Source organism: Acinetobacter sp. CAU_H_78 (assembly GCF_058599365.1).
Map to the genome: position 1 here is coordinate 2936573 of NZ_CM178652.1, position 57671 is coordinate 2994243.

The 57671-nt window shown below is 44.7% G+C and carries 54 protein-coding genes, 2 rRNA genes and 1 pseudogene (2 of these 57 running past the window's edge); 31 read left to right on the forward strand and 26 right to left on the reverse strand.

Annotated features, from left to right (window positions below; genetic code table 11):
* Positions 1-468, forward strand: the 3' portion of a protein-coding gene (locus AC4MCD_RS13910; protein WP_491876293.1) for a DUF445 domain-containing protein. Its footprint begins 834 nt before the window's first position; the window shows 468 of its 1302 coding nt (coding positions 835-1302); the start codon falls outside the window, past its left edge; the stop codon is at positions 466-468.
* A gap of 88 nt (positions 469-556) precedes the next feature.
* On the opposite strand, the gene AC4MCD_RS13915 is transcribed toward AC4MCD_RS13910, so the two are convergent.
* The gene (locus tag AC4MCD_RS13915) at positions 557-844 is read right to left on the reverse strand and encodes a DUF2798 domain-containing protein (RefSeq protein WP_125278848.1); all 288 of its coding nucleotides are present in this window, start codon (positions 842-844) and stop codon (positions 557-559) included.
* Between the two features lie 253 nt (positions 845-1097).
* Between AC4MCD_RS13915 and argS the strand changes: the two genes are divergently transcribed.
* Both argS and AC4MCD_RS13925 read left to right on the forward strand, forming a co-directional pair.
* Positions 1098-2888, forward strand: coding sequence for an arginine--tRNA ligase (gene argS / locus AC4MCD_RS13920; RefSeq protein WP_491876294.1), 1791 nt, complete (start codon positions 1098-1100; stop codon positions 2886-2888).
* 313 nt (positions 2889-3201) lie between these two features.
* Positions 3202-3816, forward strand: coding sequence for an SPOR domain-containing protein (locus tag AC4MCD_RS13925; RefSeq protein ID WP_180178862.1), 615 nt, complete (start codon positions 3202-3204; stop codon positions 3814-3816).
* Positions 3817-4114: 298 nt separating this feature from the next.
* Here AC4MCD_RS13925 and asd read toward each other — a convergent pair whose 3' ends face one another.
* The 5 genes from asd to AC4MCD_RS13950 form a co-directional block, all read right to left on the reverse strand.
* Positions 4115-4966, reverse strand: a complete 852-nt coding sequence (gene asd, locus AC4MCD_RS13930; RefSeq protein ID WP_166137528.1) for an archaetidylserine decarboxylase — start codon at positions 4964-4966, stop codon at positions 4115-4117.
* Positions 4963-5811 (reverse strand): sulfurtransferase, encoded by an 849-nt coding sequence (locus AC4MCD_RS13935; protein ID WP_491876867.1) that lies wholly within the window; start codon positions 5809-5811, stop codon positions 4963-4965. Before AC4MCD_RS13935 ends, asd begins: the two co-directional genes overlap by 4 nt.
* Positions 5812-5989: 178 nt before the next feature.
* Positions 5990-7195 carry a nicotinate phosphoribosyltransferase gene (gene pncB, locus AC4MCD_RS13940; RefSeq protein WP_312211139.1) on the reverse strand — a complete coding sequence of 402 codons (1206 nt, stop codon included), beginning with the start codon at positions 7193-7195 and terminating at the stop codon, positions 5990-5992.
* A gap of 128 nt (positions 7196-7323) precedes the next feature.
* Complete coding sequence (locus AC4MCD_RS13945) at positions 7324-7851, reverse strand: ankyrin repeat domain-containing protein (RefSeq protein ID WP_491876295.1); 528 nt, start codon at positions 7849-7851, stop codon at positions 7324-7326.
* Between the two features lie 186 nt (positions 7852-8037).
* On the reverse strand, positions 8038-9552 hold the full coding sequence (locus AC4MCD_RS13950) for a catalase (RefSeq protein WP_312535218.1): 1515 nt from the start codon (positions 9550-9552) through the stop codon (positions 8038-8040).
* A gap of 227 nt (positions 9553-9779) precedes the next feature.
* Here AC4MCD_RS13950 and dtd point away from each other — a divergent pair, with 227 nt between their 5' ends.
* Complete coding sequence (gene dtd / locus AC4MCD_RS13955) at positions 9780-10220, forward strand: D-aminoacyl-tRNA deacylase (protein WP_004281259.1); 441 nt, start codon at positions 9780-9782, stop codon at positions 10218-10220.
* Between the two features lie 58 nt (positions 10221-10278).
* On the opposite strand, the gene AC4MCD_RS13960 is transcribed toward dtd, so the two are convergent.
* From AC4MCD_RS13960 to serB, 4 genes are all read right to left on the reverse strand, one after another.
* On the reverse strand, positions 10279-10785 hold the full coding sequence (locus AC4MCD_RS13960) for a hypothetical protein (protein WP_180178858.1): 507 nt from the start codon (positions 10783-10785) through the stop codon (positions 10279-10281).
* Positions 10786-10852: 67 nt separating this feature from the next.
* A complete protein-coding gene (locus AC4MCD_RS13965) occupies positions 10853-11332 on the reverse strand; it encodes an SCP2 sterol-binding domain-containing protein (RefSeq protein ID WP_004281258.1) in 480 nt (159 codons plus the stop codon).
* Between the two features lie 140 nt (positions 11333-11472).
* Positions 11473-11808 carry a ciprofloxacin tolerance protein AciT gene (aciT, locus tag AC4MCD_RS13970; protein WP_034703185.1) on the reverse strand — a complete coding sequence of 112 codons (336 nt, stop codon included), beginning with the start codon at positions 11806-11808 and terminating at the stop codon, positions 11473-11475.
* Between the two features lie 417 nt (positions 11809-12225).
* The gene (gene serB, locus AC4MCD_RS13975; protein ID WP_491876296.1) at positions 12226-13446 is read right to left on the reverse strand and encodes a phosphoserine phosphatase SerB; all 1221 of its coding nucleotides are present in this window, start codon (positions 13444-13446) and stop codon (positions 12226-12228) included.
* A gap of 77 nt (positions 13447-13523) precedes the next feature.
* On the opposite strand from serB, the gene AC4MCD_RS13980 reads away from it, so the two are divergent.
* Positions 13524-14777, forward strand: a complete 1254-nt coding sequence (locus tag AC4MCD_RS13980) for a hypothetical protein (RefSeq protein ID WP_180014874.1) — start codon at positions 13524-13526, stop codon at positions 14775-14777.
* A gap of 77 nt (positions 14778-14854) precedes the next feature.
* On the opposite strand, the gene AC4MCD_RS13985 is transcribed toward AC4MCD_RS13980, so the two are convergent.
* The 3 genes from AC4MCD_RS13985 to mhpT form a co-directional block, all read right to left on the reverse strand.
* Entirely contained in the window at positions 14855-15829 is a 975-nt protein-coding gene (locus tag AC4MCD_RS13985) for a bile acid:sodium symporter family protein (RefSeq protein WP_491876297.1), read from the reverse strand.
* A 107-nt stretch (positions 15830-15936) separates the two neighbouring features.
* Complete coding sequence (gene pncA, locus AC4MCD_RS13990; protein WP_491876298.1) at positions 15937-16566, reverse strand: bifunctional nicotinamidase/pyrazinamidase; 630 nt, start codon at positions 16564-16566, stop codon at positions 15937-15939.
* Positions 16567-16799: 233 nt separating this feature from the next.
* Complete coding sequence (gene mhpT / locus AC4MCD_RS13995; RefSeq protein ID WP_491876299.1) at positions 16800-18005, reverse strand: 3-(3-hydroxy-phenyl)propionate transporter MhpT; 1206 nt, start codon at positions 18003-18005, stop codon at positions 16800-16802.
* 729 nt (positions 18006-18734) lie between these two features.
* Between mhpT and dapA the strand changes: the two genes are divergently transcribed.
* The 3 genes from dapA to purC are packed head-to-tail and all read left to right on the forward strand — an operon-like array spanning position 18735 to position 21010.
* The gene (gene dapA / locus AC4MCD_RS14000) at positions 18735-19634 is read left to right on the forward strand and encodes a 4-hydroxy-tetrahydrodipicolinate synthase (RefSeq protein ID WP_491876300.1); all 900 of its coding nucleotides are present in this window, start codon (positions 18735-18737) and stop codon (positions 19632-19634) included.
* Between the two features lie 12 nt (positions 19635-19646).
* Positions 19647-20252, forward strand: a complete 606-nt coding sequence (locus tag AC4MCD_RS14005; RefSeq protein ID WP_004781397.1) for a hypothetical protein — start codon at positions 19647-19649, stop codon at positions 20250-20252.
* Between the two features lie 38 nt (positions 20253-20290).
* On the forward strand, positions 20291-21010 hold the full coding sequence (purC, locus tag AC4MCD_RS14010) for a phosphoribosylaminoimidazolesuccinocarboxamide synthase (RefSeq protein ID WP_004781395.1): 720 nt from the start codon (positions 20291-20293) through the stop codon (positions 21008-21010).
* Between the two features lie 266 nt (positions 21011-21276).
* Here the strand turns inward: purC and AC4MCD_RS14015 are convergent, their stop codons facing one another.
* Complete coding sequence (locus AC4MCD_RS14015; protein ID WP_034704000.1) at positions 21277-22551, reverse strand: replication-associated recombination protein A; 1275 nt, start codon at positions 22549-22551, stop codon at positions 21277-21279.
* A gap of 267 nt (positions 22552-22818) precedes the next feature.
* Here AC4MCD_RS14015 and AC4MCD_RS14020 point away from each other — a divergent pair, with 267 nt between their 5' ends.
* The gene (locus tag AC4MCD_RS14020; RefSeq protein WP_180104733.1) at positions 22819-24951 is read left to right on the forward strand and encodes a putative bifunctional diguanylate cyclase/phosphodiesterase; all 2133 of its coding nucleotides are present in this window, start codon (positions 22819-22821) and stop codon (positions 24949-24951) included.
* Positions 24952-24994: 43 nt separating this feature from the next.
* Here AC4MCD_RS14020 and AC4MCD_RS14025 read toward each other — a convergent pair whose 3' ends face one another.
* A complete protein-coding gene (locus AC4MCD_RS14025) occupies positions 24995-25447 on the reverse strand; it encodes a YcgN family cysteine cluster protein (protein WP_004781392.1) in 453 nt (150 codons plus the stop codon).
* A 192-nt stretch (positions 25448-25639) separates the two neighbouring features.
* Between AC4MCD_RS14025 and AC4MCD_RS14030 the strand changes: the two genes are divergently transcribed.
* Positions 25640-25798 carry a DUF1328 domain-containing protein gene (locus AC4MCD_RS14030; RefSeq protein WP_004647174.1) on the forward strand — a complete coding sequence of 53 codons (159 nt, stop codon included), beginning with the start codon at positions 25640-25642 and terminating at the stop codon, positions 25796-25798.
* 84 nt (positions 25799-25882) lie between these two features.
* Here AC4MCD_RS14030 and murJ read toward each other — a convergent pair whose 3' ends face one another.
* Together murJ and ampD are read right to left on the reverse strand one after the other, a co-directional pair.
* Positions 25883-27433: a murein biosynthesis integral membrane protein MurJ gene (murJ, locus tag AC4MCD_RS14035; protein WP_171431246.1), complete on the reverse strand. Its 1551-nt coding sequence runs from the start codon at positions 27431-27433 to the stop codon at positions 25883-25885.
* Positions 27434-27510: 77 nt separating this feature from the next.
* On the reverse strand, positions 27511-28083 hold the full coding sequence (gene ampD / locus AC4MCD_RS14040; protein ID WP_485177803.1) for a 1,6-anhydro-N-acetylmuramyl-L-alanine amidase AmpD: 573 nt from the start codon (positions 28081-28083) through the stop codon (positions 27511-27513).
* Positions 28084-28264: 181 nt separating this feature from the next.
* Here ampD and nadC point away from each other — a divergent pair, with 181 nt between their 5' ends.
* A complete protein-coding gene (gene nadC / locus AC4MCD_RS14045) occupies positions 28265-29110 on the forward strand; it encodes a carboxylating nicotinate-nucleotide diphosphorylase (protein WP_491876301.1) in 846 nt (281 codons plus the stop codon).
* 87 nt (positions 29111-29197) lie between these two features.
* On the opposite strand, the gene AC4MCD_RS14050 is transcribed toward nadC, so the two are convergent.
* Both AC4MCD_RS14050 and rph read right to left on the reverse strand, forming a co-directional pair.
* Positions 29198-29320, reverse strand: a complete 123-nt coding sequence (locus AC4MCD_RS14050) for a hypothetical protein (RefSeq protein WP_005232802.1) — start codon at positions 29318-29320, stop codon at positions 29198-29200.
* 151 nt (positions 29321-29471) lie between these two features.
* Positions 29472-30188 (reverse strand): ribonuclease PH, encoded by a 717-nt coding sequence (gene rph, locus AC4MCD_RS14055; RefSeq protein WP_491876302.1) that lies wholly within the window; start codon positions 30186-30188, stop codon positions 29472-29474.
* Positions 30189-30382: 194 nt separating this feature from the next.
* Between rph and AC4MCD_RS14060 the strand changes: the two genes are divergently transcribed.
* A complete protein-coding gene (locus AC4MCD_RS14060; RefSeq protein ID WP_491876303.1) occupies positions 30383-31012 on the forward strand; it encodes a TetR family transcriptional regulator in 630 nt (209 codons plus the stop codon).
* Between the two features lie 99 nt (positions 31013-31111).
* Here the strand turns inward: AC4MCD_RS14060 and AC4MCD_RS14065 are convergent, their stop codons facing one another.
* The gene (locus AC4MCD_RS14065) at positions 31112-31729 is read right to left on the reverse strand and encodes a thiol:disulfide interchange protein DsbA/DsbL (RefSeq protein WP_004781380.1); all 618 of its coding nucleotides are present in this window, start codon (positions 31727-31729) and stop codon (positions 31112-31114) included.
* Positions 31730-31955: 226 nt separating this feature from the next.
* Here AC4MCD_RS14065 and ubiG point away from each other — a divergent pair, with 226 nt between their 5' ends.
* From ubiG to AC4MCD_RS14135, 14 genes are all read left to right on the forward strand, one after another.
* Positions 31956-32684 carry a bifunctional 2-polyprenyl-6-hydroxyphenol methylase/3-demethylubiquinol 3-O-methyltransferase UbiG gene (ubiG, locus tag AC4MCD_RS14070; RefSeq protein ID WP_180047564.1) on the forward strand — a complete coding sequence of 243 codons (729 nt, stop codon included), beginning with the start codon at positions 31956-31958 and terminating at the stop codon, positions 32682-32684.
* Complete coding sequence (locus AC4MCD_RS14075) at positions 32681-33370, forward strand: HAD family hydrolase (RefSeq protein ID WP_419365440.1); 690 nt, start codon at positions 32681-32683, stop codon at positions 33368-33370. Before ubiG ends, AC4MCD_RS14075 begins: the two co-directional genes overlap by 4 nt.
* A 49-nt stretch (positions 33371-33419) precedes the next feature.
* Positions 33420-34166 carry a YciK family oxidoreductase gene (locus tag AC4MCD_RS14080; protein WP_004781375.1) on the forward strand — a complete coding sequence of 249 codons (747 nt, stop codon included), beginning with the start codon at positions 33420-33422 and terminating at the stop codon, positions 34164-34166.
* A gap of 224 nt (positions 34167-34390) precedes the next feature.
* The gene (locus tag AC4MCD_RS14085) at positions 34391-34810 is read left to right on the forward strand and encodes a hypothetical protein (RefSeq protein WP_419365439.1); all 420 of its coding nucleotides are present in this window, start codon (positions 34391-34393) and stop codon (positions 34808-34810) included.
* A gap of 183 nt (positions 34811-34993) precedes the next feature.
* Complete coding sequence (locus AC4MCD_RS14090; protein ID WP_004781372.1) at positions 34994-35149, forward strand: hypothetical protein; 156 nt, start codon at positions 34994-34996, stop codon at positions 35147-35149.
* A 306-nt stretch (positions 35150-35455) separates the two neighbouring features.
* Positions 35456-35851 (forward strand): RcnB family protein, encoded by a 396-nt coding sequence (locus AC4MCD_RS14095; RefSeq protein ID WP_034704024.1) that lies wholly within the window; start codon positions 35456-35458, stop codon positions 35849-35851.
* 222 nt (positions 35852-36073) lie between these two features.
* Positions 36074-36448: an RcnB family protein gene (locus AC4MCD_RS14100; RefSeq protein ID WP_491876304.1), complete on the forward strand. Its 375-nt coding sequence runs from the start codon at positions 36074-36076 to the stop codon at positions 36446-36448.
* Between the two features lie 132 nt (positions 36449-36580).
* Positions 36581-37924 carry an amino-acid N-acetyltransferase gene (gene argA / locus AC4MCD_RS14105; protein ID WP_491876305.1) on the forward strand — a complete coding sequence of 448 codons (1344 nt, stop codon included), beginning with the start codon at positions 36581-36583 and terminating at the stop codon, positions 37922-37924.
* 335 nt (positions 37925-38259) lie between these two features.
* Positions 38260-39219 (forward strand): sulfonate ABC transporter substrate-binding protein, encoded by a 960-nt coding sequence (locus AC4MCD_RS14110; RefSeq protein WP_419374897.1) that lies wholly within the window; start codon positions 38260-38262, stop codon positions 39217-39219.
* 88 nt (positions 39220-39307) lie between these two features.
* Complete coding sequence (locus AC4MCD_RS14115; protein WP_491876868.1) at positions 39308-40240, forward strand: sulfonate ABC transporter substrate-binding protein; 933 nt, start codon at positions 39308-39310, stop codon at positions 40238-40240.
* Between the two features lie 16 nt (positions 40241-40256).
* Positions 40257-41432 (forward strand): FMNH2-dependent alkanesulfonate monooxygenase, encoded by a 1176-nt coding sequence (gene ssuD, locus AC4MCD_RS14120; RefSeq protein ID WP_491876306.1) that lies wholly within the window; start codon positions 40257-40259, stop codon positions 41430-41432.
* A complete protein-coding gene (gene ssuC, locus AC4MCD_RS14125; protein ID WP_034705203.1) occupies positions 41432-42247 on the forward strand; it encodes an aliphatic sulfonate ABC transporter permease SsuC in 816 nt (271 codons plus the stop codon). Before ssuD ends, ssuC begins: the two co-directional genes overlap by 1 nt.
* A 25-nt stretch (positions 42248-42272) precedes the next feature.
* The gene (locus AC4MCD_RS14130; protein WP_491876307.1) at positions 42273-43079 is read left to right on the forward strand and encodes an ABC transporter ATP-binding protein; all 807 of its coding nucleotides are present in this window, start codon (positions 42273-42275) and stop codon (positions 43077-43079) included.
* A 349-nt stretch (positions 43080-43428) separates the two neighbouring features.
* Positions 43429-44052 carry a TetR/AcrR family transcriptional regulator gene (locus AC4MCD_RS14135; RefSeq protein WP_005232857.1) on the forward strand — a complete coding sequence of 208 codons (624 nt, stop codon included), beginning with the start codon at positions 43429-43431 and terminating at the stop codon, positions 44050-44052.
* A gap of 72 nt (positions 44053-44124) precedes the next feature.
* Here AC4MCD_RS14135 and AC4MCD_RS14140 read toward each other — a convergent pair whose 3' ends face one another.
* The gene (locus tag AC4MCD_RS14140; protein ID WP_419365436.1) at positions 44125-44688 is read right to left on the reverse strand and encodes a 5'-methylthioadenosine/S-adenosylhomocysteine nucleosidase family protein; all 564 of its coding nucleotides are present in this window, start codon (positions 44686-44688) and stop codon (positions 44125-44127) included.
* 255 nt (positions 44689-44943) lie between these two features.
* Between AC4MCD_RS14140 and ribF the strand changes: the two genes are divergently transcribed.
* The 5 genes from ribF to AC4MCD_RS14165 all read left to right on the forward strand — a co-directional run bounded on the left by ribF (position 44944) and on the right by AC4MCD_RS14165 (position 50539).
* Entirely contained in the window at positions 44944-45945 is a 1002-nt protein-coding gene (ribF, locus tag AC4MCD_RS14145) for a bifunctional riboflavin kinase/FAD synthetase (protein ID WP_104426775.1), read from the forward strand.
* A gap of 64 nt (positions 45946-46009) precedes the next feature.
* The gene (gene ileS, locus AC4MCD_RS14150; protein ID WP_491876308.1) at positions 46010-48856 is read left to right on the forward strand and encodes an isoleucine--tRNA ligase; all 2847 of its coding nucleotides are present in this window, start codon (positions 46010-46012) and stop codon (positions 48854-48856) included.
* Complete coding sequence (lspA, locus tag AC4MCD_RS14155; RefSeq protein WP_004781354.1) at positions 48849-49388, forward strand: signal peptidase II; 540 nt, start codon at positions 48849-48851, stop codon at positions 49386-49388. The genes ileS and lspA overlap by 8 nt, the downstream gene beginning before the upstream one ends.
* Positions 49381-49863: an FKBP-type peptidyl-prolyl cis-trans isomerase gene (locus AC4MCD_RS14160; protein WP_125278879.1), complete on the forward strand. Its 483-nt coding sequence runs from the start codon at positions 49381-49383 to the stop codon at positions 49861-49863. The genes lspA and AC4MCD_RS14160 overlap by 8 nt, the downstream gene beginning before the upstream one ends.
* 133 nt (positions 49864-49996) lie before the next feature.
* The gene (locus tag AC4MCD_RS14165; RefSeq protein WP_005232867.1) at positions 49997-50539 is read left to right on the forward strand and encodes an NADPH-dependent FMN reductase; all 543 of its coding nucleotides are present in this window, start codon (positions 49997-49999) and stop codon (positions 50537-50539) included.
* Positions 50540-50795: 256 nt separating this feature from the next.
* Here AC4MCD_RS14165 and AC4MCD_RS14170 read toward each other — a convergent pair.
* From AC4MCD_RS14170 to AC4MCD_RS14190, 5 genes and pseudogenes are all read right to left on the reverse strand, one after another.
* Positions 50796-51191, reverse strand: a pseudogene (locus AC4MCD_RS14170) (tautomerase family protein).
* Positions 51192-51542: 351 nt separating this feature from the next.
* Positions 51543-52700: a PQQ-dependent sugar dehydrogenase gene (locus AC4MCD_RS14175; protein WP_491876309.1), complete on the reverse strand. Its 1158-nt coding sequence runs from the start codon at positions 52698-52700 to the stop codon at positions 51543-51545.
* A gap of 143 nt (positions 52701-52843) precedes the next feature.
* The gene (locus AC4MCD_RS14180; protein ID WP_491876310.1) at positions 52844-54238 is read right to left on the reverse strand and encodes a GGDEF domain-containing protein; all 1395 of its coding nucleotides are present in this window, start codon (positions 54236-54238) and stop codon (positions 52844-52846) included.
* A 578-nt stretch (positions 54239-54816) separates the two neighbouring features.
* Positions 54817-54931, reverse strand: a 5S ribosomal RNA gene (gene rrf, locus AC4MCD_RS14185).
* A 202-nt stretch (positions 54932-55133) separates the two neighbouring features.
* Positions 55134-57671 (reverse strand): 23S ribosomal RNA (locus tag AC4MCD_RS14190); it runs 354 nt beyond the window's last position.

Genomic DNA, 57671 nt, shown 5'->3' on the forward strand with positions numbered 1-57671 from the left:
ATGCAGCAATTGGCAGACTCTGAAAGTATGGCCAGTCAGCGACTGAATGAAACCAAAGATGCTCTACTCGACAGCCCGCAAGTGCTAAATTTTATCAGTGGTGCAGTGGTCATTTTATGCGATGCCATCAAGGCAGATTTGCAAAAATCGGATTCGGGGATTGCAGAGAATCTGCGAGTCGCCATTCAGCAAGTCGGTGAGAATATTATTTCAAATACCTCAGTGCGTGAGTTACTGAATAAACGTCTCAGTGGTATCGCTGTCGATTTGAGCGACCAGTATAGTGAGAAAGTGATTCGTTTTATCAGTGAACGTATTCATGAATGGGATTCGACCGAGATGATCGACAAGATTGAAAATGAAGTCGGTGGTGACCTGCATATGATCCGGGTTAATGGTGTCGTGGTCGGGGCCTGTATTGGTCTGATCCTTGGAATCATCCGTGCTGCAGCCGAGCATCTGATTTAATTGGTTTTTAGCTAGAGAGTTCATTGATCAGCGAGTCCTTTTTACCCTCTAGAATTCCTTCTCTGAATAGTCGGCTGATAGAAAATAATTACTTGGGTGGCTGATTTCCTGACATATCGACCAGCAAGCCGGCAAATTTGCGTACAAAAGGCAAGAGTGTCACCACAATCGGAAAAGCAATTGCCCAGGAAATCATCCAGTTATGAAACCAGAGTGCCATAAAGCCCTCAATCCAGCCCAGATTGCGCAGCATGTTGATCATGGAAATAATTCCACTCATCAGGCAGGACAGGATAAAAGGCACAATGACCAGGGCCCATTTGGCTGGAAGTTTGGGAATATTGCCGATGATGGTCGGGCGCTGTTTTGAATCCATGCTGACTCTTTTTATTGTTTCAATCAGGCTAATATAGGCCATTTTGATTGCTGGATGATTCATTTTTTATAGCAAAATTTGCAACTTATTTATTCTCCTCTTTCTCATGTGATCCTTCATTGATGACCGACCGACGGATAGAAACTATAGACTACTAATCGTATATTTTTTATTCCCCATAAATGGTTTTACCTAAAGAGTCGGAAATTTGCTATATTTGCTGTTTTTCTGCGATATCTATTTTCGACTGATTATGAATACGGCAATCCAAGCAGCTCTCGATCATGCAGTGCAAACTTTACAGGCACAAAACGTACTCCCATCTGACTGGAACAATACAAGTAATTTGACGCGTACCAAAGACCGCAGCCACGGTGACTTTGCATCAAATATTGCCATGATCGCGTCTAAAGCTGCAGGTATGAAACCGCGTGATTTAGCAGAAAAAATTCTTGCTGCCCTACCTGAAGTGGCGGATATCAGCAAGGCAGAAATTGCAGGCCCAGGCTTTATTAACTTCTTTTTAAATGCAGACCAGCGTTTTGCTGTGCTTGATCAGATTCAGGCTCAACAGGCAACGTATGGTCGTACCCAGGCCAATGCGGAAAAACGCGTTCAGGTTGAATTTGTTTCTGCGAACCCGACTTCTAGCCTGCACGTAGGTCATGGTCGTGGCGCTGCTTATGGTATGACTGTTGCAAATCTGCTTGAAGCGACAGGTGCCAAAGTTGATCGCGAATATTACGTCAACGATGCTGGCCGTCAGATGGATATTCTGGCGACTTCAACTTACTTACGTTATTTAGAATTGACGGGTCAGGAACTGGTGTTCCCGAAAAATGCCTATCAAGGTGACTACGTCAAAGAAATCGCACAAAGCATTATTGATAAAGACGGCGATATCTATGTTCGCCCTGTTGCAGACGTTTATAAAGATGTCCCTGAAGATGTACAGTACGCTGCCGAACCGGATGCTGAAGGCAATAAGGTGGTGGTTTCAGGCGATAAAGAAAAGCACATTGATGGCCTGATCTTCAACTCCCAAACCTTATTGAATGAAGGTTACCGCGTATTCCATCAAGCTGCGTTAAAAGCCATCCTTGATGATATTAAAGATGACCTTGGTGAATTCGGGGTGACTTTCAATCAATGGTTCAGTGAAGCGACTTTGACTGAAAAAATTGATGAAGCGCTACAAACTCTAGATCAGCGTGGCTTCCTGTATGAAAAAGATGGCAACATCTGGTTCAAGTCGACTGAATTTGGTGATGAAAAAGACCGCGTGGTTAAACGCCGTAATGGTCAAACCACTTATTTTGCCTCTGATATTGCGTATCACCTGAACAAATTACAACGTGGCTATACCGATATCATTGATATCTGGGGTTCAGACCACCATGGTTATATCGCACGTGTAAAAGCAGCGATTGATGCACTGGGCTATGACTCGAAAAAACTGACTGTACTTCTGGTTCAGTTTGTCAGCCTGTGGCGTGGTGGCGAGATGGTACAGATGTCATCTCGTTCAGGCCAGTTCGTGACTTTGCGTGACCTGCGCAAAGAGGTCGGGAATGATGCAGCGCGTTTCTACTATGTTATGCGTAAATCTGAACAGCATATTGACTTCGACCTTGACCTTGCCGTATCTCAAAGCAAGGACAACGCCGTATATTACATCCAGTATGCGCATGCGCGGATCTGTCGTATGTTAGAAAAGGCAGCGTCTACAGGCGTGAACTTTGATGCAGCCACTGCACGTGGTCTGGCAGCCAAACTTGAGCTGGAAGCGGAAACCGAAATTCTGGCAAAACTGGCAGCTTATCCAGAGATTGTCATTCGTGCTGCAAATAGCTATGAACCACATCAGATTGGTAACTACCTGAAAGAGCTGGCTGCGCTGTTCCATGGCTGGTACAACGACAACAAGGTTCTAGGGGATGATGCAGAATTGACTCAGGCACGTTTACTGTTATCTGTAAATATTCGCCAAGTGCTGCGTAACGGTCTAGAACTACTTGGTGTATCTGCACCTGAGTCAATGTAAAGCACTGCTTTTACATTGACGCAAGACGAAGAGCTCTGCTCGAAGTGAGCATGTAAGCAAAACACTGTTTTGCATGCTCGCAAGGCAAGAGCTATGCTCGAAGTCAGCATGCTAGTCATTGCCGTTTATCTGTTGAATAAACATTTTGTAACTTCGGCTATGTGTTTGAAGATGCAGATAAATTAAAATTCTGTGTGATTTGTGATCTAGATAATGACTTTTCTATCACGATCACATAGGATGAAGTCATAGTAGGGGCATAACTGCTGTTATGCCTTTTCTATTTGCCCCGATAAATAAGAGGAAATCCCAAGTGTTTGGAAAAACGCAGCGCGGTGTATCTGAAAGACCGAATAAGCCTAAAAAGCCACTTATTCCTACCTGGCTCGGCACACTCGTGATCATTTTAATCGTGTTAAGTTTTTTAATGGCACTCATGCTGTGGAAGCCATGGGAACCCGTTAAACCTAAAAACCAGACTACGGCTGAGCATTCTCAAGAAGAAGATACCAATAAAGACTACCGTTTTTATGATCTGTTGCCACAACAGCAAGTAACACCGATTCCTGAAGAGGCGGTTCCTGAAGCAAAAAATCAGGAAGCAGTGGTGATTGTAGAGGCACCAAGACCAGAAGTTGATGAATCAGAAACAGCAACTGAGCCGGGTCTGGATGCAACCGAAGCCCCAACTCCTGCTTCTGCAAGCTATATTTTACAAGTCCGTAGTTTTGATGACCCGGATCAGGCAGATGCCCGCCGTGCAGAAATCATTCTCAACGGTTTATCTGCAGATGTAGTCCGCAGTGTGGAAAATGGCAAGGTTTGGTATCGTGTAGTATCTGGACCTTATGACTCAGCGGAATCTGCCATTATTGCACAGCAAACCTTACAGCACAGTGGTATCGATTCGATCGTAGTCAAACGATAAGGTTTAAATATAAAAAGCGCCAGATGGCGCTTTTTTTTGGATCTTTTATCTCCTCCCTTTTTTAAAGGGAGGTTGGGAGGGATTTTAATTTTTTAACTCCCTCTTGCGAAGCAAGGCTTCTCACCTTTTTCAAAGGGAAAGAATCTAAGGGATATTTGTTATCATGAGATTCCCTCCTAAGCAAGCTTTAAAGCACTGCTTTGAATTGAAGCGCAAGAGGAGGAAATTAGAATATTTAATCCCCCTCAATCCCCCTTTTTCAAAGGGGGAAGCAACACAACAGGAGATTAAAAGCTTTTTATAGGGTATGCCCCAACGCCTCACCCATCAACACGGTTGAATTGGCTTTAAACTTCTCATCCCATTGCATCTTGTTTTCTTCAAACAGAATAACAGCGGTTGAACCTAAGTAGAAACGACCCAGCTCAGCACCTTTTTCTAAGAAAAGATTATGTTGATTCAGCTCGATACGGCCAGAGGGTTTTACTTTGCCAGTCGCCACAGTTTCAATACCAGCGACAATCATCGCGCCAACTAGAACCACTGCCATACGACCAAGTTCAGTATCAAACAGACATACCATACGTTCATTACGGGCAAACAGGCCCGGAATATTTTCGGCTGTGGTCTGGTTGACTGAGAACAATTCACCCGGTACATATAAAGTTTCGGTCAGAGTCCCGGCGAATGGCATATGGACACGGTGATAGTCACGTGGTGACAGATACACGGTCGCAAACTCACCATTCTTGAATGGTTCTGCAAGTTGCGGATCAGCAATCAGGTTTTCAACCGTAAACTTCTGGCCTTTGGCCTGAAACACATCGCCATTTTCAATTTTACCCAGTTGGGAAATCGCGCCATCTGCCGGAGATACAATCGCAGTTGAATCAGCATCGACCGCACGCACCCCGGTTCTTAATCCACGGGTAAAGAAATCATTAAATGATTTGAATTTCAGGGCATTGGTTTGCTCAGCAATCGACATATCAATCCCGTATTTGGTCTTGAATGCTGCGATCACGGCTGTTTTTACAATCGGATTTTCGCTGGCTGCAATTTTTCCCACCACACGGGACAGGCGATGCTGTGGCACCACTTTTTGGGCCTGGATAAACAGTTGTTGTTTTAGACGCGATGTGATGCTCAAGATGGCACCTCTCCTGTAGCGATTGGACTATCGAGGCGGTTGCCCCATTCACTCCACGCACCATCATAGGCTCGAATATTCCAGCCGAATAAGCGACCCAGAATATAAGCCAGACCTGAACGGTGATGGGACTGACAATACACCACAACCGGCTGATCCAGATCAAATCCCAGTTGTTCCAGACGCTGCTGAGTACGTGGTAAAGGATGTAATTTTAAATGATTTTGCCGGTTAAGGGCAGTACTCCACTCAAAATGACGTGCGCCCGGGATGTGACCACCGCGTCGCGCAGCCAGACGAAGGCCGGTATATTCATCTTCTGTACGACAATCCCATACCTGAATATTTTCATTTTCAATGAGTTGTTTTAGTTCATTATAATCGATCTGAAACTCAGCCTTTCTTTCAAGATTGACTGGAATCAGATGATCAACGGGTGTAAACGTTTCCTGATCCGATGAAGTCGGTAGTCCCGCACCCAGCCAGGCATGGATGCCACCATTGAGTAAACTGGTATTTTCAAAGCCCAAACAATGCAGGTTCCAAAGCAGACGTCCTGCCCATGCCCCACCTTCATCATCATAAGCTACGACATGATGTTCAGGAGAAATATTCAGATAACGAATTAAAGCTTTCAGCCCTTCTACGTCCGGTAACAGGCCCATGGCTGTTTCTTCCTGACGAACCAGCAGCTTGGGTTGCAGATGTAAGGCATGTGGAATATGCAATTGTTCATAAACCGACGCCCGGCTTAAATCAACAATTCGAAGTTTTTCGTGTCCCAAATGCGGAACCAAATCTTCTGCTTCAATCAGCAGACCAAAGTCAAAGGCGGAAGCTGTCATCTTAGTAGTTGTCATTGCGGTCAAATCCTTTTGATCTTAGCACAGCTCATTTTTTCAATTATGTTGTTTTTATCTAGATCCTTAGCATAATTTTAGCTAAAGCTAATTTAAGAAAGACCATCATCTAAGAAAAAACCGCCTCATGATTGAAGCGGTTTTTTGAATAAAGCAGAGATTTTTAGGCAGGTTCTGAGATATTGAACACCTGACGTAAATAAGCCAGGAAGGTATCATTATCTGTCATGGTTTTGCCTGGGCTATCGGAGATTTTCGCCACGGATTGACGGTTACATTCCACCAGTTTCAATACGATATTTAGCGGCGTCTGCCCCATATCATTGGTCAGATTGGTGCCGATCCCGAAACTGACCTGAAAGCGATCTTTGAAGTATTGATGTAATTTCCAGGCTTTTTCCAGATTCAGACCATCACTAAAAGTCAGCATTTTGGTTTTACTGTCAATTTTCAGCTTTTTATAATGTGCATAAGCTTTGTCACCCCATTCATAGGGATCGCCACTGTCATGACGCAAGCCATCAAACAGTTTGGCAAAGTACAGGTCAAAGTCACGCAGGAAAGCATCCATCCCGACCACATCGGTCAAGGCAATTCCGAGGTCACCACGGTATTCTTGAACCCAGGTTTCCAGGGCTGCTTTCTGGAAATTACGCAAACGCACATCCAAGGCCTGAAAGGCTTGCAGAAATTCATGCGCCATCGTCCCGATCGGAGTAATGCCCAATTCTTTGGCTAAGTATACATTACTGGTCCCACGGAACACGTGCGGTGCAGCTTTATTGAATTCTTCGACGACATGCTTTTGCCAATCAAAACTATAACGACGGCGAGTACCAAAGTCTGACACCAAGAATGGTGGATCATTCGGATTCTGCGCGGCATCATACTGTTTTAAAAGTTCAATTTTAGCTTTTAAACGGCGTTCACCTTCGGCTAGCACTTCAGGTGTACGAATGCGGCTGAAATACAGTTCATTGACAATGGCCAGTACAAAGATTTCAAACATCATTGCCTGAACCATGGGGCCTTCAATAGTAATATCCAAGCGGCCTTCATTATCGATGGTGGCCTTAATAAAACGGCGTTTGAGCTGGAATAGTTCCAGATAATCCACAAAATCGCTTTTGATAAAACGCAGGCTGCGTAAATATTGTAATTCGTCTTCTTTAAATTTGAGCTGACACAGCAAATCCAGTTGATGATTCAAATCATCCAGAATATCCGTCAGCGGATATTCCGTGTCTTCCAGATTGCGACAACGGAAATGATAGACACTATGCGTTTGCGGAAACTTGTGTAATACCACTTGTAGCATGGTGAATTTATACAAGTCAGTATCTAACAAAGAGTGGATAATTGGAGCCATAACTAAGGAAAATATCGCTGTGCTTATCCCGCATTAAAGCATAAAAGTTTAGGCAATATTGCAGGATTTACGTACAGCTAGCTGAATTATCGACAAAAGTTCAAGAAAATAAACTGCTTCCTGCTCGGTTATTTGACTGCTTTCAGCCCGTTTTCCTGTTCCTTGATAATTTTCTGTAGCTGCTTTTCCTGACCGATCACCTTGGCAAATTCAGCTGTGGTTTTTTGCCCGGTTTTCTTGGCTTGGGCATCACAGTCAACCTGACGCAGCTGTTTGGCAATGGTAAATTCCATTTTAAATAAGGCGCCCATCAAGGCCGTATTGCCACGATTGTCCCGGGCGCAGCGGTCTGCCCCTTTGGCCAGTAAGGTGGTCACGATATCCTGATGGCCATAATAGGTCGCCATCATCAACGGGGTATAACCATCTTTATTGCGTACATCGACTGGAAAGCCGTGTTTTAAAAATTCATTGATCACTTCGCTATTGCCGATTTTAGCGGCAGCAAAAAACAGATCGATCAATTCCTGTTGTGAGGTCATCTGAACGCTTGCCGCAGTTTTTGCAGGGGAGACATTCTTCACTTCAGCAGCAGTTGCGAATGCGGAGCTAAAGGCAAGAATACTGGCTAAAAATGCATATGGCAGAACTTTCATGATGAACTCCAACAGAAATCGAAAGGAAAATTTAAGTCTCTAAAGACTTAATTGACCTGAGATGGAATAAAAAACAGAGTGCCTGTAAAACTCCCCCTAGGGTGCAGGAAAGGTTTGGAGTATTACAGGACTTTTTGGAGGTGATGCGCTAGGCCCTAGTCACCAGTTCCTCAAGACCAATCGGAATTAGTCTTTTAATTTTGCAGCTTTGGCTTTAACGATGGCGATGTCACCATTGACAGCTTTAGTCATGCGCATACCGTAGTCCGCATCTGCCTTATAGAAGTAAGACAACATGATGTGCTTGGTTTCTGAATCTTTGACATTGCCCAGATCAGCCGCCAGGTTCATGATCAGGTCATCTTTCTCTTTGGCAGTATATGAACGGTACAAGTCACCTGCTTGCTTGAAGTTTTGCTCTTTAGTACCGATCTGTTGCACATGACCAGTCAATGGCGTTTCAACTGCACGCGCTTTTTCAGTCGCCGGTTTTGGCTCTTTACGGCTTGGCTCGTAGTTCACATCAGAGTCACGTTCAGACACATTCATGTGACCTTCCTGGTTATTGTTGTTCACATTCACCACAGGACGGTTTACCGGAATTTGCTGATGGTTGGCACCTAGACGATACATTTGTGTATCTGAATAAGAGAAGATACGGCCTTGAAGCAAACGGTCTTCAGAGGGTTCGATACCTGGGACCAGATTACCTGGTGCAAATGCTGCCTGTTCAGTTTCATTGAAGAAATTCTTCGGCATACGGTTCAGCGTCAACGTACCGACTTTCACTTCTGGAACCAGATTGGTTGGCCAGATTTTGGTTGGATCTAGCGGATCGAAATCAAAGCTGTTCAGATCTTTAGGATCAAGCACCTGAATATATAGATCCCATTTCGGGAAATTACCTGCATAGATGTTGTTATAAAGATCGTTGGTCAAGTGGTTGAAATCTTTACCTTGTTGCACAGCTGCTTCTTTGACGTTCAAGCCCTTCACGCCCTGTTTAGAGCGGAAGTTGAATTTCACGTACTTGTATTCGCCTTTGTCGTTATACAGTTTGTAGGCATGTACACCGAAACCGTCCTGTTCGCGGTAGCTGGTTGGGACACCTTGCTTGCCATAAACATAAGTCAGCATGTTGGTTGCCCAAGGCTGGCTAGACAGGAAGTCAAACACACGGTTGGCATCTTGTACGTTGGTGACCGGGCTTGGTTTCATCGCATGGATGAAATCCGGGAATTTGATTGCGTCACGGATAAAGAAGACTGGCGTCTGGTTACCGACCAAATCCCAGTTACCTTCCTGAGTATAGAACTTGATGGCGAAACCGTGCGGGTCACGTAGGGTTTCTGGTGAACCTTTACCATGAATGACGGTAGACATGCGCACAAAAACTGGAGTTTTGGTACCTGCCTTGAATAAAGAAGCAATCGTTAAATCAGACAGATCTTTCGTCGTAACGAATTCACCATAAGCACCCGTGCCACGTGCATGAACCACACGTTCAGGAATGCGCTCACGGCCAAAACGTTGCAGTTTTTGAACCAGTTGTACATCCTGCAGCAAAGTTGGACCTTGTGGACCCGCAGTGATTGAGTTCTGGTTATCACCGACAGGTGCCCCGTTATCTTTGGTTAATGGCGCAGCTTGGGCAGCTGTCACCGTTGCAAGCATTGCAACAAGTAATGAACGCTTAAACATTTCTAAATCTCTCAATTTAATACCTTTCCTGCATGCAGCTAAGATACGTGAGAGCAAAAAATAGATAAAACAGATAATTTTTATTATTACGATCGTGTTTTTAGATAGTTTAAAATATTATCAATGATAATCAATAAATTAAGCCTGTTTTTTAGACATTAACTTAATAATAGATGAGTCTGATCTTGCTACAATGGCGGCAATTTTGAATCTGACTGAAATTGATTATGCGTGCATTATTACAACGGGTACTGGAAGCCAAAGTCGTGGTCGATGGTGAAACCACCGGAGAAATTGGTAAAGGTATTCTGGTTTTTCTAGGCCTCGGTAAAGAAGACAATCTGGAAAAAGGCAAAAAACTGATTGATAAGATATTGAAATATCGCTTCTTTGATGATGAGCAAGGCAAGATGGGCTGGAATGTCAGTCAGGCCGGTGGCGGTTTACTGCTAGTGTCCCAATTTACCTTGATGGCGCAAACTCAAAAAGGCTTACGTCCGGATTTTGGTCCCGCCATGCCGCCAAGCGATGCCAAGGTCTTGTATGAACAGCTGGTTGAATATGCGCAGAGCCAGTTCGAAAATGTACAAACCGGTATTTTTGCGGCCGATATGAAAGTGCATCTGGTCAATGATGGGCCGGTAACGTTTAATCTGGAAGTTGAATAAACTGTCATTGTTCTAGAATGAAAAAAGCCCTCTAAATGAGGGCTTTTTTTATACACTCTTAGAGAGTCGTAATATATTTTGCTCGGATCATTATATCCGCTGGAATATCTTGAACTAACATAACCGTAAGGGATTGTTGTCCTTTTTGTGAGGCAGTCTGATTCTCTTCAAGAACCGCATTGATGTCACTTGGATTTAAGGTATACATTGCACCTGTCGCAGGATCAACAATCAATAATCCGATTAAGCCACCAAAAATAATATTTGCGATATACCAGCCATTTACTGTGCCAGTAACTTGAACAGTTTTAGTCTGGAATCCTTCTTTTTTAAACGTTACATCGTAAGCTGCTGGTTTAAAAAATCCATTCCCACGCTTAAGCGTCACTGTTGCAGGCGTAACGCCAGTATGGACTTTTTCACCAGATTTATTTGCAATAGAAATTGATGCTTGTTCAGGAACGGACTTAAATGTCAGCGTTTGAGTTGATCCTGAAATAATACTCGCACAACCTGTCATGGTTAATGATGTAGCAATTAAACTTGCTGTAATTAATTTTTTCATAAAATACCCCCTAAAAATAAAGGGGGTACTTTACAGTAGAAAAATGATTATTCAATAAGCCTTTAGACTACTTACCAGTTTTCTCTTTAATAAACTGGCGTGCCATTTTTACTTTTTCTTTGACCGGTTTTGGCAGTTTAGGCGGAATCATTTTCGCGACCTGGTTAAACCAGACCAGCAGACCAAAATCGCCTTCCATTTTAATCGTGCCACTTTGCATACCGGTCATGAATGCAGTCGGATCACCTTTGAGCAACGTTTTTACACCCTGTTCGCTGTCAGCAAATTGCAGCACAAAATCAGCTTTTTCTGCATCACCTGAAACAGTATCAATATGACCATTATTCACAACGATCTGACGTGCCATTCCTTCATCTGTTCCGATCTGGATACGGAACTGGCGTTCATGTACCAATTCAATAAATTTCGGGCTGGTGCGTGCTAACTGCTTCATACGTAATGCAAGACCTGCGACCAGCAAATCAAGTGGATCGGTACTGAGGTCAACCAGAGGAAGTTTGAGCACAGGAATGGAGGACAGTTTCATGGAATTATGCCTATTCTAATTGTACGAAAATTGACAAATATCCTAGCATAGATCAAAGCCAGGCAGATGCAGGACTTTGTATCATATTTCTAAACGAAAAATGCACCCGCAGGTGCATTATTTCGCTGATATTAGAGAACTTAACGGCTAGATAGCTGCTGCTGGTCATCTTCATACACTGGTGTATGTTCGATATAACGGCGTTTAGCCAAAGCACGCTCTGCACGTCGATCTTCACGCAATAACAGTAAGGTCACTACGACCATCACGGCCGTTAAAGCTGTCAGATAGCTATATGTCATCGGGAGCTCAAACAAGGCTTGAGTACCTACTCGAATCACTTCGATCAGGCCCCAGGCCAGCATTCCCGCAGCCATAAAACTTAACCAGCGACGATAAGGCGAGAAGAAAACAGCAAGCACAGCCGCGGCGACTAAACTAAAGCCTACGAGAGTTGCTAGATTCGCTGTTACCATATAAACCCCTCCATCCAAAAGGATAGTGTGTATGCTTGATATTGCAACCGTCCTACCTATTGAATTTCGTTAAATCAATAAAATGGAATGTGTTGATTTGTATCTCTATGCATGCATTATGCTGAGTTTTTTACATAAAAAAAGTCCTGTTTTCTCCCCTTACGACATACTCTGTCGCGATATTATTTTGTCATTACATTTTTTATTTTCACAGTATTTGTGGATCAATTGCTGCGTCAATGTTGGCGTGTCATTACAAAATCATATGCCCTTTCATCGACTTAAAAAAAATATTTTCCGTTTAAGATGATCGGAGTATTTATAGACAAGCTGCGCCATCCCTCGATAAAAGTTAAGCTAAAAATATAAAAAAACGCGACCCTAAGGCCGCGTTGGATTTCATCGCAAAGCTATGTGTTAAGCGCGGCTCAGATCTTTATCATGTACACCGAGCAGGTAGAGCACACCATCCAGACCCACGCTGGAAATGGCCTGATTGGCATTCTGACGAACCAAAGGCTTGGCACGGAAAGCAACACCTAGACCCGCAATTGAAAGCATTGGCAGGTCGTTGGCGCCATCACCCACAGCAATGGTCTGTTCCAGAGAAATTCCCATGTTGTCGGCAATTTCGCGGAGCAATAAAGCCTTGCGTGCACCATCCACAATATAACCTTTGACTTCACCCGTCACCACGCCATCCTGCACATCCAGAACGTTGGCATGAACTTCATCAATTCCCAGTTTGGCTTGCAGATATTCTGCAAAATACTGGAATCCGCCAGACAGAATCGCGGTACGGTAGCCCAGTGCTTTCAAAGTTGAAATCAGGCGTTCTGCACCTTCAGTCACAGTTAGACGTTCTGCAATTTTTGGCAATACCGATGCATCCATGCCTTTTAATAAAGCAACACGGGCACGGAAACTTTGCTGGAAGTCCAGCTCGCCCTGCATCGCGCGTTCAGTAATTTCAGAGACTTGGATACCGACTCCAGCTTCAATTGCCAGCTCATCAATGACTTCCTGCTCGATCAGGGTCGAGTCCATGTCAAAGCAGACCAGACGGCGATTACGGCGGTAAGCATTGTCTTCCTGTACCGCGACATCGACATTCAGATTATTCGACAGGCTTAAGCAGGCTGCACGCATGGCTGCTGCATCCAGCATCTGGCCTTTCAGACCAAACTGTACACAGGCACGTTTAGGGCCAGTATTTGAACCATCCAGCTCAGGACGGCCAGAAAGACGGGTTACGGTTTCAATATTGAAGCCCTGACTCGACACAATCTGGGTCACGGCTTGCAGATGAGAGGCATTTAATTCCGGGGCCAATGCCGTTACGATATAACGCGTGCGACCACCCTCTCTTACCCACTGCTCATATTCAGCAGCAGAGATTGGTTTAAAGCGCACTGTTAACCCGATATCATGTGCTAGAATCAGGATTTCCTTCATGGCTAATGCTGTTGCAGTTTGGTCATCAGACGATACAACAATACCTAAGGTCAGTTGATTATGAATGACCGCTTGCCCCACATCTAGAATCTGTAAGGAATGAGCGGACAAAACCTGCATTAATCGTGTAAATTGATTAGGCTGGTCGGGTCCTAAGAATGATATAAGAATGATTTCTCGCATGAATTGACTCGGGTCTGAGCTACAACTATTGTTAGAATCATAATCGAAATTGAACAGAATTGCCTTGGAAGTTTACGTTGAATGCGCCTAGACAAGGGCTATTTGCTAGCCTACTGATTGTAAGTTTTGCTCTGCATACCTTTTTACTGGTATTGGCAACGACTCACCAACTGAATGATAACCGTGCCAACCAGGGACAGCTCATGACGAGCCAACTGGTCACAGACAGCCTGGCGGAGCTTGAACCGGCGAACCGCGTTTCTCTGGCACTTCTGGCCAACCGTTATGCGACTAACCCAAGCGTTGCTTCAATTCGTATCCTGGATGCGAATGGTCAGGTTTTAGCCACTGGTGGGCTGACCAAGACCCGTGATGGGGAAGTTTTTGTCCGTGATGCCCTGCAAAACGAGAAAAAAGTCGGTGTGATTGAAATCACCCTGATTGAGCCAAGTATTGGTGAAATTCTCCGGACTCAATGGCTTGCCATTCTGTTCTCTTTCATTATTCATGGTTTGCTTTGGGTCGGTTATCGTGCGGTAGCGCGTCCAAGCCGTACCGAGTATCTGGCACGTATCAATAATGAATCGCGACTGAAATTCGAGATTCAGACTTTAACTCAGGCATTAGAACAGGAAAAGCATAATGCTGCCCTCGCCATTGCCCAGGCACAGCAAGCCCTGAAAAACAAACCGAAAGAAAAAGACAGTAAACCTGTGGTCCTAGATACCGATAGCCTGAGCTTGAACATTCAGTTCTATGATCCAAAACAGTTGCTAGATAGTGTGAATAAGACGGTATCGGTTCCTTATTTCAATCTGTGCCAGATTTTCCTGAACAAAGCTACTGAACTGTGCATCCAGCACTACAAACTGAACAGCACGGATATTTGTACCGTACACAAGTTTGATGAAAAAGGTGCCAGTATCAGTATTGCAGCAGACAAGCCAGATGCCCTCGCCTGTCTGACCATGATCAGTTCAGTATTTCAGTTACTTTCAGAAGTTCTGTATAAACGTTATCGCGAAGAAAAACGTTTTGTGCTGCAAACACGTAGCGCAATTTCTTCAGCTGTTGAAGAAATGCAGCTTAATTCAGTTCAGGCTGCAGAACGTCTGGTGCAACAACTGGTCGCTAAGGAAAGTGCACTGCATGTTCCTAATGCCCTGTTAAAACAAATCGCAGACCACTTTGAGTTGGTCAGCATGCCAAATCCGACCAATGTTCTGACTCGTCATGCCTTTGTGGTCAATGGAATGGATGCAGAAAGTGCTGAACTGGCGCAAAGCTTCAGAACCGAGATTCTCAAATCGAAACAGTCTAAAGCATCCTAAGTCACAGAAAGCAAAAAGCCCGATTGAACATCGGGCTTTTTTATATGAGAGAAATATAATCTTCAGCAGTCAGGATGCTATGTATTCGCGGAAGTATCTTGTGCTGATACAGATTCAATTGTCTTGCTTTTGGCAGCCCAGTACGTCGCCAAGGCGGGTCCAGAAATATTATGCCATAGGCTGAAAATCGCACTTGGAACCGCAGTAATGGGAGAGGCGGCAAAATGGGTCGCAGCCAAAGCTACCCCTAAACCTGAATTCTGCATCCCCACTTCAATCGAAACCGCGCGACAATCGATTTCTGCCAGTTTAAATATTCGGCTGGCCCAATAACCCAGTAAATAGCCCATCCCATTGTGTAAAGCCACAAGACCTAAAATCATTAAACCAGATTCCAGAATCTGGGTTTTACTGCCGGCAATAATTGCCGCCACAATTGCGACAATGGCAATCACCGAAATTACTGGCATTACCTTGATATAGCCTTCCACCCTGGTTTTTAGAAGGGCACGGACAATCAAACCTAAAATGATTGGAAACAGCACTACTTGTAGAATCGAAATCAGCATGGACAAGGCATTAATTTCAATCCATTGACTGGCCAGCAGATAAAAAATTGCGGGAGTCAAAAGCGGTGCCAATAAAGTTGATACCGAAGTACACGCCACAGACAAGACTGTATTGCCTTTAGCCATATAGGTAATCACATTGGATGCCGTGCCACCTGGACAGCAGCCTACCAGAATTACACCAATCGCAATTTCAGCCGGAAGCTGGAATAGCTGACAGAGCAAAAAGGCTAACCCTGGCATCACCATAAACTGAGCCACGACCCCAATCGCGACGGCCTTAGGACTTTGTAAGATACTTTTAAAATCGCCTGGCGTCATGGTCATGCCCATGCCAAACATGATCAGACCCAACATCCAGGGAATATAGGCGCGTAACCAGACAAAAAGGTCCGGCAGCATCAAGGCAATGGCAGAAAACAGAATGACCCACAGAGCAAAGGTCTTTTGGACAAACTGGCTAAATTGAAGAAGTGCTGACATGGGGAAATCCAGGGGTCATAAAAAAGAAATCAAGGCATCTGTGAATGCCTCAAAGTAAACAAACCATTGCATAATGGCAAATGGCCCTAATCACCTTAAGTCAGCGCTTAGGCTGCATTAATAATATCTTTCAGATAAATCCGTTTTACGCCCTGTGCCAGCATGTCCTGCCAGGCATGTTGTAGCGAACCATTCAGGTCTATGCCTTTGGTGGCATCCGCAATGACATAGGCCTTAAAGCCGAGTTTACAGGCATCCATCGCAGTCCAGGCTACACAAAAATCAGTCGCGATACCCACGATAAACACGGTATCAATACCGCGCTCCCTTAAATAACCAGCCAGACCGGTACTGGTTTTCTGATCAGCTTCCATAAAGGCGGAGTAACTGTCGATATTTTGATGAAAGCCTTTGCGGATAATCAGTTGGGCTTGCGGAAGGTTCAACTCCGGATGGAATTCAGCATCCTCAGTCCCTTGTACACAATGACTCGGCCAGAGGACTTGAGAACCATAATCCAGCTGAATCGTGTCGTAGGCTGCTTGATCAGGATGATTGTCTGCAAAGGAAATATGCTCTGCCGGATGCCAATCCTGAGTCAGCACAATATTCTGAAAGTACTGCCCCAATCGATTGATATTCGGAATAATCTGATCGGCATTGGTAACAGCCAGATTTCCACCTGGGGTAAATCCTTTTTGTACATCCACTACAATCAGCGCCGCATTCTGCATCATTTTCATCCCTTGAAATCTGAGTTTGCATCCAAGCATAGCTTAAAACTAAAGAAAATTTTTAGTTCTTTAGGTAAAAATAGAATGACTCTGCATTCTGATAAAACTCATGATGAGTTAACTGTAAAAGCTATTGCTCTGCAAAACATAGAAAGAATTTGTCTTAAGCTGAACTGATACTGGAAAATAAAAAGCCTGCATCAGTGCAGGCTTTTCGGATATTCATCTTTTTATTTTTAAACTTTAGTACGGCTGATCAGGAATAGCATACATACCGCAGAGATTACGATACATGGAATCGCTGCCGAGATCACCCCTGCTGCACCGAAGCCTGCTGTCAGTAGCTGACCCGCAATTGCAGGGCCAAGCATGGCGCCGATACGACCAACTGCAGAAGCAACACCCACACCTGTACCACGTACTTCAGTCGGGTAAACGATACTACCGAAGGCATAGAGTACGCCCTGACAACCAATCACGAAGGCACCTGCCAGTGCTGCGGCCATGTACATTTGCTCAAGTGAGCTTGCACCGTTGAGTGCTAATAGACCCGCCAGGATACCGCCGTACATCAACAGAATGACATACGCTTTTTTCAGACGATCCGTCAGCATACCCAGAATCACGGTACCAATCGTTGCAGTCACCATGAAGTAGAACTGTGCAGTCGAACCATCTTTACGGGTGAAGCCCAGTTCCATAAACAATGATGGCAACCAGCTCAACATGATGTACACCACCATCAGAGTGAAGAAGTAGCTCACCCAGATGCAAAGCGTACGAAGCAGGTTGTCAGAGTTAAACAGATCCTTGAATGAACCCTGAGGAGATGCTGCACGTTCTGCGGCTGTCTTGTTTTGTGTCTTTAAGTATTCTTTAGATTCAGGCAGACACAACATCATCAGAGGAATCACGATAATGGGTAATAAACCACCCAGGTAGAAGACATTTTTCCAGTTTGCACCGAATTCAGTTGCTGCGATTAAAGACAAGATTGCAGCACCCACTGGCATACCACAGTACATCAGGCCTACGGCACGACCACGGTTTTGTGGAGCCACGGCTTCAGAAGCTAAAGTGATCAGAATCGGCATTGCACCGCCAAGACCCGCACCCGCCAGAAAACGAACTGCCAGCAAGCTGTGGAAACTGTTCACCCACACGGTACATAAGGTAAATAGTGCAAAAATTGCGGTTGACCAGATTAAAACTTTCTTACGGCCAATACGGTCCGCAAATCGACCACCGACCAGTGCACCAGGCAATAGGCCCAGAATCCCTGCACTAAAAAACACACCCAATTGTGAGCTATCAAGACCAAAGTGCTCACGAATACCAGCAGCGGCAATCCCGGCAGCCTGAATATCCAGGCCTTCAATCACAGCGATCAGGAAGCAGATCCCTACCGTGATGATCGCGTGCTTATTGTCTGATTTTTCCATTGGAATATCCTTGTTCAATCAGCGTTCAAAAGAGAGGCCATCATCTATGAGCCGCTAAATAGAATTAACTACCAATAAGTTGAACAATTTGCTCGGATATACTAAAAAATCCAGAAAATTGATGACCTTAAGATGCTGTTCGATAAAGTCAAAAAAGCAATTAATGAGAAGTATTAAAATCTCAGTATTTTTGGATTTAGACTTATACATCAAACCCGGGAATTCAACAGTGAGAAAAATTCGGGGCCGATCACTAATACGAAAAAAAGATTAGTTCAGGCATTTTTGCTTTTTATTCCTCATAAATGAGGTTTATTATTCGATATATTTTAGCTCTTAATTCATCGAATATAAATATTAATACTCCCCCTAAAATGCCATAAAAGAATGTTTTCTAAATCCATTTAATTTACTTAAGTAACTTATTCTTTATACTTTTTCTTGAAAAAATGAATTTATTAGCTTTCATACTGTTGGAGGATAAAGGATGATTTGGACAGTAAAAAATCATAACGATTAAAACTTGATTGTTGCCTGGAGGCTTTGTATAAAGAATTCATTGGCTTTTACTAAAGCATATTGTTCTTATGCGTTTGATCAGTCATAATTTGCATAAGCAATATTCAATTCAGTGCAAATCTATTGAATTTGCTACAAATCAAAATACAAACCCATCCCAAATATGTTTTCTCATTCTCTTCGGATGGACAAATAGGATAGTTTTTTAAAATGACTCAGCAAGCACAGACCATTCAGGGTTCCATTGTCGCAATCGTCACCCCCATGTTTGAAGATGGCAGCGTAGATTGGAAGGGTCTCGAGAAGCTGGTTGAGTGGCATATTACAGAAGGCACCAACAGCATTGTCGCGGTTGGTACCACTGGTGAAGCATCAACGCTCAGCATGAGCGAGCACACCCAAGTGATCAAAGAAATCATTCGTGTTGCTAACAAACGTATTCCTATCATTGCCGGTACAGGCGCAAACTCGACTCGTGAAGCAATCGAGCTGACTCAGGAAGCCAAAGAACTTGGCGCTGATGCTGCCCTGCTGGTTACTCCTTACTACAACAAACCGACTCAGGAAGGCCTATATCAGCATTATAAAGCCATTGCTGAAGCGGTTGACCTACCTCAAATTCTTTATAACGTTCCAGGTCGTACTGGCGTGGATATGGCCAACGAAACCGTGATCCGTCTGGCAGATATTCCACAAATCGTAGGCATTAAAGATGCAACAGGTGATGTAGCCCGTGGTGCTGCCCTGATTGAAGGTCTGGCAGGCAAAAACATGACTGTTTACTCAGGTGATGATGCAACTGCCTATGAGTTAATGGGTCATGGTGCCAAAGGCAATATCTCTGTGACTGCCAACGTTGCACCAAAAGTCATGAGTGAAGTATGTGCTGCAGCCATTGCAGGCGATGCGGCACGTGCTGAAGAGCTCAATGCTCAGGTTGCAAATTTACACAATATTCTATTTTGTGAATCAAACCCAATTCCTGTGAAATGGGCTCTCCATGATATGGGCTTAATTGGTACAGGTATTCGCCTTCCATTAACACCACTTGCAGAACAATATCGCGCTCCGCTTCATGAGGCACTTGTAGAAGCGAGCGTCATTAAATAAAGAGCAACGATTATGCAATTACGTTTAGGACTTACCCTGGCACTTTCAGTATTCAGTTTAGCAGGTTGTAGTTCAATGGCCTTTAAAAACGGTACCTTGGACTATAAAGAAACAACCACGCTGCAACCATTGCAATATCCTGAAGGGTCAATGGTTCGTCCTGCAACGCCTTTGTACCCTGCTCCAACAGTGGATCCGCTTGCCCTGGAAAATGCACCAAAGCTTGAAAATCAGCGTGGTAACCGCTTTGCGATGCCACGTCCTACTGCACAGCCAGTAAATTCAACTCAAGCAGATGAAACTCAAGAAAATTTTTCAGGAAAGCCGCAATTAGTCACTGACGGAAATCAAAATCCACTGCTCAAAATTGATGGAAATGCTGCTACAATATGGCAATACACTCTTGCCACGCTTAGCAGCCTTAACCATTCTATCGTTGGTCAAAATAAAGATCGTTATGAAGTAGCGATTCAGGTCGATCAGCAAACCTATGTTTTAAGACTCTCTCCCGCAGGTTCGAGTAACACCCTGGCTGTGTTTAATCCCGATAACAGTTTTGCCGACCGCGAAAAAGCAGCAGAACTGTTAAACCAGATTTACCAAAATTGGCCAGCCTAGACATTTTCTAGGCATTTTTTTTTGTAGAAGGTTCCCTCATGTTAAAACAAACCTTGCTCTATACTGGTAAAGCGAAATCTGTCTATACCACGGACAGTGAAGACCACCTGATTTTAGTTTTCCGTGACGATGCGTCCGCATTCAATGGCGAAAAAATCGAACAACTGGATCGTAAAGGTAAGGTGAATAACCGTTTTAACGCCTTCATCATGGAAAAGCTGGCTGCTGCTGGTATTGAAACTCATTTTGAGAAACTGCTGACACCGACTGAAGTGCTGGTGAAAAAACTTAAAATGATTCCAGTAGAATGTGTGGTACGTAACTATGCTGCGGGTTCTTTATGCCGTCGTCTGGGTGTAGAAGAAGGTAAAGAGTTAACGCCTCCAACATTCGAATTGTTCTTCAAGGATGACGCGCTAGGCGATCCAATGGTGAACGAATCTCAAGCGATTGCTTTAGGTTGGGCGACTGCTGAACAACTGGCAAAAATGAAAGAACTGACTTACCAAGTGAACGATGTGCTTAAGGCATTATTCGAAGCGGGTAATATGCTTCTGGTTGACTTTAAACTTGAATTTGGTGTGTTCCACGACCGTATCGTACTGGGTGACGAATTCTCTCCAGACGGTTGCCGTCTATGGGATAAAGACACCAAGAAAAAACTGGATAAAGACCGTTTCCGTCAAGGCCTAGGCGGCGTGGTTGAAGCGTACGAAGAAGTTGCAGCACGTTTAGGTATCAATCTTGAAGATATCTAAGCACTAGTAATGCTTCAAAGAACCGGGTTAATAACCCGGTTTTTTATTGTCTAATCTTATGATCGAAAAAATGAATTTTATTAATAAAAATGATCGTTTTTACATTATTCAATGCATGTCTTAATATTACTGTATTCCGGCAACATCCTCAGCAGATGCAATCCATCTGATGTTGCTGACCAGATTTATACCCTTACCCTCTAGGATGTATCTCCCCCAAGACATCCTATTTCAGCCCAATTCTCCTTGAATTGGGCTTTTTTTGTTTACTGCTGCTGTTGTTCCTGCTGCCAGCGACGTTGTTGCAGACGTTCGCCTTCTACTTCACGCTTATTACGTGCCGATTCGTACAGTTTAGTGCCTTTCAGCTCAGGCGGCAGGTAATCTTGCAAAACAAAATGTTCCGGATAGTTGTGCGGATATAGATAATTCACTCCATAACCCTGCTCTTTCATCATTTTGGTCGGTGCATTACGCAGATGTAAAGGCACTGGCAAATTGGCCGTTTTTTCAGCCAGATCCATCGCTTTATTAATGGCGAGATACGTACTATTACTTTTGGCACTGGTCGCCAGATAAACCGCACATTGTCCCAGAATAATCCGGCATTCCGGCATGCCAATCGCTTGAACTGAGCGGAAACATTCGCCCGCCAGCAACAAGGCATTCGGATTGGAATTGCCAATATCTTCTGATGCCGCAATCAGCATACGGCGGGCAATAAAGACTGGATCTTCACCACCTTTCAGCATGCGTGCCATCCAGTACAGGGCAGCATCCGGATCACTGCCACGAATCGACTTGATGAAGGCCGAGACCAGATCATAGTGCTGCTCGCCAGACTTGTCATAACGGGCAATATTCTGCTGTGCGACTTTGACCACAATCGCATTGGTAATGATATTTTCCTGGTCAGCCTCAAAGGTACTGGCAATCAGATCCAGCAGATTGAGCGCCTTACGCGCATCCCCAGCGGCAAACTGCAGTAAGGCGTCAAATTCTTCAATCTGGATATAGCGTTCCTGCAGAAATTTGTCAGTCTGAATCGCCTGAGTCAGTAAAGTCTGAATCGCTTCATCACTCAGCGCATTTAAGGTATAGACCTGACAACGTGACAGCAAGGCACTATTGACTTCAAAGGATGGATTTTCCGTCGTCGCACCAATCAAGGTAATTTTGCCTTTTTCGACGGCATTCAGCAGTGCATCCTGCTGGGATTTATTAAAACGGTGAATCTCGTCAATAAACACCACGGGCGTCAGCAGATCACCACTTTCTGCAATGACTTCACGCAACTCCTTCACACCAGTATTGAGTGCAGACAGGCTGATAAATGGCCGGTCTACCGCTTGGGCAAGTAGCAAGGCAATTGTGGTTTTACCTACTCCAGGTGGACCCCAGAAGATAATCGATGGTAAATGCCCTTGGTCAATCATCTGACGTAGAGGTGCATTCTCTCCAAGCAAGTGATCCTGCCCGATAATTTCTGCAAGGTCGCGAGGCCGCAAGCGTTCTGGAAGCGGGATATGACTGTCTGACATCTTATTATTGGCTCAAATTAAATTCTGCTTTCATTCTAACACTGGTAGTTTTGATTCCAATATTTCAAACATTTATGAGAAAAATTTAATTTATGTAAGAAAGCTCTATTTTTTTTACAATGAATGGATTAATCTTATGAAAAGTAGATAAATAGAACATGATTAATTACAGGTGAATAACCTTGTAAATTTCACATTGTCTCATATTAATTAGAATGGACTTGAGCAACTGATTGGATGCTCTTTGGGTGGTATCGGTGGGGATGCATGAAGCATAATAAATCTAGACGAACAACTGCAGAATGCGCTGAGTCGCTTATTTCAACCTCGATACAATCTTCTAATGAGCAACATGCAAAATTCAGATTATTACAGGATCTGATTAATGATGTGCCACATCCACTCTGGGTGCTGGGCAAGGATAATATTGAATATTTTAATCAGGCACTTTCGGATTATTTAGGCACTAATTTAAGTGAACATGGTCCTAAAGAATGGCAAAGCCTGATTCATCCAGATGATCAACCAGCCTTTTCTGAGCAATGGCATGCTGCCCTGAATCAGCAACAAGGCTTTAATACCCAGTGCCGGATTAAATCGGCCGATTCCAGCTACCGTATGTGTGCCTTGGCCATCAAGTTTCAGCATACAGCGGAACATCTGCTGCAATGGTCGGTATCCCTGACCGATATTCATGAATATTTCGAGATTCAGCAACAGCTGTCTCAGGTGATTTCTACCCAGAAAAATATGCTGGATGCCAGTGTCGACTGTATTAAAGTCATGTCTCCACAAGGCGAGATCCGTCATATCAATCAGTCAGCCTGTCATAAGTTAGGGATTGATCCTGAACAGCAGCCTACCCTGCATTCATGGTTAAATCTGTTACCCGCTGAAGTTAAAAAAACTGGACAACGCGCTTTAAAACAGGCTGCTCAAGGTTTAAATAGCCGTTTTGTAGAAAAAGCTCAGACAGAGGATCAGTACCCAGAATATTGGGATCATTTACTGACTCCGGTATTGGACGAAAATAATATTCCTCAAAATATCTTGTGTGTTTCGCGCAATATCAGTCAGCAAAAAATAGCAGAAAGCCGTTTAAAAGCCGTAATTCAGCGTGATGAGCTGACCGGCCTGTATAACCGCAATGCCTTTTATAAGACCTTTAAACAAGTACTGCTAAAAGCCAAGCAGCAGCAAATGATGGTTGGCCTGCTCCTGATCGATCTGGACTATTTCCGGCATATCAATGACACCCTGAGTCATATTGCCGGAGATCATTTGTTGCATGTCTTGGGCAAGCGTTTTCAGGCCTGTTTTGGCTCCAACAATATAGTCGTTGCCCGTCTCGGTGGAGATGAGTTTGCCATTCTGGTCAAAAACTTGGAAAACGAAGCCCAGCTGATTAATACCGCACAACTGGCCTATGCTCAACTAGAACAACCAGTAAGTTATGTCGGCCATCGCATGAGTATTGGCATGAGTATTGGTTGTACCGTTTATCCGCGTGATGCCCAGAATAGTTCCAACCTGCTGAAATGCGCCGATATTGCCCTGAATGATCTGAAAAATAGTGGGCGTGGCGGAATTCGCATGTTTAATCAGGAGATGTTCAGATCACTGGAAAACATGACCAAACAACTGACGCTGGCACGCAAGATTATTCATGCAGATCAGATCATCCCTTATTATCAGCCTAAGGTTCGCCTCTCCGATGGTGAGGTGATTGGTTTCGAAGCCTTGTTGCGCTGGCAAGATCAGCAACATCAGATCCAGTTACCCTCTCATATTTTTTCAGCTTTTCAGGACTATGATCTGGCTTCGCGCATCAGTGAAACCATGCAGCTAAAAGTCTTTGAGGATATGAGTCGCTGGCAGGCCGAAGGTCTGGATATACTGCCAATTTCAATCAATGCAGCTCCGGTTGAATTCCTGCGCGATGACTATGCTGAAAAATTTCTGGCTCGTCTATCCCGATTCGATATTCCTGCACATAAGGTTGAGCTGGAAATTACCGAGCAGAGCTTATCCGAAGGCGGAGCCAATTATGTGATCCGGGCACTAAACCTGCTGAAAAAACATGGAATTCATATTTCTCTGGATGACTTCGGTACCGGACATTCTTCCCTGACCCGTTTGCAGGAATATCCGGTCGACTGCATCAAGATTGATCGCAATTTTGTAGAACGCATGAACAATGATCCGTCTGCACTGGCCATTGTCAAAGCCATTACCCAGATTGGTTCCAGTATTTCTCTGGATGTACTGGTCGAAGGCATTGAGAATACTGAACAACTGGACACGCTGATCAATTGTGATTGCCAGATCGGACAAGGCTTTTATTTTTATCGTCCTATGTCCGGGTCCTCAGCACAGCAACTGCTACAACAGGCAGCTTAATTTTTTTATTTAATCATTTGACGGGGCTGGATTGCGCTAATCATTAGCGCACCCAGCGCACGATATATTCATCAATTTCATCTTCATCAATATCGACTTCACTTAAACAGCGACCAGCAGCAGACTTTTTGGCCTGAATTACGCTTTGTCGTGAACCTGTCTTCAGATAATGCCAGGATGGCAGGCTTTTTCCTTCAGCAACTCGGCGATAAGCACAGCTTGATGGTAACCAGTGAATAGTGTCCAGTTTCTCAGGTGTTAGTTGTATACAATCCGGCACATATTGCAGCCGGTTCGGATAATCCGAACAGCGAGCGGTTTTGCAGTCCAGTAATTTGCAAGCCACTTTGGTATAGGCAACTTCATGGGTGTCTTCATCTTCCAGCTTGATCAGGCAGCAAAGTCCACAACCGTCACAAAGCGCTTCCCATTCTTCTGGCGTCAGCTCAGTGAGACTATATTTTTTCCAGAAGTATGGACGTAAGGCATCAGACATAATCAAAACGGCTATGGTAAAAATCAGCTTATTATACCAAGTCTCAACAAAGGAAATGTAGGGACGTGAATCTTATTAATATCACGTAAACTATTGTTAAATCAGAGACAGTACATCAACAAAACACTAACAGTGCCCAAAATCGAATATTCCTATACTGGATTTGAGAATAAAAACACATGGAGAATTGATATGTTTCGCTGGGCTATTATTTTTGCTGTGATTGCCTTAATTGCCAGTCTACTTGGTTTCGGTGGAGTAGCAGGCTTATCTAAGGATTTCGCAATTATCTTATTAGTGATTGCCGTTATTCTTGCCATTGTTGGTTTCCTTTCTCGCGGCAAGGTCTAGCGACTGAGTTCTGCTTAAGGAAAAGTTTCCTACAGAAAAAACAAGAGCCATTTGGCTCTTGTTTTTTTATGCGCCAAAAATAGATCAAGGTTTGATATGGCGTGGTCTGAAACCAGCAGCGACCAGCGCGGCCAAATATGCCACTACCCCGACCACACATAAAATCAGCACTTCCAGTACACGCATCCACTGTGATACATCACCATTGTACCAGCTCAGTGCATAGGCCAAGGCTGCAATCATCACCACATTGGCAAACATGAATTGCATAAAGATTTTTTTCCAGTGGGCACCAAAACGGAAAATATTGCGTTGATGCAGATAAAAATACAGTAGACCTGCATTGACCATGGCTGAACCAGTCGAAGCCAGTGCCAGTGCCATATGCTCCGCTTCCCAATGAATCAGCTTAAAGAAACCAATAAAGATCACGTTCAGAATTGCATTGGCTGCTACGGCCATTAAACCGACGCGTACCGGTGTACGGGTATCCTGCTGGGCATAGAAGCCGGGAGCAAAGACTTTAATCAGCATAAAAGCAATTACACCACCACTCATACATTGCAGTGCCAGCGCCGTCATCTGGGTATCTTCAAAAGTGAACTGTCCGCGTTCAAATAATGCCTGAATAATCGGTGTTGACAGCATGAACAAGGCAATACTGGCTGGTAGACCAACCAGTACGATGACTTTCGCTGCCCAGTCCATCATGCCGCGGAATTTTTCCGGATTCTTTTCCGTATGCTGTGTGGATAAAGACGGCAGAATCACGGTACCGATTGCCACACCAATCAGACCCAATGGCAACTCAGTCATGCGTTCAGCACTATACAGCCACGACACTGAACCGTCCTGCATGAAAGAAGCCCAAACCGTATTCAGTAACAGGTTGATCTGGGTGACCGATACACCAAACAAAGCGGGTAGCATCAGTTTCATGATGCGATCCACCCCTTCATGCTTGAAGTCTACTTTCGGTGGAATCAACAGGTTTTTACGCCATAATTCTGGAATCTGGATTGCCAGCTGCAAAATACCGGCAATGACGACGGCCCAGCCTAGCGCCATAATCGGCTCTGCCATAAAAGGAGTGAGCCAGAGCGCACCGGCAATCATGGCAATATTCAATAAGACCGGAGCAAAGGCTGGCGTACTGAAAGAGCCATAACTGTTCAGAATACTGCTGGCAAAAGCCGTTAATGACATAAACAGTAGGTATGGAATGGTCAGACGGAACATGTCTGTGGCCAGCGCAAACTTTGCTTCATCGCCATGAAACCCTGGCGCATAGATATACATGATCACCGGTGCGGCAATGATGGCAATCATGGTCAGGGTGGTCATGAAGGTAGCCAGACAGCCAAAGACCCGGCTGATCAGGATCTGCACTTCTGCATGGGTGCGACTGGTCTTATATTCAGTCAGTACCGGAATAAAGGCTTGGGAGAATGCCCCTTCTGCAAACAGTCGTCTGAAAAAGTTTGGAATACGAAATGCCACCACGAAGGTATCGAAATCTTTACCGGCACCGAATACATTCAGTAAAACCACATCCCGGACCAATCCCAGAACCCGCGACAACATGGTCATCGCACTGACAATTACGGTCGAACGCCAAAGGGCCATCCTATTCACCTAATAATTAATTTGGGCCTATTGTAATGAAACTTGCAAAAGAAGTTCATTGCTTAATCACATGACTTCCTGAAGGGTCATGGGTTCTTATAATGTTGTAACTGAGTACGAAAAGCACACCAGTCAAAATATGGTCCCGGATCGGTTTTACGTCCCGGTGCAATATCTGAATGTCCAGCAATATGCTGCTGCAGTTTGGGATAATAGTCTTGCAAACAGGCGGTGACTTTGACCAAGGCATCATATTGTGCCTGTTCAAACGGCAGGTCATCACTGCCTTCCAGTTCAATCCCGATGGAATAATCATTACATTCTTTTTTGGCCAGATAGCTGGAACGACCGGCATGCCAGGCCCGGTCATTAAAATTCACAAACTGTAGCACTTCACCAGAACGCAAAATCAGCAGATGTGCAGACACCTGCATGCCTTCAATAGTCTGAAAATACGGATGCACGGACCAGTCCAGCTGATTCTGAAAAAACTGTTCAATATAACCACCACCAAACTGTGACGGCGGCAGACTGATGTTATGGATCACCAGCAACTGGATGTCGGTATGTTCAGGCCGCTGATTAAAATTTGGAGAAGGGATCTGGCGCGCGCCGAGCAATTGCCCGTCCCGGATTTGAAACTCAGCTGCCTGTTGCATAAAACCTTCCTGTACAAAAATAAAATCTGCAATATCAGGATTGCAGCCGGCTTAATGCTAAAACTTTCATAGGCAAATCTCAATTCATCCCGGCAGACTGTATGAAAAATCGCTCATTTTAATGTAACGGTGTTAAGATAACGCACAATTTTTCACGGCTAAAAAAGATACGGAAATACTCATGAGCATATCTCAGGCTTTGCTAGAACAGTCGATTCAGATCAATATTCAACAGGCACTCTCCGAAGATATTGGCGATGGTGACATTACTGCCCTGCTGACTCCTGAAGATGAACAGGCGACTGCCACGATTATTAGCCGTGAAGCAATGGTTCTTGCTGGTCAGCCTTGGGTCAATGCCCTGATTCAGGCCTATGATCCGAGTGTAGAAGTGATCTGGCTAAAAAATGACGGCGATCATGTCGCTGCTAATGAAGCTTTTATAAAACTGGCCGGTTCTGCACGTAGCCTGCTAACTGTAGAACGCCCTGCCCTGAACTTTGTACAGACGCTGTCTGCAGTTGCGACCAAGACGGCAAACTATGTCAAAGAGCTGGACGGTTTGAATACCAAGCTCTTAGATACCCGTAAGACGCTGCCAGGCTTACGTATTGCTCAAAAATATGCAGTCGCTATTGGTGGCGGTCAGAATCATCGTCTGGGCCTATTCGATGCTTTTCTAATTAAAGAAAATCATATTATGGCGGCTGGTGGCATTCGCCAGGCGATTGCCAAGGCACACCAGATTGCACCGGGTAAACCGGTTGAAGTAGAAGTTGAAACCTGGGATGAACTGAATCAGGCCCTAGAAGCCGAAGCTGATATCGTGATGCTGGATAATTTCAGTCAGCAGCAAATGATTGATGCCGTTAAACATGTGGCTGGTCGCTGTAAACTGGAAGCTTCAGGCAATATCACCATTGATAACTTACGTGAAGTGGCGAGTACAGGCGTAGACTATATTTCGATGGGTGTACTAACCAAAGATGTCAAAGCCATTGATCTATCGATGCGTTTTAATGGGTAAATTTTTATCAATAAAAAAGGGTGCCATAGCACCCTTTTTTTTATTCTCAAGGATATAAATCATAGAGGTTGAATGGCCTCTACTCTGTTAATTGGTATCACTTCCTCGTTCCATATTTGCACCATCGCGGTTTTCATCACGAGAATTCGAATCACAGGCAGTTAAACCCAGTACAGCAAATACTGAAAATGCCATCAACCATATTTTCATGTTATAACCCTCTGAATGAGATTTGGTTGAAAGATCATCGCTTAAAACAGGGGTTACACAGTAGACAGATCCTGTTCATTTTTTTGTCAGGCAATGTGTAGCTATAATAAAAAACGCATCCGAAGATGCGTTTTTTTACAGCTTGAAAGGCTTACCAGCCTAAAGCTTCTTGCTGTTTCTTGACCAGTTCCTGAATCCCTTTTTCAGCCATGGCCAGCATGTCATTGCACTGCTCACGGGTAAATGGCTTATCTTCAGCAGTACCCTGAATTTCAATGAATTCACCTGCCTGAGTCATCACGACATTTAAGTCAGTCTGACAGTTTGAATCTTCTTCATAGCAAAGATCCAGCAGTACTTCATCTTTAAAAATACCTACAGAAATTGCTGCTACCAGGCCTTTAAGTGGGTCCTGTTTGATTTTCTTTTTCTCAAGCAATACATTCATGGCATCAATTAATGCTACTGCAGCACCTGTAATTGATGCAGTACGGGTACCACCATCTGCCTGGATCACGTCACAGTCAATGGTAATGGTATTTTCACCGAGTTTTTTCAGGTCGACCATTGAACGTAGGCTACGACCGATCAGACGCTGGATTTCCTGAGTACGGCCACTTTGTTTGCCGCGAGCAGCTTCACGATCGCTACGGGTATGTGTTGAACGTGGCAGCATGCCATATTCTGCTGTTACCCAGCCTTGACCCTGACCTTTCAGGAAACGCGGTACAGAGCTGTCCACACTGGCAGTACACAGCACTTTGGTATGACCAAATTCAACCAATACGGAACCTTCCGCATAACGTGTATAGTTACGGGTAATTTTCACTTCACGTAATTGATCTAATGCTCGTTGGTCGATACGCATAATAGGTCCTGCTGTTGACTAAAAATAATTGCGGCTCAGTATAACAGAAGCCTCCGCCAAGATTGGAACAGAGGACAGATCATTTACAAAATCACTGGATATGCCTTGCCTGTATAGATTTTTTAGTCCATCTGCGCTACTGCGATAAACAGGTGTTTTTTGCTAAACTGCAGATCTGCTGAAGGAAAATCCCTATGTCTTTACGTGAAGAACGCAAGCAACAAAGCCGCCAGGCCCTCCTCGATGCTACCTTGGCATTGAGCAGCCGTGGCCATGCCTTTAGCAGCATCAGCCTGCGCGAAATCACGCATGAAGTCGGACTGGTGCCTGCCGCATTTTATCGACACTTTCAGAATATGGATCAGTTGGGACTAGAACTTCTGGATCAGGTTTCAATTCATCTCAAAGGTGTGCTGAATCAGTTAGGACCTGCAGATTTTTCTCTTGATGAGCTTTCAGCCAAGATCGAACTGTTTTTTCAGGCAGTTGATGCACATCCCGAAGCCTGGACATTTGTGAGTGCCGAACGTTGGGGCGGTTCTATCATTCTCAGACAAGGGATTGAGCGGGAAATTCATTATCTGACCCAAGACTTTCGGCATACCCTGGAACAGATTCCAGCCGCCCAGCAATCTTCTTCTCCAGCCGAATTAACCGCACTGGCACAGGTCCTGGTTCCTCTCGCATTAAACTGGGCTATGGGCTGGATTCAGCTTCAGGCACAGCCTGATCCCGAACTGCGACAAACTCGGATAAATGACTTCAAAGCGCAAAGCCTAAAGCAGTTAGAACTGTTATTTCGTGGAATTTTATCTCAAACCTGAGGTCTCATCTGAGTGAAATCTATTTCACAATTCAATTTTATCCTGACATAAAAAAACCCGCATATAGCTGCGGGTTTTTAGATTCATGCAGATCTGGTGTTATTTAGCTTTACGCTCTTTTTCAACCAGATAATTCACTACTTGAACCACTTTGGCATCATCGCCCTGAACTACATACTTACCATTTACGGTTACCGCTGGTACGCCGCTTAACTGATAAGTCGCAGCCAGATTTTTGGCCTGTGCGATTTTTGAAGAAATCGGGAATGATTTATAAGTGGTATTAAATTTCGCTTCAGAAATACCATAACGGGTATAGAACTTGGCCAATTGAGCCTGCTCCAGAATTGGCTGTTTCTTCGCATGGATATCATGAAATAGCTGCAAATGCGCTTTTTGACGAACACCTAGAGCTTCAGACACATAATACGCACGAGCTGCCTGTTCCCATAGTGGATTCATCGCGGCTGGGGTACGCACGAAACGTACATCTTTAGGTAATTTTTTTAACCAGCTTTGCATGTGTGGTTCAAGAGAATAGCAGTGACCACAGCCATACCAGAAGAATTCACGGACTTCAATTTTCCCCGGCTTTTCAACTTTTACTGGATTCGCCAGGACTTGATAGTCTTGACCTGCTACAAAGTTGGCGGCCATTGCACTGCCAGAAAATGCCAAAACAGATGCGGCTACAGTGCCTAAAATAAATTTTTTCATTGGGATTATCGTCCTCTAAATCATTATGTCTAATTTATGGCTTCACTATAAAGTAATTATGCCGGTTTCGTTTTTATTCTGTGAACTTTTTTACAGCTTTTATCGCTTTTTTTTCCAGAATCGCTACACTAAACAAGTGTACTGATTTACAAGAAGTTAAATCTGTTTATACCGCCTCTGGGCGAACTTAAATTTTAAATAATCACGACTGATTGAGGTGACACCGATGTCGCAATTGAATGTTGATCCACAAGAAATTGCCAAGTTTGAAGCATTTGCAGCTATATGGTGGGATCAGCATTCCGAGTTCCGCCCATTGCATATGATCAATCCACTGCGTCTCAACTGGATTGATGAACATGCCGGTGGCTTGAGTGGCAAAAAAGTGCTGGATGTAGGCTGTGGCGGGGGCATCCTGTCAGAAAGCATGGCACGCCGTGGCGCTCAAGTGCTGGGCATTGATATGGGCGAAGCGCCACTGAATGTGGCCCGCATCCATGCCGAGCAGGAAGGTGTCAGCAATATTGAATACCGTCAGATTCCAGTAGAGCAACTCGCAGAAGAACAGGCCGGCCAATACGATGTGGTTACCTGTATGGAAATGCTGGAACATGTACCTGATCCAGCCTCTATTATTCAGGCCTGTTACAAACTGGCCAAACCAGGTGGCCATGTCTTCTTCTCGACCATTAACCGTAATCCAAAATCTTATCTGTTTGCGATCATTGGCGCAGAATATATCCTGCGCATGCTGGCCAAAGGTACACATGATTACAGCAAATTCATCAAGCCTTCTGAGTTGGCGCACGACATCCGTAATGCCGGTTTAAAACTGAAAGATATGACTGGCCTGCATTATAACCCGCTGACCAAGCGTTACTGGCTGGCACCGAACGTCGATGTAAACTATATGGTGTATACCGTTAAAGAAAGCGAACTAGAGGCCGCACAATGAAAGCGGTTTTATTCGACCTAGATGGTACTTTAATTGATACTGCGGCTGACTTTATCCGGATTATCCAGCATATGTGCCGTGAAGCTGGCCGTGACGTGGTGGAAGCCGATCTGATCCGTACCCAGGTTTCAGAAGGTGCCCGCGCTATGGTCAAATTGGTCTATCCGGAATTGCAACTGGAAGACCCGGTTTTCTTGGAGCATCGCCAGCGTTTTCTGGATATGTATGGTGCAGATATTGCAGTAGATACAGACCTGTTCAGCGGAATGTATCCTCTACTTGAAGAATTAGAGGAAAATGATATCCCTTGGGGAATTGTGACCAATAAACCGCGCTGGTTGAGCGAAGCTTTACTCAAAGCTTTAAACCTGACCGAACGCTGTGCCGTACTGGTCTGTCCGGAAGATGTGACCCGAACCAAGCCAGATCCGGAGCCGATGTATCTGGCTGCCGAGCAGCTACAGCTGGCTGCAGAGGACTGTATCTATGTCGGTGACCATCCACGGGATATCGATGCAGGCCGCAATGCCAAGATGTATACCATACTGGCAGCATACGGTTATTTACCACTGCAATACAAAGATGACTTAACAGCCTGGCAAGCCGACTATATAGTGAATACAGTGAACGAGTTACACCAGCACATTCAAAAACTGGTCTTGAGCGAGCCAAGTGTCCTGTCTTGATTCCTGAAACTACTGAAGACACTTAACAATAATAATGAGGAGGTAGATAATGAAGTATTCAGAATATCAACCTCGCCCCGATCTGTTAAAAGATCGTATCATCCTGATCACGGGTGCGGGCGATGGCATTGGTCGTGCAGCAGCAATCAGCTATGCCCTGCATGGGGCAACTGTAGTTCTGCACGGGCGTACCTTAAACAAGCTTGAAGTCATTTATGACGAGATTGAAAGCTTAGGTGCGCCGCAACCTGCCATTCTCCCATTACAGTTATCTAGCGCCTCTGAACGTGATTATGAATTATTGCTCGACACGCTCGATCGTCAGTTTGGCCGTCTGGACGGGATTTTGCATAATGCCGGTATTTTAGGCGAGCGAGTGCCACTGGCAGATTATCCGGTTAATGTCTGGGATGATGTCATGGCGGTTAACCTTCGTGCGCCTTTTGTGATTACCCAAGCCCTGTTACCCCTGCTGGAAAAATCCAAACATGCTTCTGTGGTCTTTGCCAGTTCCGGCGTAGGTCGTGAAGCCCGGGAATGCTGGGGCGCTTATTCAGTTTCAAAAATTGCCATTGAAGCAGTGAGCCAGTTATTTGCCAAAGAACGGGTCAATTCGAATATCCGTTTTAACTGTATCAATCCAGGCGCTACACGTACGGCAATGCGTGCCAAGGCTTATCCGAATGAAGATCCGAAAACCTTACCGACACCGGATTCCATCATGCCAGCCTATCTGTACCTGATGGGTGAAGATAGCTTGCATATGAACGGTCAAAGTATTGATGCGCAGGACTAAGCTCTAATTGATACTTATTTAAAAGCCAATGTCCGCATTGGCTTTTTTGTTTTTTAAATTCTATAAAGATAAGGCCCATTTGAAAGCTGCTTATTCTCCTGCCCAATTCATCCAGATTTCAGACTGAATCAGCCAGACCTTTCTTATTTCTACAATACTGTCTTTATTCAGTTCGCTGCAAATTCCCCTATACTAGCGCCAACAGATTTTTATTTGAGTGCAACATGACTGACTTAAACAACATCACCGTGACGACTTTGGAAGATGGCATGATCTCTCTGCTGGTCGATCAGCAGCCGATCTCTGAAAAATACGGCATGAAGTTTGATGCCAGCATTGTCGATGACATTCAGGCACTCGAAAATGGTCAAAAACTGAAACTGTTTGACCAGTTTGTCTTTTCCCATACCGATCTGAATTTTGAACATTCCTATCATTATGTGACGGGTATCGAAAAGCTGGACGATCGTTATCAGGTAGCGAAACACTTTGTCTATCGTATCAAGATCGAAGGTCAGCCTGAAATTGAACATGTGATCAGCAATCAGGGCAAAGCAATGACAGCAGAAGATGTGCGTACTTTTATTCAGGCACATGTACAGAAATCCCTAAGTGACTATACTGATCTGAACTATGCCTATTAAGATCGTTCATTAGATCCCGAAAGAGCACATTTACGGATGATGCTCTTTTTTTATCCTTAAATTCTTTAAAAAACAGACATAAATCGTTTTAACGAATCAATAATATAAAATTATTCGGTTTTCCAAATTTATATAAAATTTTTATAATGCTTTTCAAGTTAAATCAAAGCGAAGGAAAATTAAATGGCAGACCAAAAACGTAAAACTGAAACTATTCGTCGTATTGAAAACTTGCAGTTATCAACTGCCCTGATTTTGGCTTTAGAAGATGCAGTCGAGGCAGAGTCTGTGGCTGAAGCCATTCAGTCCTTACAGGGTTTAACGGAACAGTGGAACTGAAAAATTGCCATGCCCGAATCAAGATCTGGTGCTTAAAAAGAATATTTTTCCACTAATTTGAGACGGTTTTGATATACAATTCAGGACATTACGCTTGCATCTTGATCCCGGTTTTGCTGAAATGCCAATGGGGCTGGGCATAACTGGTCAACTGACTGAAGTGCATCCTAAGCTTATGTAAAATCATGGCATAATCATAATTTCTCTGTAATTGATATAAAACTTCAGCCAGTTCTTCACAGTTTCTCTGCAATTTTTCCGTACATTAGTTACTGTAGAAAATGAACAATTGAATGAGGGTTCAACATGAAAAAGGTTCTGGTAGCATTGGCGATGTCCTGCAGTGCATTCATGCTAGCAAATGTTGCAAACGCTGCCCCTCATTTCAATGATGAACAGCGTATGGAACGGGGTCCGGGTCATCATCAGGCCAAGAAATCGCGTGAGTTCCATGACGATCACCAAGACCAGTATGATAAACGCCGTATGCGTGAAGAACGTGGTGTTAAGCGTCTGCAGCAGTTACGCTGGCAGCCTGGCTATGTCATGCCGCAGCATTATCGCAGTAATGGCTACAAGGTCGAATATAAGGATCATAAACTGCCTAAACCAGACCGTAAGCAGCAATGGTACAAAGTCAACAATGACTACATTCTGGTGAACTCTGAAAATAACAGTATTGTCCGGATCATCGGAGACTGATTCAGAACCTGATGCAAAGCCCAACCTCGTTTGGGCTTTTTGATGTTTAGGATGAGCCTTTTTAGGTTTTTTCTTATTTTAGAGTTTTCCTTTTAATCGTGGCTAATCTCCTAAATTCCTTCATGAATTTAACAATTCCACTAAACTGGCCTCACGCTTTCTATCCACTTATTCGCTAATTTAATCTCATCGAAAACATGTACAGATTTTTAGGTGAGAGCCATGAAAAAAGTTTTAACTACAATTGCCTTATCTCTTAGTGCGCTGGTGGCTACTTCTGCAATGGCAGCACCGCAGCATCATGATCCACGTTATGCACCGCATAAACCGGCACCACATTGGAATCATAAAGATGCGAAAAAATGGGATGATCACCGCGATGACCGTCGTTACAACAACCGTGGGGTTAACCCAAGCCGTGACTGGCGCGTAGGTCAAAAACTGCCAAACCAATACGACAACCGTCGCTTTGAAGTCAGTGGCTATGAAGCACGCCGTCTGCCGAAAGCAGGTAAAAACCAGCAATGGTACAAAATCAATGGTGACTATGTGCTAGTCAACGATCGTAACGACAAGATTGTTCGAATCATCAACTAATCATTCTCTTTTCTGCCCTTCTAGCAGACACCTGAAGCTCGCTTCAGGTGTTTTTTTATATCTGTACTTCCACTTCAGTATTTTTTCATTAGAATCAAAGCTAGATCTTTAAATGTTGAAATAGGCACAGCTATGACTGCAGCAGAAACCTCACCGAGCAACACCTTGCAATATGTGCACTGGTTTCGCCATTCTGCGCCTTATATCAATGCTCATCGCAATAAAACTTTTGTGATCATGTTTGATGGTGAAGCGGTATTGCATGACAACTTTCAGCACATCATTCATGATATTGCCCTTCTCAATTCTTTGGGAATCCGTCTGATTCTGGTGCATGGCGCACGTCCGCAGATTAACCAGAATCTGGCTGCGAGTGGCTTCGAGACCCCCTTCCACCAACAGCGTCGGGTGACGACACGTGAATCCTTAAGCTGTGTACTGAATGCAGTAGGATCGATCCGTTTACAGATTGAGGCATTACTGTCGATGGGGCTGGCCAACTCACCCATGTATGGTGCGCGCATTGATGCCGTTTCTGGAAATTTTGTGACAGCCAAACCTTATGGTATCCGTGACGGGGTCGATTTTCAGTTAACTGGTGAAGTTCGGGCCATTGATACCGATGCGATTCAACGTCATCTGGACAATCATAATATTGTGATTCTCGGTCCGACCGGCTATTCAACGACGGGCGAAGTTTTTAACCTTCTAGCTGAGGAAGTCGCAACCAAAACTGCCACTCGCCTTAAAGCCGATAAACTGATTATCTTGGGTCGACAGCATGGTCTGCTCGACAGTAAGGAGCATTTAAAACGGGAAGTAACCCCACAGCAACTGGATGACTATATTCTTTCTGATGAACAGGATATTGAAATTCGGCTCCAGCTCAAGGCCGCTCAGGAAGCGTCCCGAAATGGCGTCAATCGTGTTCACCTGATTTCGTATACCTATGACGGCGCCTTGCTGGAAGAACTGTTCACCCGGGATGGTTCCGGCACCATGATCACCGATGCGCATTATGAAGAAGTGCGTATGGCCGATATTCAGGATGTCGGTGGCCTGATCCGTTTGCTCCGCCCCTTGGAAGAAGAAGGTATTCTGGTTTACCGTTCGCGGGAGCGTCTGGAAAATGAAATTGACCAGTTCGCGGTAATTGAGCGTGACGGCATGATTCTGGCCTGTGCTGCCCTGTATCCGATTCCGACTACGGGCAATGAACTGCGTTCTGCAGAGATCGCCTGCGTTGCAGTAGATCCAAGTTACCGTCAATCCAACCGCGGTAGTCAGATCCTGCATTATCTAGAAGATAAGGCCAAAAGTCTGGGTATTCAGCAACTGTTTATTTTAACGACCCGTACTGCACACTGGTTTCTGGAACAGGGCTTTGAACCGGCATCAGTAGATGATTTGCCCGATGCCCGACAGGCTTTTTATAATTATCAGCGCAATTCAATTGTCTGTAAAAAGTCACTTTAAAGTGACTTTTTTATGCGCTCTCATATCTTTATTTTAGATAACGATATTCATAAAACCTGCATTCAGCATAAAAATCTTATTGCTGATTTTCTGATAAGCATATCTAGTCGCTCTATTTAGAAAAAATAATTTTATATTTCATAATCTTATATAAATAATTCTTTATTCCCTAATTAACGTATAAATCACTTTCCTGCATAAGTTTTGCACTTTTTTATTTATCTTTTTTATTCATTAGAAATTCCTGAATAGTTATTTTTTTAGAAAAGTAAAAAGCTTTAGCGTATGCCTAAGTTCTTCATTTCACATTTCTAAATTTTCAGGAGTTCTGATTCATGCGCCAATCACACATTCAACTCTTCACAAAAACTGCGGTTCTCAGTGCTGCGGTGGCTGGCGTGATGATGCTTTCTGGCTGTGGCAAAAAACAAGAAGCCGTGACCCTGAATATTGGTTTCCAGAAATATGGTGTACTGCCGATCTTAAAAGAACGTGGCACCTTAGAAACGTCATTAAAAGAACAAGGCGTGAATGTGAAATGGGTTGAATTCCCGGCTGGTCCTCAGTTGCTTGAAGGCTTGAATGTCGGCAGCGTATCTTTTGGTGAAGCCGGTGAAGCGCCACCGATTTTTGCTCAAGCAGCGAATTCAAATCTGGTCTATGTGGCCAACCAGCCTGAAGCACCGAAAGCTGAAGCGCTAATCGTACAAAAAGACTCGAAGATTCAATCCGTACAGGATCTGAAAGGCAAACGTGTTGCCTTAAATAAAGGCTCAAATGTTCATTACTTACTACTCAAAGTCCTTGAAGCCAATAATCTAAAACTCAGCGATATCGAAGTGGTTTACCTGCCACCTTCTGATGCCCGTGCCGCTTTCGAACGCGGTGCTGTCGATGCCTGGGTGATCTGGGATCCGTTCTTCGCTGCAGCAGAACATCAGATTGGTGCCCGTGTCATCGCCACGGGTGAGAACATCGTCAGTAATCATCAGTTCTATATGGCAGATCGCAAGTTTGCTGAAGCCAACCCACAGATTATTGAAGCTGTCGTGAATGAACTCAACCTGACCACTGAGTGGGTCTCTGCTCATCAGGATGAAGCAGCCAAACTTCTGGAAAAACCGACAGGCCTGGCCTTTGATGTATTAAAAACGTCTATTTCACGCATGGGCTTTGGGGTAAAACCACTCACTCCCGAAGTGGCACAAAAACAACAACAGGTGGCTGATGCCTTCTATGGCCAGCAACTGATTCCAGCAAAACTGAATATTCAATCTGCAATTATCGCGAAGTAAACCAAAGAACAATTTAGGGGATTTAATCATGACTCAACATCAGCTACACAACAAAGCAATCACATGGTTCAAGACCTCCAGTCATGGGATGAACGCTGCATTAGTTGCTTGCTCGATGTTGGGTTCAAGTGCTGCTTGGGCAGCAGATCCTTCAGTTAAACAGCTGCGTGTGGGTTATCAAAAAGCCTCTGTGAACCTGGTGATTGCCCAGCAGCAAAAGCTGTTGGAAAAGGAATTTCCAAATGCAAAAATCAGCTGGAATGAATTCCCAGGCGGACCACAAATTTTAGAAGCACTGGCGGTAGGTTCTATTGATGTAGGTGCAACTGGAGATACACCTCCTGTCTACGCTCAGGCAGGCAATAAGCCATTGCACTATTTTGCTTATGAAACTGCAAAACCTTTATCTTCTGCCATTCTGGTCCAGCACAATTCCAAAATTACCAAGCTGAGCCAGCTCAAAGGTAAACGTGTTGGCGTGCACCGCGGTTCAAGCTCACATTATTTACTGGTACAGGCAGTACGCAAAGCGGGTCTGCAATGGACCGATATCCAGCCGGTCTGGCTAAGCCCTGCTGATGCGCGTGCAGCTTTCCAAAAAGGTGCGATTGATGCCTGGGCGATTTGGGATCCGTACTATGCTGCGGCTCAAGTAGAAGATAAAGCCAGAGTTTTATCTTCAGGTAAGGGCTTAAGTCCAAATTACACCTTTTACCTCGCTTCAGAAAATTTAATCAAAAATCATCCGCAAGCCTTAAAAGGCATTATCAAGCAGGTCAATGTTGCAGATAAATGGGTACAAAGCCATAAGGCTGAAACTGCAAGCATCTTTGCACAAAGTACCGGTCTAAAACCGATTGTCAGCCAGACCTTTATCCAGCGTCGTCCGAATCCGTCTGGTGCGGCACCGCTCACCAGGAAAGTGATCGCCGATCAGCAGGAACTCGCAAACCGTTTCAGCGAACTCAAGATCATTCCGAAATCTATCAATATTCAGCAAGCCGTTTGGGCAGGCAAATAATCTAAGGATCAAAGACATGAAAATTTTCTGGTTTATCCCGACACATGGCGACAGCCGCTACTTAGGTACCAGCAAAGGTGCACGCCAGGTCGATCATGCTTACATGAAGCAGATTGCGGTTGCGGTCGATAATCTTGGTTATGAAGGTGTATTAATCCCGACTGGCCGTTCATGTGAAGATCCGTGGTTAACTGCAGCCAGCCTGATTGATGCCACTAAAAAATTGAAATTCCTCGTCGCGCTGCGTCCAGGTGTTACTACGCCTGCCCTGACTGCGCGTATGGCTGCAACCTTTGACCGTCTGTCTGGTGGCCGTATATTGCTGAACCTGGTGACGGGTGGTGATGAGCAAGAATTAAAAGGTGACGGCGTTTATGAAGATCATGCAACACGCTACAAGACTGCGGCTGAATACACGACAATCTGGCGTGAAATCCTGACCCGTTCACATACCGGCGAAAGCTTTACGTTCCATGGCGAACGCTTAAGTGTGGACGATGCCAAACTGCTTTATCCACCGATTCAAAAACCATATCCACCACTCTGGTTCGGTGGTTCTTCAGATGCAGCCGTTGAACTGGCCACTGATCAGGTCGACACTTACCTGACTTGGGGTGAGCCACCTGCAGCAGTGAAAGAAAAGATTGAAAATGTCCGCGCCAAAGCCGAAGCGAAAGGTCGCAAGCTGAGCTACGGTATCCGTCTACATGTGATCGTGCGTGAAACCAATGAAGAAGCATGGAGAGCCGCAGATGAGCTCATCCAGTATGTAGACGATGCCACCATTGCTGCTGCACAAGCCAAATTCAAGCAAATGGACTCTGTCGGCCAACGTCGTATGGCTGAGCTGCATAATGGCGACCGTAGCAAACTCGAAGTGTCTCCGAACCTGTGGGCAGGTGTAGGTCTGGTACGTGGCGGTGCAGGTACAGCGCTTGTAGGTGACCCGAAAACTGTCGCAGCACGTATCCAAGAATATGCTGATCTAGGTATCGATACCTTCATTTTCTCAGGCTACCCACATCTGGAAGAATCGATCCGTTTTGCGGAACTGGTATTCCCATTACTTCCATTGGAAACTCAACAAAAACTGGCTCAGCCAAACCTGACTGGTCCATTCGGTGAGATTGTGGCAAATAACTATACTCCAGATGAGAACAAGAAGGCTGAGAGTGTTCAGGAGCCAGCTTAATGTCGAAAGTCGTTTCAGTTGAAACCCTCGCAGAAAAGAAGGTTTCACGTGGAACACAGCTTGGGCAGCGTTTGCTGCCCTGGTTAGTTCCTGTCGGATTAATTCTACTCTGGCAAATTGCGTCGAGTACCGGTTTGCTGGAAAGCCGCATATTGCCTGCACCGAGTGCCGTAGTCATCGCGTTCTGGAATTTGCTGCTCAGCGGTGAGTTGTGGACGCATGTCAAAGTCAGTGCTGGTCGTGCCTTAAGTGGTTTATTGGTGGGTGGTGGTCTAGGGCTGATTTTGGGTCTTCTGAATGGTTCATCCAAAACGGCTTCTACCCTGCTGGATACCACCTTGCAGATGATCCGTAATATCCCGGCTTTGGCCTTAATTCCACTGGTGATTCTCTGGTTCGGGATTGATGAATCAGCCAAGCTGTTCCTGGTGGCCATTGGTGTGTTCTTCCCAATCTACATCAATACCTATCATGGGATTCGTTCAGTCGATCCCCAGCTGATTGAAATGGGTAAAAGCTATGGCCTGACCCGCTGGCAGCTTTATAAAGAAATCATCCTGCCAGGGGCAATGCCTTCAATTCTGGTCGGTCTGCGTTTTTCACTCGGTCTGGTGTGGGTACTGCTGATTGTGGCGGAAACGATTTCTGCCCAGTCCGGCATCGGCTATATGACCATGAACGCGCGTGAATTCCTGCAAACCGATGTCGTACTGGTGGGTATTTTACTGTATGCCCTGCTCGGTAAACTGGCAGATGTCTTGGCCGTGGCCTTAGAACGATTCCTGCTGCGCTGGCATGCTGGCTATCAAAAATAATTGAAAAAATATTGAGGAGCATGTGATGACTGATCTCAGCTTAGGGCGTCTTGCCAATGATCCGACTGCAGTGCAGGAGCCTGCTGCAACCGATATCAATCCCAATGCAGTTGCCGGTGCCGAAATCATTATTGAACAGCTGCACAAGTTCTATGGCTCGGTGAAGGTACTGGAAGATCTGAACCTGCATATTCAGCCGGGTGAATTTCTGGCGATTGTTGGACGTAGTGGCTGTGGTAAAAGTACCCTGCTCCGTCTGATTGCCGATCTTGAAAAACAGAGTTACGGTGAAATTAAATTCAAGTCTGCGCGTCATATTCGTGAAGGTATTACCGCTGATGATATCCGCGTGATGTTCCAGGATCCGCGTTTATTGCCATGGCGGAGCATCGAACAGAACGTGCAACTCGGCCTACCCAAAGACCAGCATAGCAATGCTTCACAAATGCTGGAGAAAGTCGGCTTAAAAGAAAAAGCTGGGCTTTGGCCTTCACAACTGTCTGGTGGTCAACGTCAGCGTACTGCTCTGGCACGTGCCTTGTCACATAAGCCACGTATTTTATTGCTAGATGAACCACTTGGTGCGCTGGATGCCCTGACCCGTCTGGATATGCAGAACCTGATTGAAAAATTATGGACTGAACAGGGCTTTACCGCGATTCTGGTCACCCACGACGTGAGTGAAGCCGTACAACTGGCAGACCGGATTATCCTGCTGGACAAAGGCCATATTGCCAAAGAGTTTAAAGTTGATCTTCCGCGTCCACGCCAAAAGAATGTGAAATTCGCCGAACTTGAACAACAGGTTCTGAATGCCGTTCTTGCAACCTGAAATGCGTGGGAATCTGGAATAGCTGGTTATTCTGGATTCCTTATTTCGAATCAAGAGAATATCTGTCTTACTGATTATTTATTCAGCAATTGGCAAAATTTCAACTTAATTCATTAATTTTATTTTAACTTTATGATGCTTCAAGGTAATAATTACCCCTTAAAAAATTATCAACCTTTTCAAAAGCTTGGTTTTTAATTCCTGCGCCTTAAACCGATACTAATTGTATCTTTAATCTAAAGAATAAATCATCATTATTCATAAAATTAGCACCTGACTTGATGCACAAATCTGATGATTTGACGTACAATTAAAAATTCCCTTTTTTAATTGTTTTTAATATTTGCTGATGGAACAAAAAAAGAGTACTCAAAAACGCAACCAGCTGCTGAATGCCGCACTCGATGTTTTTTCCCTATACGGTTTTAATGGGGCGAGTTTAGATGAGATCGCACAAATCGCAGAAATGCATAAGTCGAATATTTTCTATTATTACGAAAATAAAGAGGCGCTCTATGTAGAGGTTTTAACGACTGTTCTACAAAAATGGCTGGCACCTTTACAAATGCTAGAAGCCGATCTTGAGCCTGAAGAAGCGATTACCAATTATTTGATGCAAAAAATTGAAGTATCGCGTACCCAGCCTAAAGCTTCACGCCTGTTCGCTCTGGAAGTGATTCAGGGTGCGCCGCACATTTTAGAAATCTTAAAAGGTCCATTGAAAAAACTGGTCAAGCGTAAAGCCAAAGTGATTTCAAACTGGCAGGAACAAGGTAAGATTTCTAAAGATATCGATCCTGAACTGCTGATTCTGAATATCTGGGCGGTAACCCAGAACTATGCAGATTTCGCGACCCAGATGGAAATGGTGACGGGCAAGACCTTGCGTAACCGCAGCATGCAACAACGGATTATCCAGCATACTGTACATATGATGCTGTACGGCGTACTTCCGCGTACACAAGAAAAATAGGTCAACGCAAAAATCATTTGGCATACGACCATAAATTTTATGGTCGCCGACCCCTTCTCTCACCCTTTATTATTATTTTAACGTTTGATATAAATTCAATAATTTCTGCGCACCCAGCAGCAGATTCTCTTCCCAGTCCAAATGAGCACTATCATCTGCACCGTCAGTAATATATTTGACTGAAATCAGGCGCACATCCAATTTTCTGCATACCTTGGCCAGCGCATAGCCTTCCATATCGACCAGCTGACAAGCCACTTTCGGCAAGCCTGTTTCAAAGCTATCCCCTGTTCCACAAACCCCTTTCGGTAAATGGACAAAAAATGGTTCCAGATCAATTGCGCCTGGCAAATGATCATCCATCGGGGTAATACCTACTTCAAATCCTAGTGGTGAAACATCCATATCACGTTGTACAAAACGCTTAACTTCAACCAGTTCATGCGCCTTGAAATGGGAACTGCCTGCTGTGCCGAGATTAATCAGGGTTTTACAGCGGGTTTTCTGAATCACTTCAAAAGCCTTAAAAGCAGCATTCACCTTGCCGATGCCACTATAGTGGACTTCTACACCCTCTGCTTCGAACAAACCTTTGGATTCACTGGCCAATGCCATAATGAGTGCCGAATCTGACATGTATACTACCCGAGACTAAGAAAACCGTGACATTAGAAAGCAAAATCCAGGCAATGAAAAGCGGGTTTTTAGATTTCTGTTTTGCAGATCTTTCACTTAAATAACCACAGAAGATTCTTGGATGGCACACTTTCTTCTTGATGTGTTTCGTGATTTTTCAATAATTTTTTTGCATAAAAACACAACAGCAAGACGAATCGTTGAGATTATGGCAATATATAGCCTTTCCTATTTTTCAATTCCCTGATTTCGCCTATGCAGCTGCTCCGTCTCAATGCTTTAGCGTCACATTCTGAATTGCCAAAAACCGCCGTTACAATTGGTAATTTTGACGGCGTGCATCTGGGTCATCAGGCCATGATCAAACAGTTAAAAGCTGTTGCAGAAGCTGAGCAACTAAAAACTGTTGTGATGATCTTCGAGCCACAACCGCTTGAATTTTTTAAAGGTTATGAAGCACCGCCGCGTATTTCTTCTTTGCGTGAAAAGGTGGAATATTTAAGCGAACTGGGTGTGGACTATATTGCGGTCGCCAAGTTTGATCATCATTTTCGAAGCCTGAGTGCCGAAGCCTTTGCCGACATTCTGAAAGATAAACTGAATGCGGCACATCTGGTCTTGGGGGATGATTTTCACTTTGGTAAAAACCGTCAAGGCAATAGTGAATTCCTGCGAGATTATGGATTTAAGGTCACCAACCTGCATACCATTGCCTTGGATGGTGAACGGGTCAGTTCTACCCGCATCCGTCAGACCCTGCAAGCGGGTGACCTGGCTCTGGCAGCCAAATTGCTGGGACGTCCTTATAGTATTACCGGCCGGGTGCAATACGGCGACCAGATTGGCCGTACCATTGATTTCCCGACCATTAATGTCCGGTTGAACCGGCATAAACCCTGCCTGCAGGGCATTTATGGGGTTGAAGTCGTCTGTGAAACCGGATCACTCAGCGCCAAGGTTCAGCAGGAAAATCCTGAACAGCCGGGTATTGCCGGCTATGATCAGGGCAGCCTGTTTGGTGCCGGTCATGTGGGTACCCGCCCTGCGATCAAACAGACTCATCCGGAATGGCGATTAGAAGTACATTTTCCTGATGTTTCTGCTAATCTGTATGGCCTGTTAATGCGGGTAACCTTCTTGAATTATCTGCATGGCGAAAAAGATTATCCTTCGCTTGAAGCGTTAAAGGCCGGAATTGATGATGATGTTGAGAAACTGCTTGAGTTTCGTCGAAAACACCCCACATTTCCCTTTTAATGTCCCGTATTTTTATTGTAAAACGTGTCAGTCTAATGACTGATTAAATTGGAAGACAACTTGCATGAGCGATAAGCAAACTCCTGAAAATGCAGTGGATTATAAAGCCACGCTGAACCTCCCAGGTACTGACTTTGCAATGAAAGCAAATCTGGCAGTACGTGAAGCGAAATGGTTAGAAGAGTGGTATGCCGATGACATTTATCAGCAGATTCGTGCATCGCGAATTGGCAAGAAAAAATACGTGCTTCATGATGGCCCTCCATATGCCAATGGCCAGATTCACTTAGGTCATGCAGTCAACAAGGTACTTAAAGACATCATCATTAAAAGCCGCATCATGGATGGTTTTGATGCACCTTATGTACCAGGCTGGGATTGTCATGGTCTTCCAATTGAACTGAAAGTTGAAGAAAAAGTCGGTAAGGTCGGCGTTAAAGTGGATGCGCCTACTTTCCGTAAAGCTTGCCGCGAATATGCATTGAGCCAGGTGGAGCTACAGAAAAAAGACTTCATCCGTATGGGTGTATTTGGTGACTGGAGCAATCCTTATCTCACCATGAACTTCAAGCAGGAAGCCAACATCGTGCGTTCACTCGGTGAAATCGCGAAAAATGGCCATATCCAGCCAGGCCTTAAACCGGTGAACTGGTGTCTGGACTGTGGTTCAGCACTGGCTGAAGCTGAAGTTGAATATGAAGATAAAAAGTCAGACGCGATTGACGTGGGTTTCACCGTGGTGGATCTGGCGGATCTGTCTGCACGTTTAGGTGTTGAAGTTAAAGACTCAACCGATATCGTGATCTGGACGACTACGCCTTGGACCCTGCCTGCGAACCAGGCAGTTGCCTTACATGCTGAAATTGAATACCAGCTGGTCGTTGCACGTGGTGAAGATAAAGCTGCACAAAACTTTATCCTGGCCAAAGATCTGGTTGAGTCTGCAACTGAGCGTTATGGCTTTAACGCGGTTGAAGTGATTGCCGATTTTGCCGGTGCAAAACTTGAGAATCTGGTACTGCAACATCCTTTAATTGCTGAGCGTCAAGTGCCAGTCATTCTGGGTGAACACGTTATCGCAACCAGCGGTACTGGCGCTGTACATACTGCGCCTGGCCATGGTGTGGACGACTATAAAGTTGGTCTGCTGTATAACCTGAAAGTGGATAATCCTGTAGGTGGTAATGGTGTGTATTTACCGACTTCACCCCTATTTGCAGGCGAACATATCTACAAGGCCAATCCACAAATTATTGCGGCGCTTGGCGAAGCTAACAAGCTATGGGCACATAAGCCTATCAAGCATAGCTACCCGCACTGCTGGCGTCATAAAACTCCAATTATCTTCCGTGCGACCCCACAATGGTTCATCAGCATGGATGAAAAAGGTCTGCGTCAGGGCGCATTGAATGCCATTGAAAATGACATCAGCTTTGTACCGGATTGGGGTAAAAACCGTATCCAGGCAATGATCGAAGGCCGTCCGGACTGGTGTATCTCACGTCAACGTACTTGGGGTGTGCCAATCCCATTCTTCGTGCATAAAGACACCAATGAGCTGCACCCACGTACACCTGAACTGATCGAAGAAGTCGCAAAACTGATCGAACAGGAAGGTATTGATGCCTGGTATAACCGTGAAGCCAAAGACTTCATTGGTGATGATGCTGAGCAGTACAACGCGGTTCGCGATACCTTAGACGTATGGTTTGACTCTGGTACAACCCACTATGCAGTGCTGCGTGACCGTGAAGAATTAACCGATCCGGCTGATCTGTATCTTGAAGGTTCAGACCAACACCGTGGCTGGTTCCAGTCTTCATTATTGACCTCTATGGCAATCAATCAACGTGCGCCATATAAAGGTCTGCTGACTCACGGTTTCGTAGTCGATGAGAAAGGCCGCAAAATGTCGAAATCGCTGGGTAATATCATTACTCCGCAAGACATTATCAAGAACATGGGTGCAGACGGCCTGCGTTTCTGGATCGCTTCAGCAGATTACCGTTATGAAATGACCGCAGGTAAAGAGATCTTTAACCGTGCATCAGATGGTTACCGTCGTATCCGTAATACCCTGCGTTTCTTACTGGCAAACCTGAATGGCTTCAACCCGGCAACTGATGCCCTACCCGTAGATCAACTGATTGCACTGGATCAATACATCCTGCAACGCGCCAATGATGTACAGGAAACCATCAAGAAAGCATATGAAGATATGAACTTCCATATCGTGACCAATGCCTTGACCAACTTCTGTATTAACGACCTCGGTGGTTTCTACTTAGACATCATCAAAGACCGTCAGTACACTACTAAAGCAGACTCGCAGGCACGTCATTCTGCGCAAACTGCACTGTATCATCTGGTACAAGCCTTTGTTCGCTGGATGGCGCCAATCCTGAGCTTCACTGCTCAAGAAGCATGGCCACTAATTCCAGGTCAAAGTGAGAAATATGTCTTCACTGCTGAATGGTACGATATTCCAGTTTCTGCACAAGCTAACCTGTTATCTGAAGCAGACTGGCAAACCCTGATTGCCGTGAAATCCGCGGTGAACAAACACATTGAAAATGCGCGTAACGAGAAACTGGTAGGTTCAAACCTGTCTGCCAAAGTTGAGCTGTGGGCCAATGATGAACTGAAAGCTGTTCTAGACCGTCTGGGTGATGAGCTGCGTTTCGTTCTGATCACTTCTCAGGTAATCGTGAATCCGTTTGATGCTGCTCAAGGCAATGACGCTGAACTTGAAGGCCTACGCGTAAAAGTATCTGCGGCAGATGGCGAGAAATGTGTACGCTGCTGGCATGTGCTTCCTGATGTGAATACACATGCCTCACATCCAGGACTATGCGGTCGTTGTATCATTAACCTCCCGAGCGGCCAAGGTGAAGAGAGAAAATATGCCTAACCCACAGCAGAAAAAGGGTCTGTTCCAGTTCTATCCTCACAATTTGTGGTGGATCGGACTGGCTATTCTGGCGATCATTCTAGATCAATGGACCAAATGGATTGCGGTAACACATCTGGAATATGCAGATCCGGTGCCCGTCCTGCCCTTTTTAAATTGGACACTATTACATAACTATGGCGCTGCCTTTAGTTTCTTGTCCGATGCTGGTGGCTGGCAACGCTATTTCTTTACCTCTCTTGCAGGTTTAGTGTCTGTGGTTTTCGTGTTCTGGCTGATGCGTATGCCAAAGAGCATGAAAGTCTTGCCACTAGCAGTTGCCCTGATTCTGGGTGGTGCTATTGGTAACCTGATTGACCGCATTTCTTTAGGTTATGTGGTCGACTTTATTCATGTCTATTATCAGAACAGCCACTTCCCTGCTTTTAATATTGCGGATAGTGCCATTACTTTAGGTACGATTCTGCTGCTGATTGATACGTTTTTCCTGGAAAAACACCGAATTCAACGTGCACAGGCGCAACATGACTGATTTTATTAATCCTAACGAGGAAACTCGTGTTGAAGACGGCTCTAAAGTCGAGCTTCATTTTTCTGTCGCGATCGAAAGTGGCGTAGAAATTGACAATACCCGTAGCCGTGAAGAACCGGTAAGCCTGACCATTGGTGATGGCAACCTATTACCAGGTTTTGAAAAAGCCTTGATGGGCTTGCGTGCTGGTGACCGTCGTACCGTCAGCCTCCCGCCCGAAGAAGCTTTTGGTCCGTGGAATCCTGAAAATGTCCAAAAATTTGATACGGTGAAATTTGGCGAACGTCCGATCGAAGGTCACATGATCGAGTTTGAAGACAAGGCCAAATCGACTTTGTATGGCGTAGTAAGATCCGTAAATGATGATATTACCGAAGTGGACTTTAATCATCCGCTTGCAGGTAAAAATATCACCTTTGAAGTCGAAATCTTCAAAGTTACTCCAGCTGGCCAGCAAGGCGTGAAGCTGATGTAATATCGGCTAATCACATGATTTAAAAGAGCTCCTTCGGGAGCTTTTTTAGTTTCTGGATACAAATCCTCTCTAGTCTCTGTTCAGAAATCTGATTAATTTAATTTGATGAGCATGCGATAAGAAAGGGAAAGATATGAAAATTTATATTGTGGTTGGCAGTGTGCGTGAAGGACGTACAGCAATTAAGGTCGCACATTGGGTACTACAGGAAATTAAAAAATATGGTTTTAGCACGCTTGAAACCGAACTTGTCGACTTAAAAGAATGGGATCTTCCGCTTTTTGCTGGTTCTCATCCCCCATTGACCGGTATTTATGATCAGCCGAAACAGCAGGAATGGGCCGACTTTATTGCCCTTGCGGATGCATTTATTTTTATCAGCCCTGAATATAACCATGGCTATAGCCCGGCATTAAAGAATGCGCTGGATTATCTGGCCAAGGAATGGCAAGGCAAACCGGCAGCTTATATCGGTTATGGCGTCACCAACGGCTCACGTTCCATTGATCAGATCCGTCAGGTCGGCACTCAGCTTGGCATGGTGGATACCAATGCGATTGTAGAGCTTCGGGATATTTTTAGTCGTAATAAAGACTACAGCTTTGAAGGGAATGAATTCGACAATAAAACACTCAGAGATGTTGTGGATAAACTGATCCAATATGTCAGTGCCTGAGGACGACAGCAATGTGCGCTTTAGCCTACAGGCAGCGCAGAATTTGTCGGCTATTCCCACTTTCAGTTCAAGGCTATAGTTTGATTCATAGACAGACAGGAAGTCTGCAAAGCGATACAACAACAATAAAAAGCGCAGAGTAATAGGACGTTGACAGGTCAGACAGGAGTCAGATCTGAGAAGCAAATCCAGAAAAGCCTCAACAGGATGTTGGGGCTTTTTTGTATTTAAAATCTTTTATTTTTCTTAAAAAAAATCAGATCTCTACATTAAAGCCTAAATTGACATCACAGGCCGTTTGCCCACCGCGGATTCCCCAGTTTTCCAATGGACTTTCTCGCAGATGAATCAGAATATGATCAGGCGGAATGCCCAATTTTTCCAAGCTTTCTACAATCTGCTGATACAGTTTGCGCTTGGTCTCCAGACTTCGGCCAGCGAAGCAGTCAATACTGATCAAGGTAAAGTATTAAGGCTGAGCCAGATGAGTCATATACTGAAAACGATGCGCTTCATGTACCACCAGCCGGATATTACGGTCATAGTCAGGCAGTTGAAAGGCATTTTTCACACATTGAAATACGCAATTGAGTAACTGCTCTTCATCAGCATGGGAATATTGCTGCTGGACTTCAATTTGAACGGTAGGCATGTGCTTCTCCTTTTTATTATTTTATTGAATAGAGAGATGAGCTTCAATAAGGCCTCCTATCTCTACCATATCGTAAAATTATCCTGAGAACTCTGGAATTAATCGGATAAATATTTTCAAGTGAGCTTGTCGCCTCTGGCCTACAGCAGATGCGGTCAATGCCTCTACTCGGTCTTTCTGACTCAGGCTATATTGAGTACATACCAAGACAGGAAGTCTTGCAAAAACAAGAATAAAACATCGGCAGGATGCTGATCGATACCGGAGGAAAGGTATCTGAGCTAAATTTGAAAAGGCCCTCACAGGAGTTGGGGCCTTTTTCTTTCATTCTGATATTAACTATTTAGCTTTTTACTGAGGGGTGGTCATCTTAAGCAACTTGGCTTTTGGACTATCTTCAATCACCCAGAGTGAGCCATCTTTGGCCTGAATCGCACCACGAATCCGCTCTTTCATATCCAGTCGCTGTATTTCTTTCGCAGGATTTTGAGTGGTATCAATTACAATCATTGCCTGAGAAGACAGACCTGTAGCAATGGCTTTATTTTTCCATTGAGGAAAGCTATTGCCAGTATAGAACAACAAGTCTGAAGGAGAAATTACTGGAGTCCAATCTAGTGCTGGTGCTTCAAACTCTGGTCGGGTGCTGTGATCTGGAATCGGCTTGCCATCATAATGATCCCCATTGGAGACGATCGGATAGCCATAATTTTTGCCTTTTATCACTTTATTCAGCTCATCACCGCCTTTAGGACCCATTTCAATCACCCAAAGCTGCCCTTGTGGATCAAATGCCAAACCGAGAGGATTACGGTGTCCCAGACTCCAGACCTGCTTGGCAATTTCGCCCTGATTCATAAATGGATTATCGGAAGGAATTGAACCATCGTCATTCAGACGAATAATCTTGCCGGCATTGGAGTTCATGTCCTGGGCTGGATTAAATTGCTGACGTTCACCCGAACTGATCCAGAGCTTATTGTCTGAGCCAAAGATAATCCGGTGCCCATAATGACCCTGTCCGGAAGAAAATTTCGGTACCTGAGTCCAGATTTTTTTGATCTGAGTGAGTTGAGGGGTGCTCTTGGTGAGATCTAGTTTGCCACGAACCACGACTGCACCATAGCCACCCTGCCCCTGTTCGGCATAACTGAGATACACCCATTGATTCTTGGCAAAGTCAGGATGGAGTGCAATATCGCCTAAGCCACCTTGTCCGCCATAGGCCACTTGAGGGATACCCTGAATAGTTTGAGTGCTGCGATTGGCTGGATTAAATAATTTTAATTTTCCTGATCTTTCGGTAATCAGTAAACGCTGATCCGGCAGCTCAGTCAGTGCCCATGGCTCATTCAATTGCGTAAATTCTTCAACTTTATAGGCTTGCTGTGTGGTTTTGGCAGCGGATTTCCCAGCTGCCGGTGATGAAGTCTTGTCTTGGGCACAGGCAGTCAGGCTATAGGAACCCAAGCTTAATAATAAAATTGCTGCTATTTGAGTCTGTTTCATTGTTATTCTTCATGCTAATTTCATTCAGATAAGTACCAATTTAGCATTCCAGACAGCGGCTAAAATAATAAAAAAGTAAAGGAATCGTAAGCGGATATAACATAATCTCAATAAGATAGCTGATGTATTGATTAGATTTTTTATTATTTAATATAGGCTGAATCACGAAGGATTTTCGCCTGATACAACTGCTGATCGGCTGTTTTCAGTAAACGGTCAACATTTTTATAGATATGCTCAGCGTCCATAATCGCTGCCCCAACACTGATACTGATCCAGGTCTTGTCATCCCCACGATTGGCATGTTCCAAATTGAGCTGACGAATGACCTCACAAAGTTGCTCGGCAAAAGCTTCGGCTTCCTGCGAGGAAATATCTGCCAGTAAAACCGCAAATTCCTCACCCCCATAACGGGCCAGAAAGCCATTTTCAGGCAATATTTGCTGAATAGTTTGAACCAGTGTTTTTAAAATATAGTCACCTTTGAGATGGCCATAATAGTCATTATAGTTTTTAAAATAATCTACATCGATCATATAAACAGCCAGCGAAGTCTGATTTGCGATTGTATATTCATATTGCTGCTGAAGCTCTTCATTTAAGGCAAAGCGATTATAGGCACCTGTCAGCGAATCCAGCCTCACCTGCTGCGCGAGTTTCTCATTGAGCAAGGTGATATCACGCGTACAGTCCCGAACCTTCTGATCAAGTTCTTTATTCAGGCGCAAAAGCTGCTTGTTTAACAACTCGGTATTAATACTTTGCACCGCATAATCACGGCTGAGCTGAAAGGTAATTAAAATGAAATAGGCACAAGATGTATAAAATGCAATTTCAACTGAATCTATCACCTTTAAAGCAAGTAAATAGTCATGCAGGAAGGTCAGGCAGACCAGCACCACCGCAATAGAATTGATCTTGGAATAACGCACATGCGATTTATGCATGCGGTAAGCGCCATAAAGCAGATTAATAAAGACCAGTACTGCAATACTAAAGCTCTGGAAAAAGAAGCTCTGGAATATATAAGGCAGCGTAAACAGGGTCACAGCCACATTGATACTAATTAACAAAGCTGTGATTTTTAATAAATAAGGATTTAACAGTCGATAAGGCAATAAATAGATATAAATCAGGAAAAATAGAGTCGCCAATTCAGTCAGTAAATACTCAAATCGTGTGCCCCATACCCAGGAAATATTCGTGAATAAAGTATAAATAAATGGAACTGCAAAGAAGCTACGCAGGCTCAAGCACAGAATAAATAACCCTAGAAACAGCAGCAAATTACCTGCTTGCGTTTTAAGGCTGCGAAATACTGCAAAGAACACCATAAAGCAGCCAATCATCAGCAGAACGCCACTGATCACACTTAAAGGAATCACCTGATCATAAAACTTATCCAGAATAGGCTGGTTAAAGCCAATAAACATGCTGTTTTCCAGCCCGCCACGGATATGGTGATAACTTGAAGCCTGAATGGTAATCGTCACTTCTCGCTGTGAGGGAAAGAAAGAAGCCAGCTTTGGCGCCATCATGGTCTGATGCTGACCATGTATGCCTACCTACCCTACTTCTATCAGGAGATAATCATCGACATACATGCGATAAGCCCCATACTGGTATGGTACATAAACATAAACCGCATGATTAATGGCTGATTCAGGCAGCCTGAAGGCTTTTTGAAAAGTTCCAATATGGTCTTTATGACCTGTTAAGGTCAGGAAAGAATTAGGTAAATGAACTTTTTCAGCAGCAAGAGTCTGACTAGAGGAATTTAATGGGGATGATCGCTGCTCAGAAATGGGATCAATCAGCTGATTGGGATAGAACTCTCATTCTCCATCGAGTTTGATATACTGATGATGATCAAAATTTAATTCTGTTACAGCGTATAGCTGTGGAGAAATCAAACTGAGCCATATCAACACAAATGTGTTTATGAGAATCTGCTGCATATGACTCAGAGAATAAAAAATATTTACACGAGTAGTATAACATTTTACAGCTGATCAGAGATTATACAGCTGTAAAAAATTAGTCGTTAAAGAGAGAAAAGTGATTATATAAATATAAAAAAAGCCCCCTGCGCTAGCAGAGGGCTTTTGGAATAATGAGCTGGCGATGACTTACTCTCACATGGGATACCCCACACTACCATCAGCGCTAAGAGGTTTCACTTCTGAGTTCGGGAAGGGATCAGGTGGTTCACTCTTGCTATGGTCGCCAGCACAACTGGTATGATTACTCGCTATGGTCTTATCTACGTTGCTTACGCTTCGTTTGCCTAGCTTTCTTCAAATAGAATGCATTAACAGATGTATCTGAGTTGCAGTAGTTTGTTCGATTAGCTTAACTAAATCAAGGTTTCGTCTGATCGTTAGATCAATATGAAATCAATTGATGCTTTATATACAACTGCTTGGGTGTTGTATAGTCAAGCCTCACGAGCAATTAGTATTGGTCAGCTTCATGCATCACTGCACTTCCACATCCAACCTATCAACGTCGTAGTCTTCAACGGCTCTTTAGGAGACATAAAGTCTCGGGGAAATCTTATCTTGAGGTAGGCTTCCCGCTTAGATGCTTTCAGCGGTTATCCCTTCCGAACATAGCTACCCGGCGATGCGACTGGCGTCACAACCGGTACACCAGAGGTTCGTCCACTCTGGTCCTCTCGTACTAGGAGCAGATCCTCTCAAATTTCCAGCGCCCACGGTAGATAGGGACCGAACTGTCTCACGACGTTCTAAACCCAGCTCGCGTACCTCTTTAAATGGCGAACAGCCATACCCTTGGGACCTGCTTCAGCCCCAGGATGAGATGAGCCGACATCGAGGTGCCAAACACCGCCGTCGATATGAACTCTTGGGCGGTATCAGCCTGTTATCCCCAGAGTACCTTTTATCCGTTGAGCGATGGCCCTTCCATACAGAACCACCGGATCACTAAGACCTACTTTCGTACCTGCTCGACTTGTGGGTCTCGCAGTTAAGCGCGCTTTTGCCTTTATACTCTACGCGTGATTTCCGACCACGCTGAGCGCACCTTCGTACTCCTCCGTTACTCTTTAGGAGGAGACCGCCCCAGTCAAACTACCCACCAGACATGGTCCTCGCTCCCGATCAGGGAGCAGAGTTAGAACCTCAATATTACCAGGGTGGTATTTCAAGGACGGCTCCATGGCAACTAGCGTCACCACTTCAAAGCCTCCCACCTATCCTACACAAGTAAGATCAAAGTTCAATGTCAAGCTGCAGTAAAGGTTCACGGGGTCTTTCCGTCTAGCCGCGGGTACACCGCATCTTCACGGCGAATTCGATTTCACTGAGCCTCTGCTGGAGACAGCGCCGCCATCATTATGCCATTCGTGCAGGTCGGAACTTACCCGACAAGGAATTTCGCTACCTTAGGACCGTTATAGTTACGGCCGCCGTTTACTGGGGCTTCGATCAATAGCTTCGCTTGCGCTAACCACATCAATTAACCTTCCAGCACCGGGCAGGCATCACACCCTATACGTCCACTTTCGTGTTTGCAGAGTGCTATGTTTTTAATAAACAGTTGCAGCGGCCTGGTTTCTGAGGCTGTCAACAGCTCAAGGAGCAAGTCCCATCACCATCAACAGCGTACCTTCTCCCGAAGTTACGGTACCATTTTGCCTAGTTCCTTCAGCAGAGTTCTCTCAAGCGCTTTGGTCTACTCGACCTGACCACCTGTGTCGGTTTCGGGTACGATTCCAGTGTAACTGAAGCTTAGAGACTTTTCCTGGAAGTATGGTATCAGCCACTTCACCAGTAAACTGGCTTGCTATCAACTCTCAGCATAGAGCACCCCGGATTTGCCTAAGATGCATGCCTACTGTCTTCCACCTGGACAACCAACGCCAGGCTGACTTAACCTTCTCCGTCCTCTCATCGCATTACACTGAAGTATTGGAATATTAACCAATTTCCCATCGACTACGCCTCTCGGCCTCGCCTTAGGGGTCGACTCACCCAGCCCCGATTAACGTTGGACTGGAACCCTTGGTCTTTCAGCGAACGGGTTTTTCACCCGTTTTGTCGTTACTCACGTCAGCATTCGCACTTCTGATACCTCCAGCATGCTTCTCAACACACCTTCATCGGCTTACAGAACGCTCCCCTACCACTTGCAATAAATTGCAAATCCGCAGCTTCGGTACATAGTTTTAGCCCCGTTACATCTTCCGCGCAGGCCGACTCGACTAGTGAGCTATTACGCTTTCTTTAAAGGGTGGCTGCTTCTAAGCCAACCTCCTAGCTGTCTATGCCTTCCCACATCGTTTCCCACTTAACTATGATTTAGGGACCTTAGCTGGCGGTCTGGATTGTTTTCCTCTTGACTACGGACGTTAGCACCCGCAGTCTGTCTCCCGGATAGTACTCATTGGTATTCGGAGTTTGCATCGGTTTGGTAAGTCGGGATGACCCCCTAGCCGAAACAGTGCTCTACCCCCAATGGTATTCGTCCGAGGCGCTACCTAAATAGCTTTCGGGGAGAACCAGCTATCACCGAGTTTGATTAGCCTTTCACCCCTATCCACAAGTCATCCCCTGGCTTTTCAACGACAGTGGGTTCGGTCCTCCAGTTAGTGTTACCCAACCTTCAACCTGCTCATGGATAGATCACCCGGTTTCGGGTCTATACCCAGCAACTAAACGCCCTATTAAGACTCGATTTCTCTACGGCTCCCCTATTCGGTTAACCTCGCTACTGAATATAAGTCGCTGACCCATTATACAAAAGGTACGCAGTCACCACACAAAGTGGCTCCCACTGCTTGTATGCATGCGGTTTCAGGATCTATTTCACTCCCCTCACAGGGGTTCTTTTCGCCTTTCCCTCACGGTACTGGTTCACTATCGGTCAGTCAGGAGTATTTAGCCTTAGAGGATGGTCCCCCTATATTCAGACAAGGTTTCACGTGCCTCGCCCTACTCGACATCA

Coding starts and splice junctions, on each gene's coding strand:
- AC4MCD_RS13915 (WP_125278848.1), bottom strand. CDS start 844: ATGGATTCAAAACAGCGCCCGACCATCATCGGCAATATTCCCAAACTT.
- argS (WP_491876294.1), top strand. CDS start 1,098: ATGAATACGGCAATCCAAGCAGCTCTCGATCATGCAGTGCAAACTTTA.
- AC4MCD_RS13935 (WP_491876867.1), bottom strand. CDS start 5,811: ATGACAGCTTCCGCCTTTGACTTTGGTCTGCTGATTGAAGCAGAAGAT.
- pncB (WP_312211139.1), bottom strand. CDS start 7,195: ATGGCTCCAATTATCCACTCTTTGTTAGATACTGACTTGTATAAATTC.
- AC4MCD_RS13945 (WP_491876295.1), bottom strand. CDS start 7,851: ATGAAAGTTCTGCCATATGCATTTTTAGCCAGTATTCTTGCCTTTAGC.
- AC4MCD_RS13950 (WP_312535218.1), bottom strand. CDS start 9,552: ATGTTTAAGCGTTCATTACTTGTTGCAATGCTTGCAACGGTGACAGCT.
- dtd (WP_004281259.1), top strand. CDS start 9,780: ATGCGTGCATTATTACAACGGGTACTGGAAGCCAAAGTCGTGGTCGAT.
- AC4MCD_RS13960 (WP_180178858.1), bottom strand. CDS start 10,785: ATGAAAAAATTAATTACAGCAAGTTTAATTGCTACATCATTAACCATG.
- AC4MCD_RS13965 (WP_004281258.1), bottom strand. CDS start 11,332: ATGAAACTGTCCTCCATTCCTGTGCTCAAACTTCCTCTGGTTGACCTC.
- aciT (WP_034703185.1), bottom strand. CDS start 11,808: ATGGTAACAGCGAATCTAGCAACTCTCGTAGGCTTTAGTTTAGTCGCC.
- serB (WP_491876296.1), bottom strand. CDS start 13,446: ATGCGAGAAATCATTCTTATATCATTCTTAGGACCCGACCAGCCTAAT.
- AC4MCD_RS13985 (WP_491876297.1), bottom strand. CDS start 15,829: ATGTCAGCACTTCTTCAATTTAGCCAGTTTGTCCAAAAGACCTTTGCT.
- pncA (WP_491876298.1), bottom strand. CDS start 16,566: ATGATGCAGAATGCGGCGCTGATTGTAGTGGATGTACAAAAAGGATTT.
- mhpT (WP_491876299.1), bottom strand. CDS start 18,005: ATGGAAAAATCAGACAATAAGCACGCGATCATCACGGTAGGGATCTGC.
- dapA (WP_491876300.1), top strand. CDS start 18,735: ATGACTCAGCAAGCACAGACCATTCAGGGTTCCATTGTCGCAATCGTC.
- AC4MCD_RS14005 (WP_004781397.1), top strand. CDS start 19,647: ATGCAATTACGTTTAGGACTTACCCTGGCACTTTCAGTATTCAGTTTA.
- purC (WP_004781395.1), top strand. CDS start 20,291: ATGTTAAAACAAACCTTGCTCTATACTGGTAAAGCGAAATCTGTCTAT.
- AC4MCD_RS14015 (WP_034704000.1), bottom strand. CDS start 22,551: ATGTCAGACAGTCATATCCCGCTTCCAGAACGCTTGCGGCCTCGCGAC.
- AC4MCD_RS14020 (WP_180104733.1), top strand. CDS start 22,819: ATGAAGCATAATAAATCTAGACGAACAACTGCAGAATGCGCTGAGTCG.
- AC4MCD_RS14025 (WP_004781392.1), bottom strand. CDS start 25,447: ATGTCTGATGCCTTACGTCCATACTTCTGGAAAAAATATAGTCTCACT.
- AC4MCD_RS14030 (WP_004647174.1), top strand. CDS start 25,640: ATGTTTCGCTGGGCTATTATTTTTGCTGTGATTGCCTTAATTGCCAGT.
- ampD (WP_485177803.1), bottom strand. CDS start 28,083: ATGCAACAGGCAGCTGAGTTTCAAATCCGGGACGGGCAATTGCTCGGC.
- nadC (WP_491876301.1), top strand. CDS start 28,265: ATGAGCATATCTCAGGCTTTGCTAGAACAGTCGATTCAGATCAATATT.
- AC4MCD_RS14050 (WP_005232802.1), bottom strand. CDS start 29,320: ATGAAAATATGGTTGATGGCATTTTCAGTATTTGCTGTACTGGGTTTA.
- rph (WP_491876302.1), bottom strand. CDS start 30,188: ATGCGTATCGACCAACGAGCATTAGATCAATTACGTGAAGTGAAAATT.
- AC4MCD_RS14060 (WP_491876303.1), top strand. CDS start 30,383: ATGTCTTTACGTGAAGAACGCAAGCAACAAAGCCGCCAGGCCCTCCTC.
- AC4MCD_RS14065 (WP_004781380.1), bottom strand. CDS start 31,729: ATGAAAAAATTTATTTTAGGCACTGTAGCCGCATCTGTTTTGGCATTT.
- ubiG (WP_180047564.1), top strand. CDS start 31,956: ATGTCGCAATTGAATGTTGATCCACAAGAAATTGCCAAGTTTGAAGCA.
- AC4MCD_RS14075 (WP_419365440.1), top strand. CDS start 32,681: ATGAAAGCGGTTTTATTCGACCTAGATGGTACTTTAATTGATACTGCG.
- AC4MCD_RS14080 (WP_004781375.1), top strand. CDS start 33,420: ATGAAGTATTCAGAATATCAACCTCGCCCCGATCTGTTAAAAGATCGT.
- AC4MCD_RS14085 (WP_419365439.1), top strand. CDS start 34,391: ATGACTGACTTAAACAACATCACCGTGACGACTTTGGAAGATGGCATG.
- AC4MCD_RS14090 (WP_004781372.1), top strand. CDS start 34,994: ATGGCAGACCAAAAACGTAAAACTGAAACTATTCGTCGTATTGAAAAC.
- AC4MCD_RS14095 (WP_034704024.1), top strand. CDS start 35,456: ATGAAAAAGGTTCTGGTAGCATTGGCGATGTCCTGCAGTGCATTCATG.
- AC4MCD_RS14100 (WP_491876304.1), top strand. CDS start 36,074: ATGAAAAAAGTTTTAACTACAATTGCCTTATCTCTTAGTGCGCTGGTG.
- argA (WP_491876305.1), top strand. CDS start 36,581: ATGACTGCAGCAGAAACCTCACCGAGCAACACCTTGCAATATGTGCAC.
- AC4MCD_RS14110 (WP_419374897.1), top strand. CDS start 38,260: ATGCGCCAATCACACATTCAACTCTTCACAAAAACTGCGGTTCTCAGT.
- AC4MCD_RS14115 (WP_491876868.1), top strand. CDS start 39,308: ATGAACGCTGCATTAGTTGCTTGCTCGATGTTGGGTTCAAGTGCTGCT.
- ssuD (WP_491876306.1), top strand. CDS start 40,257: ATGAAAATTTTCTGGTTTATCCCGACACATGGCGACAGCCGCTACTTA.
- ssuC (WP_034705203.1), top strand. CDS start 41,432: ATGTCGAAAGTCGTTTCAGTTGAAACCCTCGCAGAAAAGAAGGTTTCA.
- AC4MCD_RS14130 (WP_491876307.1), top strand. CDS start 42,273: ATGACTGATCTCAGCTTAGGGCGTCTTGCCAATGATCCGACTGCAGTG.
- AC4MCD_RS14135 (WP_005232857.1), top strand. CDS start 43,429: ATGGAACAAAAAAAGAGTACTCAAAAACGCAACCAGCTGCTGAATGCC.
- AC4MCD_RS14140 (WP_419365436.1), bottom strand. CDS start 44,688: ATGTCAGATTCGGCACTCATTATGGCATTGGCCAGTGAATCCAAAGGT.
- ribF (WP_104426775.1), top strand. CDS start 44,944: ATGCAGCTGCTCCGTCTCAATGCTTTAGCGTCACATTCTGAATTGCCA.
- ileS (WP_491876308.1), top strand. CDS start 46,010: ATGAGCGATAAGCAAACTCCTGAAAATGCAGTGGATTATAAAGCCACG.
- lspA (WP_004781354.1), top strand. CDS start 48,849: ATGCCTAACCCACAGCAGAAAAAGGGTCTGTTCCAGTTCTATCCTCAC.
- AC4MCD_RS14160 (WP_125278879.1), top strand. CDS start 49,381: ATGACTGATTTTATTAATCCTAACGAGGAAACTCGTGTTGAAGACGGC.
- AC4MCD_RS14165 (WP_005232867.1), top strand. CDS start 49,997: ATGAAAATTTATATTGTGGTTGGCAGTGTGCGTGAAGGACGTACAGCA.
- AC4MCD_RS14175 (WP_491876309.1), bottom strand. CDS start 52,700: ATGAAACAGACTCAAATAGCAGCAATTTTATTATTAAGCTTGGGTTCC.
- AC4MCD_RS14180 (WP_491876310.1), bottom strand. CDS start 54,238: ATGATGGCGCCAAAGCTGGCTTCTTTCTTTCCCTCACAGCGAGAAGTG.